Origin of the sequence: Allobosea massiliensis (assembly GCF_042655245.1) — a bacterium.
GTDB lineage: Bacteria > Pseudomonadota > Alphaproteobacteria > Rhizobiales > Beijerinckiaceae > Allobosea > Allobosea massiliensis.
This window is the reverse complement of record NZ_JBHSLU010000167.1, coordinates 1-48,925: the sequence shown is the minus strand read 5'-3', so window position 1 is coordinate 48,925 and position 48,925 is coordinate 1. Positions and strand designations below refer to the sequence as shown.

Genomic DNA, 48,925 nt, shown 5'->3' with positions numbered 1-48,925 from the left:
CGCCCTGGCCGGATAATTCTCGGAATCCCGACCGGTTAATTCTCGGAACAGTGGCCGGTTAATTATTGGATTACCCGGCCGGTCGCGTCGGAATCTGCACATCTCGGGGTTGTGCTTAAGAATCTGGAGGCGCAGCATGTCTGCAGGCATCGACATCAAGATGCGCTGCCTGTCTTCGTCCATGTGCTTTTTCAGGCGAGGTTCGCTATCGAGATCGAACCGCATTCGGGCCGCTCGGATTTTCGACATTTTCCACATTTGTTCGCGCAGGTGGAAATCGAAATCACAAGGGTCCGGGATGAGGTTGACGAGGCCGAGCTCCACAAGGGGCATAATCTCGAGGAAGAAGATGATGCTCTTCAGCACATCCTGGCGGTAGAGCCCGGGATGTTCGGTCGGCCGGAACTTTTTCGCCATGGCGGCTGAATTGATGAACGGGTGCGCGACGATCAGCTCACCAAAATACAGCGGTGCGGCTAGTGCGAATTTGGAGATCGAGCGGGGGTCGATCGCGCCTGTGTAAACCGCGCGAGCCACACCGTCTGGCTTGGGTAGGAGGGCGAGCAGATCCGTTTCTAGCGGCCATAGGCCTTCGTACAGGGAATAGATCCTTCGAATCTTCTCGTCCGTCAGCTCGCGTCGGACTTGGATCCAATCCCTTTCGCCATTGAGCCCCAGGATATCGACGATCCCGTTCCGCAGTATGAGGTTTCGTTCGCGTATGCTGCGTTCCTGCCAGGAAGGGCGCAGCGCTTCGGGCTTGAGCTGGCAACACGCCTTGAATGAATTTCCCGACCCGCAGCCACAGATATCACTCGGGCGGAGCGGCTTCCCTGGCGCTGGCTTTAGCAGGAAGTCGCGCGGCTTCTCGGTCCGGCCGAATTGATCCTGATAGTGGACATGCCCACTTTCGTACTTCACGAACATCTCGCCACCGAATTGATGGAGCTTGTTCGCTGGCGGCTGAAACGTCGTCCTCAGATCCCCCCACTTTTGAGAGACCGACTTTTCGGGGTAGAGCCAATCCTTACGGCCTCCTCCTACGTAACGGCGCGCACGGGACTTCAGGACGAAGTTGATCTGCGTGACTTCCTCCGCCGTGAGCTGCCGGCTGCGAATGAAGGCGTCAATCCTAGCCATCATCTGCCGAAAGTTCCGGGCAAACGTCCTTTTCTCCAGCGGTTTTGCGGCTGGATTCTGCGCGTACTCCAGGTTCGATAGAATCAGGCAGAAGTCTCGATTCAGCGGAAAAATCGTTTGAGACGCCTTCAGCTCAATGCCGGGATCCCGCGGATAGGCGGCGAGCGGGTGCGTCGGCGGGACCGAGTGGTTGTAGATCGTCACCGGGTGGTCGCTGAAGATGAACTTCACCTCGGAATTTTCGGCCGAGACGATCTCGCGGACACCTCCAACCCAGATAGTGCAGTGCAAGTTCCGGATCTCCTGCATTTCGAACATCAGTTCGTTCTGCGAGAGGCTCGGATAATGAACTTTCAGCCAGTCCAGGCCCTTCGGCGTTCTGATTTTCTGGATATCGAGATACTCGAAGAAGGTCTGGAAGTGCTTGTGCCACTCAGCCATGTCGGTGCCAGAAAAAGCCCGCACCGCCTGAGAGCCCCGGCCATCAATGTCCCCGAACAAACGCCGCTCGATCTCGTCGTTGACCGACGTTCCAAAGAAGGTCGAGTAAAGATCCTTCTGACAGAAAGCCCTTGAGGTTGGCGTATCGTTCCACACCCCGTTTGGAACGATGATGCGCCCATCCGGCAGAACCTTCCGGTCAGGCGTCATGTCCAGGAATGCGAGCGACGAGCGACCGGGCTCGAAGAACCCCGCCTGATACCACTGCGGGACGTAGTGATTGTTTCTTGTTTTGGACATCGCCACTCTCGCAGGATCGCAACGCAACCATACCAAGCCGCTGCGCAGCACGGGCTCGGCCGCGCCTGCAATTCACAGAACCTTTGCCACGGTGAGACATCGGCCTTGCCGGATCCTCTAGCGGTTATCCGAAAGCGGGCGCTCCAGACGTCGGGAATGGGCTAGGTTAGCGCCTTCGCTTGAGCCGAACGCGCAGCTTTAGATCAGTCCATATAGGAGGAGACAGGCGAATTTCGGAACCCATGTCTGGGAACCCCCGGGAATCTGAGCCGACGCGCCGTTCCGGGTCATTCCAGCACGGGTGATTTGATGAGCAGGATTAATGGAGCGACGTTTGCCGCCGATGACGAGGCACGGCCGACGGCCGCGGATCTGGGACGATACGAGCGCACCTATGCGCAACTGGGCAACAACGGCGCCCGCTACTTCATGCTGTGGCAGCTCTCGACGGCCCATGCGATGCTGCTGGAGCAGGAAGGCGATCGGATCCATCCCGAATTCGCCGGCCTCAACGGCCGGCAGCTTGCCGAAGGCGCGAGGGCTCAGGCCCGCTTCTTCGCATTCATGGTCGCCGAGCCGCCGGCCCGGAGTGAGGAGGACCTCGAGCGCAAGATCACGACCTATGAGGCAATGATCTTCCAGGAGGACGAGATGCGCCGCTCGCATGCGGCGGTCATGGTCGAGACCGCCATGCATGTCGACGCGCGCAGGCTCGGCATCAATCTCAGAAAGCGGCCGATCGATGCCGCCACGACGAGCCGGCACTGAGAGGCGGCCATGTCCTATATCGTCTACGACCTCGAAACCTCCGGCCTGGCGCCGCAGTGGAACGTACCGCTTCAGGCGGCGCTGATCCACTGCGACGACAACCTCCAGCCGCTCAGCGAGCTCTCGCTGCGCTGCCGGCTTCCGGCCCATATCGTGCCGGCGCCGGGCGCGCTGTTCACCACCGGCATCGGCCCGGCTCAGCTCGAGCAGGCGCCGATGTCGAGCACGGAAATGCTCATCGCCATCGCAAAGGCGCTGTCTGCCTGGGCGCCGTCGACCGTGATCGGCTACAACACGATCCGGTTCGACGAGGAGATGCTGCGGCACGCGTTCTTCACGCATCTCTTGCCGCCGTACGCGACCCAGCTTGGCGGTCATCGCCGGGCCGACCTGTTGACCATGGTCAGGGCGGTAGCAATGCTGGAGCCCCAGGCCATCACCGTGCCCATAACCCGATCGGCAAACCGAGCTTCAAGCTCGGCGATATCTGCAGGTCGAACGGCATCGCGCTGGCCGAGGATGAGGCGCATGACGCCCTGGCGGATACGCGAGCGACGCTCGCCCTGTTCCGGCACCTGCGCCAGGTCGCGCCCGCAGCGGTCGCGATGATGCTCGACAACGCCGACAAGGCCACCCCGAACCGGATGCTCGCCGGCGGCGAAGTCCTGCTCCTTGGCGGCGCCTCGAAGCTGAGCCCGATCGTCGGCATCACGCCGAACCCGACGGTCGCGACCTCCTGGGCGACGGTCGACCTGACCATCGACCCGGCAAGCTATCTCAACGGCAGCGCGGAGGAGATCGCAAAGCTCCTCTCCGGCCCAGGCCCGCGCCCGGTCAGGCTAGTGCGGACCAATGCCCAGCCGATCCTGCTGGCCTATGCGCAGGGCTGCCACGCCCTGCCGCCGGACCTCCGCGATGACGTACTCTACCACGAGCGGGCGGCATATGTCCGCGACCACGCCGGATTCCGGTCTAGCCTCGCTGCCGCAATGGCAAATCGCTTCGCCGATCGCGAGCCGTCGCCCTATCCGGAGGCGAGCCTCTACGGTGGCGGATTCCTCTCAACCGAGGATGCCCGGCTGAGCGCCCGCTGGCACGCTTCGCCCTGGCAGGATCGCCCGGCCATTGCGGCACAGTTTCGAGACGAGCGGCTGAAAGCCTTTGCAAATCGGTTGATGCTGCTGGAGGCGTCGCAGGACATGTCCCCGGTCGCCTGGCAGAAGGGGCAGGCCTGGCTGCGCGAGCGCCTGACCACCGAGGCCGCGGTGCCGTGGCTGACCTTGCCGATGGCGCTGCGGCAGGTCGGCGAGCTGCGTGCCGGGCTTGCCGAGGACGAGGTCGGCCGCCGCACCCATCTCGATGAAATCGACCGGTGGCTCCGCCAACGCAGCCAGTACTTCCAGCTGGCGGTCTGACGGAAGCCATCTGCCCTGACGACGAAGGCGCCCCGACCGGGCGCCTTTTCCATGTTGGGATCGAGAGGGAAGCGCAGCCGGGATGGCTGTAACCCCGATGAAAGTACCCAAGATGACCAGGAAGAATGAGGGCGGCCGCTCGCTCGCCCCGTGCGCCAGCAGGGCGATCGACGAGCCGGCGGAAATCACCCTGCGCGATCCGATCACGGTGGCGATGGAGATCGCCGCCGGCGATGATCCGAGCGTCGCCGAGCTGGTAGCGTTCAGGCGCCAGCCGATCGATCTCAAGAATGCCGCGCGGAATGCCAAGAATCTGCATTCGGAGGAGTTCCGGGTCTGGCTCGCGCGCGAGAGCGGCGACGACATCACCGAGTCCGTCTGCGGCGGGCTCGAGATCATGAGCATCAGCCTGATCGCGCTCGTCGCGCTCTGGCCGGCCGACGACCTCGACGCGGCGGAAGCCAAGCTCGCGCTCGACGCGAGGACCGGCGTGCAGCTGCATCGCCGCGAGAAGGACTTCGACGGCAGCATGGACGCGAAAACCGCCCGGCGGATTCGCTGGCGGCGCGGCGCCTTCGCGGTACCATCGCTGATGTTGCCGCCAGCGCCGGCTGCGCCACAGAGCGAGGACCGCGGATTGGCAAGCTGGCCGCTCGAGCGCTTCGATCTCGTGGAGCATCTGCCGAAGCGCGGCGGACCGCCGGCCTTCGCGGACCGGCAGGTCGTCCAATGGAGCCGGTTCGCCCGGTCTGCCCCCGATCTCGACGGACTCCTCCAGCGCGCGGCAAAAATGTTCGAGACCTGTGACCGCCTGCTCGAACTCGCCGGGCGCGGTCCTGCCAACGCCAGCGAGCTGACGGTGGCTGCCGAGGGCGCCCGCCTGATGGCATACCTCGCCGCCTGCCAGGTCATGCTCTGGCCTGTCCATAACCGGGACGCGCTTGCGATCAAGAAGCAGGTGGTCGCGCTGATCAACAGGAGGGGCGAGGCTGGCGATCCTCCGGCGATGCAGTCGGCAGTCCGGCACGTCACGGCCGAGGCGGCGTGGATCAAGACTCTGCCGTACGACGCGCGCGACCGGTTGCAGTTCGACTGGAACGAGCTGGTCTGAGCCGGCCGGATAGCAAGACATGAGGGAGGCGTCCGGGATCGGACGCCTTTCTCGATTCCAGGACTGAGGGAAAGCGCAGCCACGTGGCTGTCACCCCCAAGAAACTGGGCCGACTGACATGAAGACCATCTCCCCTCCCTCCCTCGCCGACATCGAGCTCGACCTGCCGCTCCGGCGCGTCACCGACGACCTCTCCGCCTTCACCGATCGTCTGTCGCTATCGGCGGGTGCGGAGAAGGGCTACGCCGGCTTTGCAGCCGAGGTTCATCCAGTAGGCGAGATCGCCGAGCGCGCCATCGGCCACGCTGTCGAGATCACCCGCTTCCTCGCGCTCGCCGGCACGTCCGAAAGGGCGCAGGTCGCGTACTTCTTCGACATGCTGGTCGCGCTCCTGCTGCTCAACAATGCCGCGATGATCACCGTCGCGCTCACACCACCGCGCCTGCCGGTCGACTTCGCCGCGCGTCAACGCGTCCTCGGCGATGTCATCGCGGCGGTCGGTGGCGATACCGGCTTCGCGGAGATCGCTCGTAAGGCCTTCGTCTATGGCGAGATCGGCGAACCCGCCGCGGTCGAGACGGTATTCCATGCAGCGACGGTGCCCGCTCTGGACGATATCCGTGATGGCCGCCCGACTGTCCTCGGCCTGGAGCAGGGTCTCAGCCTGATGGCCTTCATGCGCGAACAGGCCTCGCCGGCGATCCTGGTCGAGCGTGCGGCCTTGCAGCTCGACGATGCCGACCGATTCGCGCAGGCGGTCCAGGAGGATGCCGAGCTCGATCGCGAGCGTCTCGATCGGCTTCAGCGCGCCTGCCACGGCGCGAACCTGCTGGCAGCGGCCGATCTCGCACGGGCCTGCCTGATCGACGCGGTCACGGCCGGTGACCAGCCCCTCCGAACCCGGATCGAGGCACTGGCGCAGCGCCTGGTCGAACAACGCCTGAAGGACATCGTGATGTTCGCCGCTGCGATGGCAGATCGCCTCTGGGAGCTGCGTCGCATGCAGGCCGAGACGGCCGGTCGGTTCAAGCCGCTCTGATCCCGGCTGGATCAGGCTCGGAGCATGCCGGGAGGGCGCCGCGGACCGCGGTGCCCTCTCGCGATTCCGAGGCGGGACAAGGGGCGTAGCCGATCGGGCTATAACCCACATGAGAATGTAGACATGATCAGGAACGACTCTCGCGGCCCGCTGGCGCCGCACGACAATGCACATTCGAATGGCCAGGACGGGCCGACCGAGCCCATCCGCGATCCGCTGACGGCGGTCGCGGAAAGCATCAGTGACGATCCCTCGGTGTCGGAGCTCATCGCGTTCCGCCGCAGCACGCCTGACCTTCAGGCTGTTGCCATCGACGCCAAGCGCTGTGGCGATGAGGCTCGCCGGCTGCTGATCGGCAGCCACCACCCCGATCCGCGAAACCGGGCCTGGGTCGCGCTCGCCATCGCAGGGCTCTCCTGCGGTGCGATCGTCGCGATCTGGCCCTGCGACACGGTTCACGACGCCCATGCCAAGATGGCGCTGGCGGAGGCCAGCGTGCTCCACGGTGACGATGCCGAGCGTGGAGAGGCTGCGACCCTCGATGCCGCGGGCGCAACCCGGATCCGGCTTCAGCGCGCCGCCTATGCGGTGGACCCGCTGATCGTGCCGCCGGGGCCCGCCGCCCCGTCCCAGGAGGATCGGGGCCTGGCACAGTGGCCGATCCGGCACTTCGATCTCGTCGATCTGTCCCCGCCCTCGGCCGGGGACGTCCTGCTCTCGCCTCGGGAGATCGCCCGCTGGGGCCTGTTCCTGAAGGCGGAGCCTCCCTTCGGAGACAGGCTCGCTCGCGTCGAGCAGATGTTCGCGATCGCCGATCGCCTGCGGGTTCTGGCGCGGCAGGCGGAGGATGGCGCGCGTGAACTGCGCTGGGCCTGCGAGGGCGCGCTCATACTGGCCTACATGGCCGCGGCGCAGATCGCGATCTGGCCGGCGCTGAAGCATTCGCCGGAAGCGCAGGCGAAGGAGCGCCTCGTCACCGTCGTCAACGCGCGCGCCAGCCGCGGTGATCCCGCGCACATGCAGGCGGCGGTCCGGCATCTCTACACCGAGGCGGCATGGCCGGCTCATGGCTGGCGACCCACCGCCACGGTCGTGAACGAGCCGGACTGGATTCCGATCGTCTAGGCCAGCTCGAGGTGACCTCACCATAGCACTTGCCAGGAAGAGGCGGCGCCGCGCGGTGCCGCCTCTTCGCGTTTGGTCCAGGCAAATGGGGAAGGGAGACAGGAGGAAGGGTGCTGCGGAGAGCAGATCACCCCTCATGAAAGAGCATTCCTGTGAAGATCAGCAATAACCCGGACATCGCGGCGGCCTGGCGTTCGGCCGCCGCCGACCTCCCGCTCGTCGGCGTCGTCGACGAGCTCGAGTCTCTCGAGTTCCTCGGCGACGAGGATCAATCCGGTCTTCGGCGGTGCGCCTCGGTCTGGCGCGAGCGCCCATCGCTCTTGCCGATCCGGGGGCGAGCACGCTTCCATGCCGCACAAATCCAGGACCTGCTGACAGCCCTTCGCGACGGCATCGTCACAGTCGACGACCTCAAATCCGATGCTGTCCGGGCCTGGGCGATCCTGATCAATGCCGGCAATGTCGCGACGATGTTGATCGCGCCGCGCAGCGATTCGGATTATCGCGCCCGCGCCGACCTGCGGCGCGCCTTGCGCCATCAAGCCCGCCGTTCGGCCGACCCTGACCTCGCCTGCCGCGTCAGCCGGATGTGCGGCGGCGACTTCGTCGCGCTCAGCGAGGACGGCATGAGACCTGCCAGATTGCCTAATATCTGCACCGAGCACTACATCAGCGCCGCAGAAGGCGAACCCGCAGCCTATCCGGTCACGATGGCCCGGTCACTGCAGCTCTGGCTCGAGACGCCGGTCGACCTCTCCGACCTGTTCGACGGCGCGCGCACGCTGCTGTGGCAGGTCGATGTCTGGCGGCGCCTCCAGGGCAAGATTGCGGATTCTTCGCTTCTCGATGATGCCATCCGGGGGGCGGAGCTTCTCGCCTATGGCCGGCTCGCCCGGATCGGCGTGTGCCGGGCTCTCGATGACGACGACCTCGCCGTGAAGCGAGCCGCCCTCGGCCTGATCGCGCCGCGCGCTCGCGATCCTGATCCCATGCGGGCCGCGATCGAATGGGCGGTCGAGCTCGGGCGGACTGTCACCGACCGCGACTGATCTGCGCGCTCCAGCTCCTGATGCTGAGAACGCAAGGGCGCGCCTCCCCGGCGCGCCTTTCGGCATGGCGATCGCGAGGCGGTGAAGGGGCGGAAGAGCCGACCCCAGGGAAACAGGTTCAAGGCCATGACCGACACCACCGCACCGCCCCTGCGCGACCTCGTCTTCACCACCGACAGCGTGCAGGTCACCGACGAGCTCGCCGCCTTTGAGGGGCTCCTGCCGGACATGCCGGACGACGTCGAGCGCCATGCTGCTCTTCTCGAACGGCTACCGCCGCTTCTCGACCTGCGCGAACGGGCTCTGGTTCACGCCCAGGAATATCAGCGCTTCCTGACCCTCGCCGACGCCGATCCCTCGGCGCTGGAGTACATGGTCGACATCGGCAATGCGCTTGCGCTCCTGTCCCATGCCGGCGAGATCGCGATGCTGCTGGTGCCAGCGGGCTCGCCCGAAGATCACTTCGCCAAGGCCATGCTCGCGAAGGAACGCGGCGCGCAATATCGCTCCGGCGCTGGCGTTCACGAACCGAAACTGATGGAGCGCGCGCTGCGGCGGTCTTTCGCCGACAGCCATCCTCGCCTCGTGATCGGTGCGAGGATTCCGCCCGGGATGGAGGAGGCCTCCCGACGCTTCAGCGGCGCCGTCCTGCCACAAGCGATCAACGACGATAGCAACTCGCCGAATGTTTATCAGGTCGAACACGGGCTGGCGCTGGAGGACTGGTTCAACGAGCCGCCCGACCTTGCCATCCTGCTCGACGAGGTCAGACAGCTCTTCGCCGCGATCGAAACCTGGTCGCAGGCCGAACCGTCATCTTCATTCTGGTATGGTGCCCGGCGCGGCGCGCTTATCCTCTCCTATGCCCGCCTCTGCCGGATCGGGCTCTGGCCGGCGCGCAGCTCCGCTGACCTCGTTGCGAAGATGGATGTGGAGCAGCTGATCACCGAGCGCACCGAGGACCCCGACGCGATGCGGGCCCTGGCCGAGATTGCGCTCGGCGTGGGCCGCCGCATCGCGAGGCAGGGCGGGCGCTTCGTGACCGTCCTCGGCGGCGTCGAGCTGTGAGGCGCGTGGTGAGCACGATTCCCGCCTACGACGCCAACGCCGTCGCGACCCTGCGCGACCTGGACCGCAAGAGGCTGCTCGGCCATCTGCGCGATCAGCGTCCCGATGGCATGGCCCAAGAAGAGCAGGTCGAGCCTGCTCGCGATAAACCGTCCGCGACCGCTCCTACGCTGGGGCCGACGATCTCGATCTTCGACCACGAGGCCGTCGCCAAGCAGATCAGGCTCGCTGGGTCTGGCGACACCTTCGACGAGGGAGGACCATCCGCGTCGTCCGCCTCCAGTGACGAGCAGGCCCGGCTCGAGCGTCTTCGGGCACTCGTGCACCAAGAACCGCTGCGCCGCCTCGTCGTCGCGGACGAAGGCACCAGCGAGCGTCTGGGCCGCCTGCGCGAGGAGTGCCCGGGCTTCGTCGAGATCATCGCCCTGGTCGAGCGGGCCGTCGCACTCTCCATGATCTCCAGCACCGGCATCGCCTTCCCGCCGATCCTGCTCGTCGGCCCACCGGGCCTGGGCAAGACCCACTTCTCCCGCCGACTTGCCGCGGCGCTCGGCGTCGAACAGCATGCCTTCAGCTGCGCGACCAACTCGGATGCGCAGGCCCTCCTCATCGGCCATCCGACAACCTGGCGCGGCGCGCGCATGGGCGTGCTGACGGAGGCTCTCCTCGGCGGCGAGACCGGCAATCCCCTGCTCGTCCTCGACGAGATCGACAAGTTCGTCACCCATTCGACCGAGAAGCCCTACAACAGCCTTCTCGCCCTGCTCGAATCTGAGAACGCCTCCGCGCTCATCGACGAATATCTCAGGGTGCCGTTCGATCTCTCGCGCTGCCTCATACTGGCGACGGCGAACGATCTCGATGCGCTGCCAGGCTTCATCCAGGACCGGTTCCTGATCGTGACTGTCACGTCGCCGGACGGCGCCATGCTACGCGCGATCGCGCGTCGGATCGCCGCCGAGATCATCGCAGCCCATGGCGACGCCTTCGCCCTGCCGGACGATGCGGTCGTGGCGCGGCTCGCCAGGACGAACCCGCGCGGCATCCGCCGGCTCGTCACCCTCGCGCTCGGCTTCGCCGCGCAGGCCGGGCGGCGCCATCTCATCGTCGCCGATGTCTCTGCCGCAGAGGCTATTGCCGACACGAGGGGCGCGAGGGACCCGATCGGCTTCATTAGGCCCCAAGGGAAAAGGCAGGACGGGCGGGAGTGAAGGTGAAAACGGGAATGCCCCCGAAAACCTCTGCCGACGAAACAACCGGAAGACGACCAAGAAGATGACGACGAACACCATCCCGGGCACGCCTCCGCTGCCCCTCCGCCGAATCCGGCCCATCGGCAGCGCCGCCGCCGTCACCTGCTACATCAAGACCCAGTGGCCGCGGATCGGCGGCTCCGGCATCCGCCCCCTCCCCGACACCGCCTTCACCGACCCGGCCTTCCTCGAACGCTATCGGCCCGGCATCTGGACCTATCCCTATCTCGCCTGCTGCGGCGCGGAATTCGACAGGCCCGATCGGGCAAGCGGTCTGAAGAGCGTCGCCGACCGTCTGCACATGCCGATCTACAAGCTCTCGGCGACCGAACTCGCCGATCCTCGCCGCAGGCTCGAGGCCCTGAACCGGATGTGCTACGCCTCCCATGTCCTGAAACCCGGCGGCTACGCGCGGGAACCGGGCTTCCAGGACTGGACGTTCCAGCAGTTCCTGCCGCGCCACGAGCCCCTCCCCGGCTCGCCGGTCAGCCTCGACGGCCATCTCTTCGCCCTGCGCCGGCCCCACGACCTGAGCAAGCGGGTCTTCGAGAAGCTGCTGCATCACCGGCTGCGCAACGCCAGTCTGAACAGCTTCCTCGTCACGCCGACCGGGCGCAAGCATTGCGCCATGCTCGGCCTCGTCCCGGAGGAGCAGCAGCGCTGGACCGCCTATCGCTTCGGCCGCACCCCGCGCATCGACAAGGCCGAGGAGCTCTACGTCTTCCGCCCGGACGGTGAGGATTCCGACAGGCTCCTCATCATCCTGGAGCGCCTGGTTCATGACTGGGTGATGGGCAGAATCCCGCGCCTGCCCGGCAAATGGCGCGATCGCAGCCAGTATTCCCGGCGCTCCTCAGCGGCCTGAAAGGCGAAGCCTCTCTTTCCGCTCCCGGTCCACCCTCCGCTTGTAGTCGTTCGGGGAGGACGATCGCGGACGATCCTGAAGCTTCTGACCGTTCAGAGCATTCTGAGAATTCTGAGCATTCGGAGCGCCATGAGCATCCCCACCACCGTTGGCTGCGTCCAGCCGTGCCGGATCGGCGTATAATCCCCACCCCGCCTTGACGACCTCACCGTTGCCGAACATCTCGCCCAACATCTTGCTGACGGCATTGACGGTTTGGCCGGTCTGGGCCGCAATCGCGATGGCGCCCAAAGGCGACGGACTTGCCTGCAGAATCGAGCGAATGCGGTCCCGTTCGGGATGCCTGTCGACCGCACGCGGCTTGGCCAGGCGCCAGACGCGCGCGCGAGGATCGAACGCAATCTCGCGCGAGATTTCCTCGATATCGCGTCCCTGGGCGAGAAGCCGCGTGCCGCCACGGCCCTTGTCCAAGACAATGTTCGTGTCGGGCACGCCGAGGAATCCGGCTGAGCCCGTGATCCGCTCGAACGGGTCCCCGCCCCCGGATTTGCGCAGGTGATGAACCAGGATGATGCCGATCTGCCGGTCGCGCGCGAGATCATGCAGTTTGGTCAGATCGCGATAATCCTGCTGATAGCCGGCCTGCGAGCCGATCGGGCGAAATTTCTGGAAGACGTCGATGACGATCAGGCGAGCACCCTCGGTCGCCGCGACCCACCGGTCCAGTCGCCCGAGCCCGTCGAAATCCATCCCCATCGGCCCCGTCTCAAAAAACAGGTTGGCCGGCCAGGCTGGGCCGGTCCCAAGCATCTGCTCGAGCCGGCCGCGAAGACGCCGGTCGTTGTCCTCAAGAGCAAGGTACAAAACCGCGCCCTTCGCGCAGCGATGAGCATTTTCGTCGAGAACGGCGGTGCCTCTCGCGACCGACAGCGCGATATCCAGGCTCAGCCAGCTCTTCCCCACCTTCGGCGCGCCGGCCAGCACCGTCAGCCCGAGAGGAATCAGACCGTCGACGATGAATTGCAGCGGTGCGAAGTCTCGCCCCTTGAGTTCATGAGCACTGAAAGGGCCCTGTCCCGCCCCCGTCGTCGTCTGCGTCATGCCTGTCGATCTCTCGCAAGTCTTCGGCAGGAGCATGCCCATCGGCGCTGAAGATCGAGCCCGAATATTTGGTCAAATTGAAGATATCTCGCGCGAACACAGTAGCAACGGCAGGCATCTCCGTGCTCGCCGTCACGTCGTGTAGAATCCAGCGCGTGATTCGCGTGTGGAGTTGAGTCATGGACGTGCCTGAGTTCTGGCGAAGCATCCCGCGGCTGGTGCCAGATTTCCTGCGGAGAACCGGCCAGGTCGAGCATTTCGTCCCCGTCCACTTCCGACCGTCGGATCGAGCCGGGCCGGATCCTTATGCCGGCGGCGGATCGGGCAAGAGGCCTAGGACCAAGCTCGAGAACGAGCTTGATGACGTCCAGGCCTGTCTGATCGCCGATCTGGAATGCGTCGTGAAGGCGCTCGAGGCCGTCGAGGCGCGCCAGCAGGCCGGCAAGAACCGCAAAGCAGCCCCACGGACTCTCGGAGATGTGCTGAATTCGGCAGCGCCAGGCCCCTCCTCTATCGGCACGTTGCTGACAAAGGGGCGACGATCTGTCCGCCAGCGTCACGCAGGATGCCATCCGGCCTATCGAGGCTATCTGGTCCCGATGAAAGCCGCACGGCTCGCGGCCGTGAACGATGCCGATGGCCTGCGAGCTCTGGTCTCGTCCCATGTCACGTCCATCGATCTCGTCGGCCGAGCGCGGAACGCCGCTCAGGCGACCGCCGAAGGCATGCGGACGACATTCGTCGAGGTCAACAAGAACAAGCGCCGGACAGACGAGACCATCTCTCGCGATGTGCTGGACCGCTTGCCGCGTCTCTCTATCACGGAGATGACGCAGTTTTCCTTTGCCAGCGGCATCAACGCGTCACGCATCTGGCAGTGCTATCACGGCGCGCCGGCGACGATCGACTACCATCGCGTGTTCGATCTCGCCGTGTTCGCCGGGCGACTGTCGCGCGGGGGCCCCGTGCTCATCACCTGGGATCTGGTGCGATATTTCCTGGCCCATCGAACCGACCCGAATATCCGGTGGTGGTGGCGCGTCCTGTTCTTCCCCAACACCGTCCTGATCCACGACGCGATCGAATGGATCTGTGCGCAGATCGATCAGGCCTACGGCCTCGCCGCTTTCACCGGCAGTCTGATCCTGTGCGACAGACCGGGAGAGAGCAGGACCTTTCGTTTGCCGCCTCTCAAGCCCTGAAACCAAGAAAAGCGGCCGGTCCCAATTAGATTCATGTCGGCGGCGACGCCGAACGGCCAGCCTCCCGCTCCTCGGCAGGAGCGGCAGACGTGGGCAGGCGGGGCGAAAAAGGACAGAGAAAGGAGGTCCGGACCAAAGGTTCAGGCGGCCGCCCTTCGCTGTACCCCGCTGCCTCCCCTGGGGAGGCCCTCCCCGATCGGGAGATCATCCTCGAAAACATCGACGCCGGCTTCATCGGCACGGAGGAACTCGACGCGCTCGAGCAGTATTTCGGCGACATCGTCATGCAGGTACTCGGCCGATGATCTAACCCCATACCAAGGCTTTATCCTGGCGAATTCGACATTAGATGCCCTGAACACCCGATAGGATCGAACATGGCCCGCCGCCGACGCACTGCTTCCGAAGACGCTCCGAGCAGCCCCGACCGGGTCGTGCTCTATATTCGCGTTTCCACCGACAAGCAGGCCGAGAACCGGCTCTCGCTCGAGGAGCAGGAGCTCCAGATGCGCGACCATTGCGAACGTCAGGGCTGGACGGTGGTCGGGCTCTATTGCGATGCCGGGGAAAGCGCGAGTTCTCTGCAGCGCCCCGAATTCCAGAAGATGCTGGCACGCTGCCTGGACGGGACGCGCTCCATCGACGCCGTCCTGGTGCACTCGATATCGAGGGCGTTCCGCAATCTCCTGGACCAGGAGCGGACCGTGCTCGATCTCAAATCGCACGGCATCGCCACGCGCTCCATGACCGAGAACATCGTTGCGCGCGATGGCGGCAAACTGATGCGACTGGCACTGGGATTCGCGAACGAACTCAAATCCCATGACGCTCATGTCGGCACCATGCGGGGCATGTCCGCGACCGCCAGACTCGGCTTTTCGAACGGAGGGACCGCCCCGTTCGGTTATCGCTCCGTCGCGGCCGAAACGATCGGCCGGACGACAAAGCGTAAGCTCGAGATCGACCCCGTCGAAGCGGACATCGTCCGTCTCGTCTTTCGTCTCGCGCTCGAAGGCGACGGCTCGTCGGGCCCTATGGGTGTGCGCAACATCGTCCAGTACCTCAATGCTGCCGGATATCGCACCCGCAAGGGTGGCGAATTCTACCATAGCACCATTCACGAGATGCTGCTTCGTGAAGCCTATACCGGCGACCGCTCCTGGAACGTCTTCGACAAGCATGGCAACCAGAATCCCGATCGCGAGATCGTCGATTACAAGGTGCCAGAGATCGTCGACCGCGAGACCTACGACGCCGTGCAGGCCCAGCTGGGTGAACGGCAACCGAGCCACCGCGGTCCCCGTCTGGACAGCGCCCCGTCTCTCTTCGGCGGGCTGATTCACTGCGGATGCTGCAAAAGGGCCATGTCGCCATCCAGCGGCACTGGCCGTCATGGCAAGATCTACCATTATTACAAATGCGCCGGCTCCATCAACAAAGGGGCCGGAGCGTGCAGGAACAAGCCGGTAGGGCGAGGTTTGGCAGAAGCCCGCGTCATGAGCGAGTTGGTGCAATGGCTGACCACGCCGGATCGCCTTGCCGGCATTCTGGCTGTCCTGCACCAGCGCAAGGCCTCGAAACAGCAATCGGTCATCGTGCGCATCGCTCAGCTGCAGCGGGAAGCCGCAGAGGCGGAGAACGCGCTGCAAAACGTCTATGCCGCGATAGAAGCCGGTATCCTCGATCCCACCGAACCTTCACTTCAGAGCCGTGTGAGGAGCTTACGGGAGAAGCGGGACCTCGCCTCGGCCGCACTCGAGCGCGCCAAGGCTACTATGGTCGAACAACCCGCTCTCGATTCTCAAATTGTGGAAACCTTCCGCCGGGCGCTCGTCGAGCGTCTCTCCAATGGGCCGATCGAAGGACGCAAGGCCTGGCTCGGCGCCATCGTCGACGCGATCGTAGTCGAGCCTGGGAACATCCGCGTTATCGGCAAGAACGACAATTTCGAGAAGAACTTGCGCAGCCACGCCGCCGGCCGAGGGCCGGTTCGCAGTTCTGTTCGGAAGTGGTGGGGGAAGCAGGACTCGAACCTGCGAAGGCATAGCCAGCGGATTTACAGTCCGCCCCCTTTGCCGCTCGGGACATTCCCCCGCCTGCGCCGCCTGCGGCTGGGCCGCGGGCGTCTCTCTCGTGTCACTGGTGTGACGGCGACAGGCGCGGCCGGACTTATGGTGACCGGGCCGCCCCCTGTCAACGCCAAAAAGCCGTTGTCCCATCGTCATGCCATGGCACATCGGCAATTCCAGGCTGGTCAAGCCGGGACTGTCATGTCAGGGCATGCGCCGGCCCCGCAGGAGAACCCCCATGCCAGCACCGTTTCGCCCCAAGCCGGACCGCGATCGGCCGCGCCGCGAGGGTGCGCGCGGTGACGGCCCGCGCCAGACCAGTCCACGCCGCGCCGACGGCACGCTGCACCACCGCCCCGGCGATATCGACGAGGCGGTGCTTTACGGCGTCCACCCGGTGATCGAGGCCCTGCGCAATCCCATGCGCCGCCATCGTCGCCTGCTCGCGACAGAGAACGGGGTCAAGCGCCTGCAGGAGGAGATCGGCGATCTGCCGCTTGAACCCGAGATCGTGCGCCCTTCCGAGATCGACCGGCTGCTCACCCCCGATTCGGTGCATCAGGGACTCTATCTCGTCTGCGATCCCCTGCCCTCGCCCGATCTCGACAGCCTGCCCGACGACGCGATCGTGCTGGCGCTCGACCAGATCACCGATCCGCACAATGTCGGCGCCATCCTGCGCTCGGCGGCCGCCTTCGGCGCCGCGGCGGTGATCGTCACCATCCGCCACTCCCCCGCGGCCACCGGCGTGCTGGCGAAATCGGCCTCGGGCGCGCTCGAGCATGTCCCGCTGATCGCCGTCCGCAATCTCGGCGACGCACTCGATGAACTCGGCAAGCGCGGCTTCCAGCGCATCGGCTTCGACTCGGATGGCGACACCGCCTTCGAGGACGTGACCCTGACGCGCCCGCTGGTCATGGTGATGGGCGCCGAGGGCAAGGGCCTGCGCCAGCGGACGCGCGAACTTTGCGATCAGGTCGCGCGCCTGGAAGTGCCGGGCGCGATCACCAGCCTCAATGTTTCCAACGCCACGGCGATCGCGCTCTACGCCGCCAGCCGGCGCCGCTGAGACCGGCCGGCCTCAGCGGCCCGGGACGATCAGCAGCAGCGCGCCGGTCTCGGCATGGGCGAAGCGCGTGCGCCGGCCCTGCCGCGGCTCGGGATCGCTGATCCGGATGACGCGGGTCGCCGGACGATCGTGCCGTCCCTCGAGCCGGTAGAGCGTCGGCTCGGGTGTCGGCGAGCGCGCGATGCCCATCCGCACCGGCATGTGCTCGAAGGAATGACGGTCGACGGGGCGCTCGATCTCGATCGCATGCGAGGATGTCCCCCCGCCCGGCACGGTCCACGGCCCGTAACCGACGGCGGCCAGCGGCCCGCGGCCGCCATGCCGGCCATGATGGTGGCCGCGCCAAGCGGTAGCATCGGAACGGACCCAGCGACGATCGCCCACCCGCTGGTGAATCGCCGCGCCGCGATGCGGGAGATGGCCGAGGCTCGGCCGAGCGGCACTCGCCCACGCCGCGGCGGGAAAGGCAGGCTGCGCGAGAGCCGGTCCCGCCGGCAGCCACAGGCCCGTCAGCAGCAGGCCGAGACAGATCATCCTGGCGCGCGACATGGCGCTCCTCCTTCTCCGCATCTCGTGGCCTCCGCCGCCGACTATAGGCGCCTACCCCCGGCTGCAAAGCGAAATCGCGCGCCGGCCCCGTCTGAGACGATCGTCGTACAACCAATGATGCAAGACCAAGTGCTTGATTGCGCTTGATCTTTTTCGAGCGCATCGGTGTCGCCGACGGAAGCGCGGACCTGCGGGTTTCGCCTCCGCCTTCGCCGCAATCACGTCGAACAAGGACGGTGGGCAATCGGGCAGCGCGGATCGTCCCGCTGCCGGGGTCATCGCAGGGGAGTACTCGCCATGAGCATGGCAGCAAACGTATCGGGGGCGAAGAGCGCGCCGCGCCCCATGACGAGAGAAGAGAAGCGCGTCATTCTCGCATCCTCGCTCGGCACCGTCTTCGAGTGGTACGACTTCTACCTCTACGGTTCGCTCGCCGTGATGATCGGCGCGCATTTCTTCTCGGCCTTCGATCCGAACACCCGCGCCATCTTCGCCCTGCTGGCCTTCGCGGCCGGCTTCCTCGTCCGTCCGTTCGGCGCCCTCTTCTTTGGACGTCTGGGTGACCTGATCGGCCGCAAATACACCTTCCTGGTTACCATCGTGATCATGGGCGCCTCGACCTTCCTGGTCGGACTGCTGCCCAGCTACAACACCATCGGCTGGATCGCGCCGGTCATCCTGATCGCACTGCGCATGCTGCAGGGCCTCGCGCTCGGTGGCGAATATGGCGGCGCCGCGGTCTATGTCGCCGAGCACGCGCCGGTCGGCCGTCGCGGCTTCTACACCTCCTGGATCCAGACCACCGCGACGCTCGGCCTGCTTCTGTCGCTGCTGGTCATTCTGGTGATCCGCGTCAACATGGGCGAGGCCGAGTTCGCCGCCTGGGGCTGGCGCATTCCGTTCCTGCTTTCGATCTTCCTGCTCGCGATCTCCGTCTGGATTCGGCTGCAGATGCAGGAATCCCCGGCCTTCAAGAAGATGAAGGAAGAGGGCACCGGCTCCAAGGCGCCGCTGACCGAGGCCTTCGGCCAGTGGAAGAACGCCCGCATCGCGCTGATCGCCCTGTTCGGCCTGACCATGGGCCAGGCGGTCGTCTGGTACACCGGCCAGTTCTACGCGCTCTTCTTCATCCAGAGCATCCTGAAGGTCGATCTCTATTCGGCCAACGTGCTGATCGCCTGGGCCCTGATCATCGGCACCGGCGGCTTCATCTTCTTCGGCTCGCTGTCGGACCGGATCGGCCGCAAGCCCGTCATCCTGGCCGGCTGCCTGATCGCGGCGCTGACCTATTTCCCGCTGTTCGGCGCCCTGACCAAGGCGGCCAACCCGGGCCTCGCCGCGGCGCATGAGAACGTCAAGGTGCAGGTCGTCGCCGATCCCGCCACCTGCGGATCGGTCTTCGATCCGGTCGGCATCCGCACCTTCACCTCGCCCTGCGACATCGCCCGCCGCACGCTGGCCACCCAGGCCATCGTCTACACCTCGGCTCCGGCGCCGGCCGGTACCCCGGCCAAGGTCACGGTCAACGGCAAGGAACTCGCCGTCGACGCGACCTTCGCCGCCACCGTCGCCAAGGAAGCGGTCGCCGCCGGCTACCCGGCCCCGGGCGATGCGCGCATCGTCAAGACCGGCTTCTTCAGCGCGCTGACGAGCGTTCAGTCGCTGACGATCATCGGCATCCTGACCATCCTCATCATCTATGTGACGATGGTCTATGGCCCGGTCGCCGCGGCGCTGGTCGAGCTCTTCCCGACCCGCATCCGCTACACCGGCATGTCGCTGCCCTATCACATCGGCAATGGCTGGTTCGGCGGCCTGCTCCCGGCGACCTCCTTCGCCATGGTGGCCGGCACCGGCGACATCTATTACGGCCTTTGGTACCCGATCGTCTTCGCCCTCGCGACCTTCGTGATCGGCATGCTGCTGGTGCCCGAGACCAAGGATCGCGACATCAACACCCACGAGAACTGAGCTTCGCTGGCTTCTCGACGACATCGGGCCCCGCCTCTCGAGGCGGGGCCATTTTGCTGGCCGCCTCAGCCTATCGACCGGCTTGCCCTGAGGAGACCCGGCTGCTAACCGCTAGGCCGTCGCGTCCGGCCCTGCCGGATCGACCGCGCCGGCGTAGCACAGCGGTAGTGCAGCGGTTTTGTAAACCGAAGGTCGGGAGTTCGATCCTCTCCGCCGGCACCATTCACGGCTCCAGCCGTCCGACGACACGCCGCCGCCGGCGCGCCCGGAGCCACGATCCACGCGAAGGCCGGTCCTGCCGGCCCGACGGGGTGAACGAAGCGAACCGGACCGACATGCCTGCGCCCACCGATTCCAGCCCTCACAGGCCAGAACATCTGCTCGCCCTGGCGGATCGCTGCGAGGCTGCGAGCAAGCCGGATCGCGCCCTCGACGCCGACATCTACGAGGCGCTGGGCTTCAACGTCCGGCGCAAGCCGAGCCATCTGGTCGGTCGCCGCACGCCGCCCGGCGGCATCTATCAGGAAGGCTCGCTGTGGAAGACGCTCGGCTCCGCCAGCGCCAATATCGACGTCGCGATCGGCCTGCTCCGGCAGAAGGCGCCCGACTGGCGCTGGAGCCTGCAGTCGCTGGCCGGCGAGGACACGGCGACCTTCCAGGCGCTCGTCGCGGAATGCCAGGCCAGCGGCACGATCGGTGCCCTCGCCCTCTGCGCGGCGATGCTGCGCGCCTTTGCGCGGGCCCGCGCTGGGACGGAACGCGATAAGATCTGAGCGCCGCCCGCGCCTCACGAAAACTTGACCCCCTCCCTGCCCCTGCGACAGCGCTCCGGCGTTGAACCATCGCCGCTGCCCGCTAGGGTCCGTCACCGGCTCCGCCCGAGCCGAGGGAGACAAGAACGATGACCGATCTCAATCTGTCGCGCCGCACCGTCATCGCCGGCGCCGGCGCCCTCGCCGCCGCAGCCACACTCGATTGGCCCGGGCTCGGCCCGGCCCAGGCCCAAGGAGTTCCCGTGAACCAGGCACCCGGTTTCTACCGCTACAAGATCGGCGACATCACGCTGACCGCGATCAATGACGGCTTCGCCCGCCGCCCGCTCGAGGGCTTCGTCCGCAACGCCGAGCTGGCCGACGTCAAGAAGGCGATGGAGCAGGCCTTCCTGCCGGCCGATGCGCTGCCGATCTCCTTCACGACGCTGGTCATCCAGAACGGCGACAAGACCACGCTGATCGACACCGGCAATGGTGATTCCGGCGCCCCGACCTCCGGCCGCTGGATGGCGAACTTCACCGCCGCCGGCCTCGACCCGAAATCGGTCTCGACCGTCGTCTTCAGCCATTTCCACGGCGATCACATCAACGGCTTCCGCCTGAAGGACGGCACGGCCGTGTTCCCGAATGCCGAGGTCATGGTCCCGGCCGCCGAATGGGCCTTTTGGATGGACGATGCCAAGATGAACGCCGCCCCCGAGGCCATGAAGGGCGCCTTCGGCGGCGTGCGCCGCGTCTTCGGCCCCGTCGCCAAGGATGTGAAGCAGTTCGAGCCCGGCAAGGAGGTCGTCTCGGGCGTCACCGCTGTCGCCGCGCCGGGCCATACGCCGGGTCACACCGTCTTCGCGGTGGCCTCGGGCGGCAAGTCGCTGATGATCATGTCCGACACCACCAACCACCCCGCTCTGTTCGTGCGCAATCCGGACTGGTCGGCCGTGTTCGACATGGACGGGCCGCAGGCGGCCGCCACCCGCCGTAAGCTGCTCGACATGGTCTCCGCCGACAGGATGCAGGTCGCGTTCTACCACGCGCCCTTCCCGGCCACGGGCCACATCGCCAAGGCCGGCAACGGCTTCGAGCTGGTGCCGGTCCAGTGGAGCCCGGCGATCTGAGCGCCTCGCGACACCGCGATCAGTGAAGGCCGGGGGCTGCCCCGGCCTTTTTCGTTCCGCGGATCGTCCCGGCCGGCTCGCGATCCGGCGGCCGCCTGTGCTAAGCCACGCGCGCGCCGCCCCGGCGCATGCCGTCAGGACCCGTGATGACCGACCGCTTCCAGGCCATCTCCTTCGTCGCCAGCGACACGCCGGAGGCGCAGGCCGCCCTGGCGAAGCTGACCGAGCGCTACGGCAATGCCGATCCGGCGACGGCTGACGTCATCGTGGCACTCGGCGGCGATGGGCTGATGCTGCAGACGCTGCACCGCTTCATCGGCACGGGCACGCCGATCTACGGCATGAATCGCGGCTCCGTCGGCTTCCTGATGAACGAGTTCCGCGAGCGTGGCCTGCGCAAGCGCCTCGCCGAGGCACAGCGCGCCGTCGTCCATCCGCTTTCGATGCATGCGGTCGACCAGGACGGCACCGAGGTTCGCGCCGAGGCGATCAACGAGGTCTCGCTGCTGCGCCGCTCCTACCAAGCCGCCAAGCTGCGGATCTCGATCGACGGCCAGGTCCGGCTCGATGAGCTCGTCGCGGATGGCGTGCTGCTGGCGACGCCCGCCGGCTCGACCGCCTACAACCTTTCCGCCAACGGCCCCATCCTGCCGCTCGAAGCGCCGCTGCTGGCGCTGACGCCGATCTCGGCCTTCCGCCCCCGCCGCTGGCGCGGCGCGCTGCTGCCGGACCATGCCAAGGTCACGATCGAGGTGCTGGAAGCCGGAAAGCGGCCTGTCAGCGCGGTTGCCGACCATGTCCAGATCGACAACGTCCTGCGTGTCGGGATCGAGATCGACCGCAGCGTCGACCTTGTCATGCTGCACGATCCCGGCCACAGTCTGGACGAGCGGATTTTGCGCGAGCAGTTCGGCTACTGAGGAAAGGCTGCACGGCCCCTGGCGAGCAGCCTCACGCCGCCTGCCGGATATCCCCGATCTCGAGCTCGACCAGCAGCGCCGGGTCGGCCTCGACGAGATAGGCGAAGGCCGCATCGTCCGCGAGCGAATCCGCCATGGCGCGGGCCTCCTCGCGCGCGGCCTCGGCGTCGAGACGCCGCAGCAGCCCCATCAGGGCATGGCCCTCCGCGCCGTCCAGCCGCTCGCAGGCGATCAGCACTTCGCGCAGGAGGCTGCGGTCGATCCCTCGCCCGGAGCCGCCCTTGTCGAAGCCGCGCGCATTGAGCGAGGCGATCGCGGCGGCGAAGGCCGGCTGCAGCGAGTCCGGCAACCCGGCCTTGCGGCACAGCGCCTTGAGCCCGGCCCCGCGACGGTCGCGCAGCAGCGCCGCCACCCGGCCTGCAGGCAGATCCGAAAGGAGCACGAAGGCCGCTTCCGCCAGAGCTGGCTCCCCTGAGAGCAGAGACCGCAGCATCAGGCCGGGCGTCAGCCGACCATGGGCGCGCAGCACCTCGACGATGGCCGGTGCATCGCTGTCCTCGCCGCCCGCCGCGAGCGCCACCGCGACCCGCTCGGTCGATTCCCGGGCGAGCCGAGCACTGCGCTCCGGCGTCAGCCAGCCGCATCCGGCCACGAAATCGGCCAGTGCATCGGAGACCCGCGCGGCGATGGTCTGGCGCAACCCGGCGGGCAGGTCGATCCGCGCCAGCAGCGCCTCGCGCAGCACGCCGCAATCGCCGGCCCGTTCGACCATGCGCTCCAGCGAGAAGTCGGGAATGTCGGCGGTGCGGTTGCCGGCGAGCGTCACCAGCGCCTCCTCGCAGCCGACTTCCGCCAGCGCCGCACAGACGCCGGCCGGCAGATGCGGCCGCAGCGCGATCGCCTTCTGCGCCAGCATGTCGCCGATCGCCGCCGCATCGACGAGATCGGCCTCGGTCAGCACCGGCGAATGGGCGAGCACAAGGGCTGCCACGTCGCTCTGCTCGGCCACGAGCCCGAGGATGAGATTGCGCGGCGCCCGCGGCGAGGACGCCACCTCTTCCGCAATCGCCCGGCGCACCCGCGGAGAGGGATCGTCGATCAGCGCGATCAGCGCGGTCTCGGCCTCGGCCCGGTCCTCGTCGGCCATGCCGGAGCGCAGATAGGCGCCCGCCAGCGCGGCCGCGCCGTTGGCGCGCTCTTCGGCATTGGCCGTGCGGGCCCAGAGCAGGAAGCGACGAACGATCATCGGCCGTTCCGCTGGATCATGAAGGCGGACAGATCGAGCGGCGCCCGGCGATTGCGGGACGCAGAGCGCTCTTGCACCACCCCCGCCGGCTGCGTCAGCTCGACAGGCCGCGACGGCGGCAGCGGCGCCTGCACCGTCCGGCTCGAAGCGGCGGCGTTGGCGGCGGCGGCGTCCGACGCCGTCGGGGCGACCGCCGTGGCGTCCGACTTCGTCTGCCGCGGGAAGAAGCGGTCGGCCGGATCGAGCGAGGCCGTCCGGCCCGCATCGCCGCGCGGCGTCGACCAGAGATTGGCGACCGCCTGCGAGACCGGCTGGCGCGAGCCTTCGGTCGAGAACAGGCCGATCAGACCCTTGGCCCGGCCTGGCGCCAGCGCGGCAGCGATCTCGGCCGGCTTGTCGCCGCCCTGCCCCGTCGCAGCCTGCGTGACGGTCGCGGAAGCGGCGAGCTGGGTGTTGGCGTGGCTGGCGGCCAGCACGCCATAGACCTCCTGGGCGCTGCGGGCCCGGCCGGTCTTGTCGAAGAAGATGCTGCGATTGGCGGCGGCGGCTTCGGGGAAATCCTTGGCGGCAGCGCGCGTCGGGTCGCTCGCCGCGGTCTTGATCAGGTCGGCAGCCCCGCGCGCGCCGAGAACATGGGCCATATAGAGCTCGCCCGCCTGCGGCTGGCGGCCGAGCGCACCGGCCAGCTGCTCGCGGTTCTTCTGCGTCAGCGCGCCCGCCATGACGGCGGCGACCTGCGGATCCTTGCGCAGCTCGAGGATCTTCTCGCGAGCCGCCGGATCGGCGACGGTCAGCCGCCCGCCGGACTCGGTGATGGCGTCGGCATAGCTGGAAAGCCCCTGCTTCGGCCCCTCCTGCTTCACCATCGACAGCCAGGTCTGCTCGATGAACTGGAACAGGCCGGTCGCGCTCGAGGTCTTCGCCTTGGCATCGGGCTCCAGCGAGGATTCGCGCTGGGCCGTCTTGAGCAGGTAATCGAACCCTGCCCCGGTCTTGGCCGCGCCGTCGCGGATGGCGCTCACCACCGGGTTTGCCGGCTGGGTCTCGCGCGACTGCGGGGTGGAGAACAGGAACATCGGGACTCTCGGGCGCACCCACCGGCGGCGGCCGCCGCAGGACTCTGCGGCGCGGTCTGGAGAGTGGCCCGGTTATGGTAAGCGAAGCGTTAATCGCGACGCATCGTCAGCTTGCAGCAGCGGGAGACCGGGGGGCGCCTTTCGCCGACGCGATGCGCTAGAGTGGCGGAATCGCCTTGGGCATGGAGAGACAGGGATGCCAGAGCTGAAGCGCCACAAGCGCGGCGGGATCTATTTCGAGGATTTCGAAGTCGGCGCCGTGATCGAGCACGGGCTGACGCGCACCGTCACGCAGATGGACAACATGCTGTTCTCCAACATGACGCTGAACCCGCAACCCCTTCACATCGATGCGCATTTCTGCGCGACCGAGACGGAATGGGGCCAGCCCCTTATGAACTCTCTGTTCACGCTCGGCCTGATGATCGGCATCTCGGTCAACGACACCACGGTGGGCACCACCATCGGCAATCTCGGCATGACCGACGTCACCTTCCCGGCCCCGCTCTTCGAGGGTGACACGATCAACGTCACCACCGAGATCGTGGCCAAGCGCGAATCGCGCTCGCGACCGGATGCCGGCATCGTCGAGTTCCATCACCGCGCCTACAAGCAGGACGGCACGCTGGTGGCGCAGTGCCGCCGCCAGGCCTTCATGCGCCGGCATCCCGCTCCCGTGGCGCTGGACGTCTGACCCCATGCGCTCGCTCCTCTTCGTTCCGGGCGACAGCCCGCGCAAGCAGCAGAAGGGTCTCGCCAGCGGTGCCGACGCCTTGATCCTCGACCTCGAGGATTCGGTCGCGCTCGACGCCAAGCCGCAGGCCCGCGAGATCACCCGCGCCTTCCTCGACGAGGTCCGTGCCCTGCCGCGTCGTCCGCGCCTGATCGTGCGGGTGAACGCCCTGTCCACCGGCCTGACGGAGGCCGATCTGGATGCCGTGATGCCAGGCGCGCCGGATGCGATCATGCTGCCGAAATCCGAGAGCGGCAGCGACGCCGGGCATCTCGCCGCCAAGATTGCGGTGCGCGAGGCCGAATCCGATCTGCCCGATGGCGGCACCCGGATCATCCCCATCGCCACCGAGACGGGCAAAGGCATCTTCGGCCTGGGCAGCTATGCCGGCGCGACCCACCGGCTCGAAGCGCTGACTTGGGGAGCCGAGGACCTGTCGGCCGATCTCGGGGCCGAGACCAACCGCCTGCCGGACGGCCACTACACCGATCCCTACCGGCTCGCCCGCGCGTTGACGCTGTTCGCCGCCTCCGCCGCCCAGGTCGATGCGATCGACACGGTCTTCACCGCCTTCCGCGACGCCGAGGGCTTCCGGGCCGAATGCCTGGCGGCGCGGCGCGACGGCTTCACCGGCAAGATGGCGATCCATCCCGACCAAGTGGCGCCGATCAACGAGGTCTTCTCGCCCTCGCCGGAGGCTCTCGCCCGGGCGCAGGCGATCATCGCGCTGTTCGAGGCCCATCCCGGCGTCGGCGTGATCGGGCTGGATGGCGAAATGCTCGATCGTCCCCATCTGATCAGGGCGCAGCGCCTCGTGGCGCGCGCTCGCAAATGGGATGAATGAACCGCTGGAGGCGATTCGAATGACTCAGGTTTTCGAGGTTTCGGGGATGCATTGCGGCGGCTGCCTGTCGCGCGTGCAGGTGGCGGCCGAGAAGCTCGCCCCTGGCACCACCGTGACGCTGGAACCGCCGCGGCTGACCCTGCCGCAGGGCTCTGCGCTCGACGCCGCCGCGATCAATGCCGCCCTTGCCCCGCTCGGCGACTACCGCGTGAAGCCGGCGGGCTGATTGGGCTCACACTAGGCCGACACGTCATTGCGAGCGCAGCGAAGCAATCCAGGGGGACGTCGAGCGCTGCCACCCCTGGATTGCTTCGTCGCTGGCGCTCCTCGCAATGACGATGAGCGTCGCCCCCATCAGCCGCCCGGCGGGCGCTCGATCGAGAACAGGTGGTCGACCTCGGCATAGTCGGCATAGCCGCAGCGCGCGACGGGATGCGCCGCGGCGGTGTCGAAGCGGCCGTCGCGGATGAAGGCGTCGTCCATGAAGATGCCGACGACCTGCCCCAGCACCATCCAGCGCTCGACGCTGCGGCCCTCGAGATCGACGAGCTGCTGAACCGAGAGCAGCTTGCATTCCAGCGCGGCCGGGCTGCCGGCCACGCGCGGCGGCTTGACGAAGCGCGACGGCGCCATCTCCAGCCCGGCATGGCCGTATTCGCTGGTGCCCCGCGGCAGCGGCGCCGAGGTCAGGTTCATGGCGCCGACCAGCGACTTCGTCACCATCGAGCAGGTGAACTCGCCCGTCTCCTCGATGAAGGCGATCGCGTCCTTCTTGCCCTCTGAGGAGAACATCACGATGTGCGGCCGTGTCGAGACGGCGTTGAAATAGCTGTAGGGCGAGAGATTGACCTCGCCTTTGGCGCTCAGCGCCGTGATCCAGCCGATCGGTCGCGGCGTGACGATCGCCTTGAACGGGTCGTGCGGCAGGCCGTGATCCTGCGCGGCGGGCGAATAGATCATGGCGTCACGCTCCGTAGTGGCTGACGATATCGGCCAGCACGGGCCGCTCGCGGTCGGGCGGCACAGAGGACGCCGTGCCGAGATGGATGAAGCCGGCGACGCGCTCCTCCGCCTCGAGCCCGAAAGCGGCCAGCACGCTGCGGTCGAAGGAGAACCAGTTGGTCAGCCAGCAGCCAGCGAACCCCATCGCCTGCGCCGCCACCAGCATCGTCATGCAGACGGCGCCCGCGGTCAGCTCCTGCTCCCATTGCGGGATCTTCACATGCGGCGCGGCCCGGGAAACCACCGCGACAATCACCGGCGCATGCAGCAGGCGCTTGCGCTCGAAGGCGACCTGATCCTCCGCGGCATCGGGATTGCGGTTGCGGAAGGCCTGCGCCACCACATCGGCCGCCTGCTCGCGGGCCGCTCCGGTGAAGACGATGAAGCGCCAGGGCACCAGCTTGCCATGGTCCGGAACACGCGAGGCGATGGTCAGGAGTTCGTCGAGCTGGGCGCCCTCGGGGCCAGGCGCGGCGAGCAGCTGCGGCGGCACGGACCGCCGCAGCTTGAGCAGAGAGAGCGTATCGGTCATGAAGCATCCGGATGCGAGGAACCCGCCCAGACCTAGTGACTCGCCATGATCAGGACAAGCGAGCCTGCTGAGACATGGGCGCAGGGGGGCCCGAGGCTGTGATCATGTTTGAATGCGAAGGCTTTGAGAGAAGACGGCGCCGGCTGGGCCTCCGCACCGCCGCGCTGCTGCTCGGGCTCGCCTCCGGGCCCGTCTCGGCACAGGCTCCCGCCCCGGCCCCGCCGAACCTGCCCCTGCCCGTTCCCGCGCCAGCCCCCGCCCAGCCGACCATCGGCACCGCGGTGGAGCCCACCCCGGTGCAGCCCGGTCCGCCGCCCGCCACGCAGCAGGCTGCCTTGCGCCTCTCGGCCCAGTTTGCCGGCGACCGCAAGCCGATCCGCTCCGGCCTGGTCTGGCGCATCCTGACCGAGACCGCCGACGGCTCGCCGCCCCGGATCGTCGCCCGCTCGGCCGATGCCGAACCCTTGTTCACGCTCGATCCCGGCACCTATCTGCTGCACGCCGCCTATGGCTTCGCCAGCGGCACCAAGCGGATCTCGCTCGGCCCGCAGGGCCTGCGCGATCAGGTCGCGATCAGTGCCGGCGGCCTGTCGCTCGGCGGCTCGATCGGCGATGCTCCGATCGCCCCCGCCCAGCTGGCTTTCCAGATCTTCGTGCCGCTGCAGGGCAATTCGGAAGGCCGTCTCGTTACCAATGCCCGCGGCGGCGAGATGATCAGGCTGCCGGAGGGCACCTATCACGTCGTCTCGACCTATGGCGATTCCAACGCGATCCAGCGCGCCGATGTGAAGGTCGAGTCGGGCAAGGTGACCGATGCGACGCTGCATCACCGCGCGGCGCGCGTCACGCTCAAGCTCGTCGCCGCGCCCGGCGGCGAGGCCTTCGCCGGTACCGCCTTCAGCGTTCTCACACCGGGCGGCGACGTCATCCGCGAGGCGATCGGCGCCTTTCCGCAGGTCATACTGGCCGAGGGCGATTACGTCCTGATCGCGCGGCAGGAGGGGCAGGTCTTCTCGCGCGACTTCAAGGTGGAGTCCGGTCTCGACCGCGACATCGAGGTGCTGGCCCGCTGAATTCCGCCCGCCGCCGTCAGTTGGTCGCCTTGGGCACGGCGCCCGTAACGGCGGCCTCGACGCCGTCGGCGATGCGGATGGCGAGGCAGCGATAGGCCGACTCGACCAGCTCCGTACCGTTCATCCCGATCAGCTCTTCGGGCGTGAAGCGGCGTGAACTCGCCCAGTCCCGCATCATCCGGTAGCGCGGGAAGACCGCCACGGCATGCTCGTCGGCGGTGCGCTTCAGCACGGCCCGGTAGTCGTCGTAATGGGGATAGCGCCCTTCCCGAGGCATCCAGGGCAGGTCCATCATGACGAGGTCGATCCCCGCCGACTGGACCTTGCGGATGCCTTTCTTAAGAATCTTGGCGAGCTTTTCCTCGCCGATATGATTGACCACGTCGTTGGCGACGGTCTGCCAGATGACGAGGCTCGGTGCCTGCTCGATGACATCCGGCTCCATCCGCATCAGCATCTCGTAGGCGGACTGCCCGCCGACACCGCGATTGACCACGCGGATCTCCGCTTGTGGCAGGCGTCGCCGCAGCTCCTCCTCCAGCACGGTCGGATAGCTTTTATCGGAGCTGCTGGCGCCGGCGCCGGCGGTGGTCGAGGAGCCGATCGCGACGATGGTCAGCTTGCCGGTCTCGCGCAGCGTCTGGACCGCCTTGGGCAGAGCCGGCCGAAACGGCGTCCCCGTCGCCCCATCGCGACAGCGCTGGTCGCCGGCCGGCGGCGGCACGACCGGGCTCGCCAGCGCCGGTGCCAGCGCCGCGGCAGCGATCAGTGCGACTGCGGCGAAGCCTGTCGCGACGGCGCGGCGGAACGGCCGGCGGCGATCGTGAGCGACTGATACCACGTCAGGAACATCCCCAACCCCACCAGGATCGTAACCCCGATGAGGCAAACGAGCAATTGCGGCCCCACCGCAAAGCCGGTTTCGGCCATCACGATCTGCCCGGCGATGGACAGAACCGTCCCGGCGCAGAAGACGTCGAGCGAATGGCGCCCGACGATCGCCAGCACGCGGCCCGCCGCGAAGCGCAGCAGCCCGGCGCCTGCGGGCAGGAACCGCATCGCCAGCCAGGCCAGCGCCAGCACATGCAGCACGCGGCTCCAGGCGAGATTGGTCTTGTCGGAGCCGAGTTGCACCGAGTCGAACCAGTCGTTGAGTGCGGCGATCCCCGTCGGATTGCCCGTCGCCGTCTTGGCGAAGACAGCAAACAGCACATAGCCGAGTGCCAAAGCGTCGAGCCAGCGCAGTCGCGGCAGTTCGAGCCCACCCTGGATGGCGCGGCCAATGACGACACCCAGCGTGAACACGAGCTGCCAGGCGAAGGGATTGAAGAACCAGCCGGCGCCATGGACATTCGGAAAGTTCAGCCCGAGCCAGAGCGCGCCCTGCCAGATGCCGAGCGAGAGCAGCACGGCTCCGAGAGGGCTCAGCCGCACGGCCAGATACAGGAGCGGAAACAGTCCGAGCAGGACGATGTAGAGCGGTAGAATGTCCAGATAGGCGGGTTGGTAGCGCAGCGTCAGCACGTCGATCAGCGCCGCGAGCGTGTCGCTGAAGAAGGGCTGGATGTTGATCGCTTCGATGTAGAGCGGGTTCTGCGTCCGCGTCACCGCCGCGGCCACCACGCCACAGACGACGATGAAGAGCGCCAGATGGGCGATGTAGAGGGTCCAAAGCCGGGCGCCGATCTTCAGCGCACCGACCGTCAGCCCTTGTCGCTCGATCAGATTGCCATAGGCCAGCGTCGCCGAGACGCCGGCCAGCAGCACGAAGGCGTCCGCCCCGTCCGAGAACCCGAAATTATGCGGCATCCAGGCGGCAATGACATTGCCGGGCATGTGATTGATGAAGATGATCAGCAGCGCCAGCCCGCGGATCACGTCGATCCGGGCATCACGGCCCGCAGACGCGGCCGTCCCGCCCGGGCCACGGCCCAGGAGCAGAAAGCGCGACAGGGCGGACAGCTGCTGCACCACAAGAATCCGGCGAAGGGTACGGGGCGAACGCGAGGCCGGCGCTGCGGGTTCCCCCAACCTGAACAAGCGCGCGGACTTCGTTCATGTGGCGTTCATAAAAGGAGCAGGGTTAAGGGTCACTAAACATCGCTTCACAAGCGCGTGTCGGGGCGTGACCGCGGGCCGTGAAGAGAAGCCCCTTTGGCGAGGCGCTGCCTCTCAGTAGGGCGGCTCGGCATAGACCAGCTTGCCGTCGATCAGGAGGCGCTTGATCGCGGCGGTTCCGTCGCCGGCCACGGCGGCGACGACCTCGATCCGGGCCTTCGGCGTGGTCTCGATCCGCCGGCCCTCGCTCTGCGGCACGAAATAGCTTTCGAGCCCATAGGCTAGATGGATGCGTGCGTCGGGTCCGCTGCAATCGAAAGCAGTACCGTCGCCTCGGCAACCGGGCAGAGCAACAACTCTCGCAATCAGCACGGGCTCGGTCCCTGCCGGCCGCTGAGTTGAGACCGATCGCAGTTCGGCGAAACCATCCGAGCCGTTAGCGACTTGGACATACAGCTTGTCACCCCGGCGCAAACGCTTGTCGCCGACGAGCTTTCCGCTTGTGACACGTGAGATGTCGTAAGCCAGCACGACATAGTCGCCGCGGAACAGGTCGCGCGGATCGACCGGCACCGTCCGCAGCCGGATTTCGGTGCCACCGCGCAGGATCGCGGCGCGGCTCTCGACGAGGGCCAGCAACGCGCTGCAGAGCAGCAGCATCGCCGCCAGCATCCGCCCGATCAGCGGGACCTGTGCCAGCAGCGCATCGGCGCTCGGCAGCCTTGGCACGGACGGGGTCATGGCGCAGCCTCCGCCGCCGGCCGCGCCAGCCTGGCGAAGAGCCGCCTCGCGCCGCTGGCGAGGCCGAGCAGAACGCCGCCGGCCACCAGGAAGAACAGCGACTGGTCGAGCAGCGTGCCGATCGTCTGCCAGAGCAGGATCAGGATCGCGAGGCCGAACATGCCCGAGCCCGCCAGCGTCAGTCGGCGAACCCCGCCGGTGACGCCCGCAACGACGAGCGCGATCGCCGAGCCCAGCACGAGGCTCGCCACCACCACCTTGCCCGGCAGGCCGGTGGCGAGCCCGCTCCAGAACACCAGCGGCACGACGAGGCCGAGGACCAGCGCCAACGCCAGCGGCCAGGCGAAGCGCCGGTCGCGGGCGAACCCGGCACAGGCGGCGATGGCGGCGAGGGCCGCCGCATAGGCCGCGTAATTGGCCCAGAAGGCGCGGCCGGCGCGCGAGCCGTGCAGGTCGAGGATGCGGATCAGTTCGGAATCGAGCATCAGCACGAAGCCGAACAGCCCCCAGGGCAGGCAGCAGCCGAGCAGGGCCAGCCCGCCTCGGTCGAGCGCCATGGCGCCGAGCGCGACGAAGGCGGCCGAGATCGCCAGCCCATAGGCGAGAAGGCCGTAGTCGAAGCCGCGGCCGATCCAGTCACCCGGCACCATCACCAGCCAGAACGCAAGGGACAGCACGGCGAGGTGATGGACGAGGCGATTCGGCCGCCCCCAGGCGAGCCAGAGCGCGGGCAGGTAGAGCAGGAAGAAGCTGCCCTGCAGCGTGCCCTGACTCTCCTGCCAGCGCCCGCCGCTCCAGGCGCAGAGCGCGACGAAGGCCACCACCAGCGCGCCGTTCGAGCCCATTAGCGCCGCGACGGCGAGCCCGCCCAGCGCCACCATGAGCGCCCCGGCCGGCCAGTCCGCCGGCAGATGATACATCTGACCGATCAGCGCGATTCCCGCGGCGAAGATCAGCACGGCGCAGGTGGCAGCGGCATCCGCGCCCCCGGCCGAGCCCCGGCGCTCCAGCCGCGCCGCAATGGCGAGCGCACCGACGACACCCACCAGGATCATGGCGAGCTTCACCAGCCGCGGCATCGCCTCCCAGTTCGCCGCGACGAAGGCGGCGATGCTGGCGGCGATCAGAAGTCCACCGAACAGGCCGAGCAGCGCCGGAAGCCGGAAGCCGCCCTCTGCGGCGACGGAACGGCGGATGGCACCGGCGGATTCCGCCGTCAGCAGCCCCTCACCGACCCAGCGTGTCAGATCGGCCTCGAGCCGCTTGCGATAGGACCCCGTCAGCATGGCCGGCAGTCTGGCATGGGAGGGTCACGTCTGGCGATAGGGCGCCGTAGGCGCGTCATGCTCGGGCTCGACCCGAGCATCTCGTGCAGGACCATCTCGTACCAGACCCTCTCCTGCGAGAGCTTCTCGGGTCGGCGCCGCGCGCCGCCCGAGAATGACGCCCGATCAGCCCGCAGCCTTCGCCGCGCGCGCCGCCTTCACCCGCTTCAAATCCGGCGGCGTCGCCTCGTCCAGCATCGCCTCCAGCATGGCGTCGAGGCTCATCACCGTCTGCGCCTGGCTGCCGAGACGGCGCACGGTGACCGTGCGTTCCTCGGCCTCGCGCTTGCCGACGGCGATGATCACCGGGACCTTGGCCAGCGAGTGCTCGCGCACCTTGTAGCTGATCTTCTCGTTGCGCAGGTCGGCACGCGCCCGAAGGCCCGCCGAGAGGCAGGCCATGGTCACGTCCTCGGCGTAAGAATCCGCCTCGGAGGTGATCGGGCAGACCAGGATCTGCTCGGGCGCCAGCCAGAGCGGGAAATGCCCGGCGAAGTTCTCGATCAGGATGCCGGTGAAGCGCTCCAGCGAGCCGCAGATCGCGCGATGGACCATGACCGGCTGCTTCTTCTCGCCGTCCGAGCCGATATAGAAGGCCCCGAACCGCTCCGGCAGGTTGAAATCGACCTGCGTCGTGCCGCACTGCCAGTCGCGGCCGATGGCGTCGCGCAGGACATACTCGAACTTCGGCCCGTAGAACGCCCCCTCGCCCGGATTGATCTCGGTCTTGATCCGCCCGCCGGACTGGTCCGCGATCGTCTGCAGCACGCTCTGCATCACCGCTTCGGCATGGTCCCAGAGCGCGTCGGAGCCGACGCACTTCTCGGGCCGCGTCGAGAGCTTGATGACGAGGTCGTCGGTGAAGCCGAAATCCTCATAGACCGAGAGGATCAGGTCGTTGATCTTCAGGCACTCGGCCGCGAGCTGTTCTTCCGTGCAGAAGATGTGCGCGTCGTCCTGCGTGAAGCCGCGCACGCGCATCAGCCCGTGCAGCGCGCCCGAAGGCTCGTAGCGGTGGACATTGCCGAATTCCGCCAGCCGGATCGGCAGATCGCGATAGCTCTTCAGACCGTGCTTGAAGATCTGCACATGGCCGGGGCAGTTCATCGGCTTCAGCGCGAAGACCTTCTGGTCCTTGGTCGCGTCGTTCGGGTTCTCGAAGGCCGAGGCCGACTTCACCGCGAACATGTTGTCCTGGTACCAGCCCCAGTGACCCGAGGTCTCCCAGAGCGACTTGTCGAGGACCTGTGGCGCGTTGACCTCCTCGTAATCGGCGGCCAGCCGGCGGCGCATATAGGTCAGGATCTCCTGGAACAGCCGCCAGCCCTTGGAGTGCCAGAACACGACGCCCGGCCCCTCCTCCTGGAAGTGGAACAGGTCCATCTCCCGGCCGAGCTTGCGGTGATCGCGCTTCTCCGCCTCCTCGATCTGCTTGAGATGGGCGTCGAGTTCGTCCTGCTTCGCGAAGGCCGTGCCGTAGATGCGCGTCAGCATCGCGTTGTTGCTGTCGCCGCGCCAATAGGCGCCGGCCACCTTCATCAGCTTGAAGGCGGTGCCGACCTTGCCGACCGAGGTCATGTGCGGGCCGCGGCAGAGGTCGATCCACTCGCCCTGCTTGTACATCTTCAGGGTCTGGTCTTCCGGAATCGCATCGACCAGCTCGACCTTGTAGGCCTCGCCCTTCTCGGCGAAGAAGGCCTTCGCCTGGTCGCGGCTCCACTCTTCCTTGGTGAAGGGGGCGTCCCGGGCGATGATCTCGCGCATCTTCTTTTCGATCACCGGCAGGTCGTCGGGCGTGAAGGGCTCGTTGCGGGCGAAATCGTAGAAGAAGCCGCCCTCGATCACCGGGCCGATCGTCACCTGCGTCCCCGGCCAGAGCGCCTGCACGGCCTCCGCAAGAACATGCGCGCAGTCGTGCCGGATCAGTTCGAGCGCGCGCGGATCCTCCCGCGTCAGGAACTCGATCTTCGAATCCTTCGCGATCGGATCGCCGAGATCGACGACGACGCCGTCCAGCGCCATGGCGACGGTGCGCTTCAGCAGCGAGGGAGAAATGCCGCCGGCGATCTCCTTTCCGGTGATGCCGGAGGGAAATTCGCGCTTCGCGCCATCGGGAAAGGTCAGGGAGATCGTCATCGATCGTCGCTCCTGCTCACTCGGGGATACGAACCCCGTAAGACAAGGCCGGATACTGGGGATGGCTGGACCAGGGCTGGACCGGCGCGGCGCTGTCCGTATCCGGGGAAGGACAGGGCCGGGAGCGCTCCGCCTATACGAGCACGCCGCGGCAGGCAATCGGCAGCGGCATCGAAAGAGCGGGCCCCGGCCGGCTGGGAACCTGTCCGTTTCGTCACGATCCGCTCACGGCCCGGCAAAGCGCCGTCCGCACAATGGCCATCGTCGCGTCACCCCGTCGCCACAGGAGACATTCCGCCATGCCGACCCTCCGCAGCGCCGCTCTCGCCGGACTCCTGCTCGCCGCCGCCACCGCGCCGCTCGCTGCACAGGACCGCAACGCCATGCGTGAGGCCTGCGGCCAGGACGTCGCGCGCCTCTGCCCTGGCGTGAAGCCGGGCGGCGGCCGCATCATCGCCTGTTTCAAGGAGAAGGCGGCCGAGCTGTCGCCGGGCTGCCGGAGCGCCCTGCAGCAGGCGCAGGCGCAGCGCTGACCGTGGCCTCGGCATCCTCGGCCGGCGGCGCGGTAACGCCGCGCCAGCGACCATAGGACCAGGGCCGGTACCAGGCGGCATCGGGCGGCAGTTCCTCGCAGACGAGATCGATGCCGCTGGTGCCGAGCGGGGTGCAGCGGCAGATCCGCGCCACGCCGATCCAGCCGCCACGCCATAGCCCGAAGCGCTGGATCGCCTCGTCGGTATAGGCCGAGCAACTCGGCCAGTGTCGGCAATGCCGCCCGATCAGCATCGAGAGGCTGAGCTGATAGCCCCGGATCGCCCAGTGCGCGGCGCGGCGCGGCGCCCGCTTGACAGCGGCGGCCTGCGCGAAAAGACGTGACAATCCCTGCTGCGATGCCATCTCATCCCGCCCGTCGTTCCAGCCGAGATTCGCCATGCACCGCCCCGTCCCGCGCCTTGCCTCGTCCGGCCTGAGAGCCCTCGCGCTCGGCCTCGCCACGGCCCTGTGCCTCGCCGCGGGCCCCGCCGGAGCCCAGCAGCGCACCAATCTGCTCTGGCTCGAGCCCGGCAAGATCGACCTCGCCGCGATCGTCGGCCTGCCGCCGGCGATGAATTCGCCCGAACAGAAGCGGGAGTTCGACGAGGTTCTTCAGATCACACTGAACCGCACGCCAGAGCGCGAGAAGGCGGCGATCGCCGACCAGTACCAGACGCTGGCTCGCTTCCTCGAAGGCGCCGACATCCCCTTCGCCGGCAACGAGCACCGCGAGGTGCGGCTGCTCTATCGCGAGGCGCAGATCGAGCTCGGCATCGTGCTGCTCGGCGTGCGCCGCCTGACGAACCGCCAGCGCCCCTTCACGGTGTGGAACAAGGTCCGCGTCAAGCCGTGCCCCGGCGGGCGCCCGGAAGGGACCTCCTTCCCGGCCGGCCATGCGGCGACGGCTGCGCTCTATGCGGAGCTGCTCAGCACCGCCGCCCCGGAACTCGCCGAACGGCTCGAGCAGCGGGTCAAGGACTATGGCGAGAGCCGCCTCGTCTGCGGCTTCCATTATCGCAGCGACCTCGCCGCGGGCGACAAGGCCGGCCGGGCCGTCGCCAAGGCCCTGCTCGCCGACCGCGCCTTCCGGGCCCGCTTCGACGAGACGCGGGCCGAGACGCGGCTGGCGCTCGGCCTGAAATAGCCTCACGCGACGGCGGCGGCCTGTCGCCGCTGCTCGATCTGGCCGATCGCATCAACGACCGCGTCGAAGGTCAGCAGCGTCGAGGCGTGGCGTGCCTTGTAGTCCCGCACCGGCACCAGCATGGCGAGATCGGCCCATTTCCCCTCGGGCGGGTCGGCCTCCTCCTTGAGGATGGCGCGGGCCTGCTCGCGCACGCGGCGCAGCTCCTCGGCGGTCGAGCCGACGACATGGCGCGCCATGATCGAGGAGGAGGCCTGGCCCAGCGCACAGGCCTTCACGTCGTGCCCGAAGCCGGTAACGACATCGCCCTCCATGGTCAGATCGACCGTGACGGTCGAGCCGCAGAGACGCGAATGGGCCTTCGCGGTCGCGTCGGGCGCGGGCAGGCGTTCGAGCAGCGGGATGTTGGCCGCCAGTTCGAGGATGCGCTTGTTGTAGACGTCGCTCAGCATGTCGTGATCTCCGCCGGGGTGGAGAGACCGGCGCCTGATCTCCAATATAGGGTGCGGTCGCAGTCGGGGGGAGAGCACAGATGAGCGCAGCGGCCCCCCGAAAAAATCTCGCTGCCTCGCCCCTGCCCCATGGTCCAGACGGACTCCGGCGGCGTATCAGGATCACCGTAACGGGAGGCGCCACATGAACCCTGTGGTTAAGTCCTTGTCAGTCGAACGGGCCCTGGGCCCCTCAGCCGACAAGTTTCTGATCAAGCAGCCGACGCAGGAACAGGCCGAAGAGGCTGTTCGGACCCTGCTCCTCTGGGCCGGGGACGATCCCTCGCGCGAGGGCCTGCAGGACACGCCGCGGCGTGTCGCGAAGGCCTACAAGGAGTTCTACAAGGGCTATGACGAGGATGCGGCCGAGATCCTCGACCGCGTCTTCGAGGAGGTCGAGGGCTATCGCGACATGGTCCTCGTCCGCGACATCCCGTTCTACTCCCATTGCGAGCATCACATGGTGCCCTTCGTGGGCAAGGCCCATATCGGCTACTATCCGGCCAAGGGCGTTGTGGGCCTCTCCAAGCTCGCCCGCGTCGTCGATGTCTATGCACGTCGCCTGCAGACGCAGGAGACGATGACGGCTCAGATCGCCGACGTGATCGACCGCGTGCTGAAGCCCCGGGGCGTCGCTGTCCTGATCGAGGCGGAGCATATGTGCATGTCGATGCGCGGCGTGCAGAAGCAGGGTTCCTCGACCATGACGACGCGCTACACCGGCCTCTTCAACGAACCCTCGGAGCAGGTCCGCTTCTTCACCATGGTCAAGTCGCCGGGCCTCTGAGCCACTGCCTTTCCGATTGGCCCGCGCGGCGGCCGGCTCTACAAGGGCGCATCCCCGAGGATGCGCCCTCTTTCGTTCCGGAGCCCGGCATGACGCCCTTCCCCGCCGCCCCCGACAAGCAGGCCCTCGAGGAGGGCACGACGCTTTCGCCGCGCTTCGACGCCAATGGCCTCATCACCTGCGTTACCACCGATGCCACGACCGGCGAACTGCTGATGGTCGCGCATATGAACGCCGAGGCGCTGGCGCGCACCATCGAGACCGGCGAGGCCTGGTACTGGTCCCGTTCGCGCGGCGAGCTCTGGCACAAGGGCGCCACCTCCGGCCAGATCCAGACCATCGTCGAAATGCGGGTCGATTGCGACCAGGACGCGCTCTGGCTGAAGGTGAAGGTCGCCGGCGACGGCGGCTGCTGCCACACCGGGCGTCGCTCCTGCTTCTACCGGGTGCAGCCACTGCGCGAGGACGCCGCCGAACCGCTGCGTTTCGTCTGACCCGCCGGTCCGCCCCCGCGGGTGACGGTTTCCTCATGCTTCCCCATCACCCTGCCGAAGCCGTCACGCGGCGGACACGAAGCGCTGGCAGGCCCCTTGCCTCAGTGCTCGGGAAGAACGATCGCGGGGATCGAAACGATGAACGACGCCAGCATGGCCAGTCCAGCCGTCAACGGGCGGCCGAAGATCGGGCTCGCCCTTGGCGGCGGCGCGGCGCGCGGCTGGGCTCATATCGGCGTGCTCGAAGTGCTGACGGAGGCCGGCCTGAAGCCGGACGTCATTGCCGGCACCTCCATCGGCGCGGTCGTCGGCGGCTGCTTCGCCGCCGGCAAGCTCGGTGAACTGACCGAATTCGCCACCGGCCTGACCAAGCGCCGCGTCGTCGGTCTGATGGATTTCCATATCGGCGGCGCCGGTCTGATCGGCGGCGGGCGGCTCAAGCGGCTGCTGGAGCGCGATCTCGCCGGCCAGCGCATTGAGGGCCTGCCCACGCGCTTCGTTGCGATCGCGACCGAGTTGGGCACCGGGCATGAGATCTGGCTGACGCAGGGCCCGCTCGTCGATGCGCTGGGCGCCTCCTACGCGCTGCCCGGCGTGTTCGACCCGGTCAAGCTCGGCGGCCGCTGGTTGATGGACGGCGCCCTGGTCAATCCCGTGCCGGTGACGGCGGCGCGCGCCCTCGGCGCCGACATCGTGATCTGCGTCAATCTGAACAGCGATCTCGCCGGCCGCGGCACCATCATCCAGCAGCATGCGGCCGACCCCGACCCCGAACTCGTGCCGGAGCTCGACGTCCGCCCGACCTCGCGCTGGCTCGGCGGCATCACCGGCGCGGCGCGGCGCGTGCGCGGCCTGGTCGGGCGCCAGGGCGAGGCGAGGCCCGGCCTCGCCGGCGTCATGATCGACGCCTTCAACATCACGCAGGATCGCATCTCGCGCTCGCGCCTGGCCGGCGATCCGCCGGACGTGATGATCGGCCCCAAGCTCGGCCGCACCGGCCTGTTCGATTTTCACCGCGCCCAGGAGACGATCGAACTCGGCCGCCAGGCGACGCGCCGCTGCCTCGAGGAGATCGAGACGGCGATCGCCGGCAGCCGCCTCTCGGCCTGAGGCGCGCGTCGAAGCCTCAGGCCATGGCGATGTAGTCGCGCATCGCCCGGCTCTCGGCCTCGATCGCGGCGACGCGGTGCTTGACCACGTCGCCGATCGAGACGAGCCCGACCACGCGGCCGTTCTCGACCACGGGTACGTGCCGGAAGCGGCCCGAGGTCATGATCTCCATCAGCTCGTCGACGCTGGTCTGGCTGCGGCAGGTCACGACCTTCGCCGTCATCGCGCGCGAGACCGGGCTGTCGAGGGCCGCCGCGCCGCTCTCGCCCAGCGCGCGGATGATGTCGCGCTCCGAGAGGATGCCGACCAGCGCCCCGTCGGCGCCCATCACCACGACAGCGCCGATGCGCCGCTCGCTGAGTGTCCGCACCGCCTCGCCCAGCGTGCGGTGCGGCTGGACGGAGATGACCTCGCGTCCCTTGTCTCCCAGAAGCTGCTCGACATTCATGGCGTCGTCCTCCTTGCGGTGGCGCCGTTGCCCGGCGCGCGGGTTCGTCCTGTCCCCGTCGGCCGGGCCGGACTCGACCGTCCGGCGAGACCGCGGGAGCGCTGCGAAGAGGGCGAGTGTGGGGGAAGACCGGGGCGCAGGCAAGGCGACGGGATGGGAGGCTCTAGCGCCGGACGACACCCCGGTCGAACAGCGGAAACAGCAGCAGCCCGGCCAGAAAACCGCCGATATGCGCCTCCCAGGCGATGCTGGTCTCCTCGCCCAGAATCGGCACCAGCCCGGCCCCGAACAGGATGTTCGTCGCGAACCAGACCAGGATGAACAGCATGGCGCGCGAATTCTGCCAGAGCTGCCCGATCGGCTCGGCGGGGATCGCCCGCACCACCGCATCGTCGGCGAGCGAGCCGAAGCGCAGGCCCGGCGCGAAGACGAAGCGGATCGCTGCGGCGGTCGCGCCGGAAACGGCGGCCGAGGCGCCCACCAGCGGCAGCACGTCGAGTTCGCGGGCGAACCAGTGCAGCAACGCGCCGCCGATCGTCGACAGCCCCATCAGGCTCAGGAAGCGCCCGGCCCCCAGCCGCCTCGCGACCGGGCTGCCGAAGGCGGCCAGCCAGACGAGATTGGTGACGAGGTGCAGCCAGGATCCATGCAGGAGCCCATAGGTCAGCAGGGTCCAGAGCCGCGGCCCGCCATCGGCCAGCAGCAGCCGCACGAGTTGCAGTCGGCTGGCGACGTCCTGGCCGGTCGCCGAACCCGCCACCGCCGAAACCATCTCCTCGAGCCGCTCCGGCGACAGCCACAGCGTCACACGCGCCGGCACGAAGGCCAGCCAGGACAGCAGCATGTAGTCCTCATAGGCCGGCAGCAACGAGCGCAGGCCCTGGATCGCCGCAAGGATCACGGCGAGCCAGACGATGACGGCGGGAAGGTTGAGGATCGGCTCGCGCTGGGTTGGAGCGGGATGGCCGGGAACGGGATGGGACATGCGCGCCAACCCTTGCCGAAGGCGCCGGCTCTGGCAAGCGATCAGACGGGGCGGATGACGGAAAAAGGGGAACGGCTCGTCGCCGCTCCCCTTTCACCCGGCGGTGCGGGCGCGGGATCGTTAACCCCGCGACACGTCACGTCCCCACCGCCCCCCTCCGGACGCCGCCCGAGCCGGCGACGAAATCTAAAATTTGATAATCATTTTAGTTGGTTATCCACAATCGAAAGGTCCTGTTAACCCTAATGCACCGTTCACCCGAACAGCGAGCGGCGGCCGTGGCAAGACGGCACGACGCCTGCGTCCTTCGCCGACCGAAGGGCCGATTCGTCCCGCCACCTGACGGTTCTGCGCCATCGCGGGACGATGGGCAGGGGTCCGGGCAAGAGGCCGCAGCACTGGGTACCGGAATGAAGAACACAAGCACTCGCCTCGTCTTCGAGTACTGGGACGCTCTCCGTGGAGAGCGCTCGGCGCCCGAGCGCGGCGAAATCGAGCCCGGCGCCCTGCGCCATGCGCTCGCCGACACCTTCGTTCTGGAGAATGAACCCATCGGACCTGTCTTCAGGCTTGCGGGCACGCGGCTCTGCGCCCTCTTCGGCCAGGAGTTGAAGGGCCGCGCCTTCAGCGCCCTGTGGCCCGATGTGGGATCCCAGACCGAGATGCGCCGGCTGACCCAGACGGTCATGGACGAAAGCGCCGGCGCCGTCGCCGGGATGGCGGCCGAGACGGCGACCGGGGCACCGGTCTATCTCGAACTGCTGCTGCTGCCGCTGCGCTATCGCGGCCGGACCCATGCCCGGATGCTGGGCGCCCTCTCCGCCTCCGCGGCCCCGGAATGGCTTGGCCTCGACACCATCGAGTCGATGCGGATGATCTCGCTGCGCATGCTCTGGCCCGGAATCTCGCTGCGGCAGCCGGCTGCCACGCCCACGCGCGGCCAGCCGCCGAAATTCATGGTTCTGCCGGGTGGACGCGCCTGAGCTACAACCATGCGTTAACCAGCCCGCCCGTAGGATCGGCGCCGAAAGCAGGCTGACCCTCGATGCTGAGCGCCCTACAACCGCCCCGGACGGCTGCACGCACTGCCGAGCGCAGGCGCCATCATCGCATGAAGGTCGTGCTGCTGGGCCGCTATATGCTGCCCAACCGCATGGAATACCCCTGCCAGTCGATCGACATCTCGCCCGGCGGCGTCCATCTCGCCGCCCCGGCCCGGGCCAATCCCGGCGACCGCGTCATCGTCTATCTCGAACATCTCGGCCGCATCGAGGGCACCTGCGTGCGCACGACGATGGAAGGTTTCGCGATGACGATCACCGCGACCAGCCGCAAGCGCGAGAAGTTCACCGCCCAGCTGACCTGGCTCGCCAACCGCGAGGAGCTCGGCCTGCCGGAGGACCGCCGCCACGAGCGCATCGTGCCGCGCAACCCGCGCGCCGTCGTCACCATGGAGGACGGTGCGGAACATGTCGTCCGCCTGATCGACATTTCGTTGTCCGGCACCGCCTTCACCACCGATCTCGACCTGCCGCTGAACACGCCGCTGCGCGTCGGCTCGACGCCGGCCAAGATCGTCCGCCGCTTCGACGGCGGCTATGCGGCCGAGTTCCGCTTCCCGCTCTCGGCCGACCTTCTCGACGAGAATCTCGAGCTCTGAGCGCCGCCAGAGGCATCCCGCACCGCGCGGATGCTTGCGCCGGCTCAGCGCAGCCGCCATAGCCTGCAGGGTCTGAAACGCTGCAGAACGCGGGCATGGCGTACAAGCTGGTCATCTTCGATTTCGACGGCACGCTCGCCGACACCTTTCCGTGGTTCACGGCCGTGCTGAACGATGTGGCGGCACGCTACCGCTTCCGCCGCGTCGAGGCGCATGAGGTCGACGGGCTGCGCGGCTACAGCGCCCGCCAGTTGCTGGACCATCTCGGCATCAAGCCCTGGAAGCTGCCCTTCATCGCGCGGCACATGCGCCGCCTCGCCACGGATGACGGCGAGCCCGCCCCGCTCTTTCCCGGCTGCGACGCCATGCTGCGCGAGCTGAGCGCCGCCGGTTTCGTGCTCGCCATCGTCAGCTCCAATACGGAACGCAACATCCGCCGCGCGCTGGGGCCGGAGCTGTCCGCATTGTTCAGCCATTTCGCCTGCGGGGCCGGGCTGTTCGGCAAGGCGGCGAAGTTCCGCCAGATCGCGCGGCGCGCCGGCGTCGAACATGACCTCTGCCTTTGCATCGGCGACGAGATCCGTGACGGCGAGGCCGCCCGCGAGGCCGGCATGGCCTTCGGTGCGGTCGGCTGGGGCTTCACCAGCCCCGCGGCTCTCGAGGCGCTGGCGCCGGAGTTCCTGTTCGCGGACAGGGGCGAGATCGTCCCTCGCCTGTTTGCCGGAACGCTCCCGGCCTCAGCGGCCGCGGAACGGTTAATGCATGGTATCCAGGCCAGCCGCGATAATTAACGCGCCCTGAATCCGGCCACGGAATTTGCACGAGGCCGTTTTTCCACTGATTTATACTGACTCGTGCCGGCAGATATCTTCGGCCGATTCGCTACAATTGTTCGCTTTCATTTCAAGCCAAATCCATGAGCCGGCGGCATCGTCCACCCCAGGGACAGAAAGGGGACGACATGCCTATGACTCACCGCCACCTCATCGGGACGGCTTTCGCGATCATCCTGGCGGCCGGCGCCGCTCTTCCGGCTCAGGCCCAGGCGACGGGGGCCATTCCGGTCGCCACGGCGCCCGCCGATGCCTCGGGCGACGCCCGGGCGCCCTATGCCTGGAGCGATCTCTGCCGGCGCAGCCCCGCGGAATGCCGCGTCGATCTCCGCGAGGCCGATCGCGTCGAGATGACGCCGAAGCTCTGGAAGATGATTCTGTCGGTGAACAGCCGGGTCAACCGCGAGATCGAGGCGGTCACCGACGAGGAGCATTGGGGCGTGGTCGATCGCTGGGACCTGCCCGAGGACGGCAAGGGCGACTGCGAGGATTTCGCGCTGCTGAAGCGCAAGCGCCTGGCGGAAGCCGGCGTGCCGCGCCGCGCCATGCCGATGACCGTCGTGATCGACGAGGATAATGCCGGCCATGCCGTGCTCATGATCCGCACCGACCGGGGCGACTTCATCCTCGACAACAAGCGCAACGCGGTCCTGCCCTGGAGCCAGACCGGCTACGTCTATGTGAAGCGCGAGTCGCAGCTGCGCACCGGCTGGACCTCGCTCGGCGGCGCTCAGACCTCCACCGTCGCCTCGGTGCGCTGAGTTTCGTCGCGCCGGGACGGGCGCGACGGCTGAACACGGACCGGTTCCCGGTCCGTCCGGACGGCGAGACTTGGTCACGTCCCCACCCACCCGTCCCCAATGCCGGGTTTCGCCAAGGGCCGGCTCCCTTCCCCGGGGAGCCGGCCCGCTTCTTTTCGGGGATACGCTCAGTCCAGCCGCACGAGCCCGGCGGCGAACTGCTTCCAGCGCGCGACATAGCCTTGCGCGGAAGCGGTGATGCCGGCAGAGGCCGCTTCGTCCAGTGTGCGGATCGCCCGCGCCGGCGAACCAACGATCAGCGAATTGTCCGGGAATTCCTTGCCCTCGGTCACCAGCGCATTGGCCCCGACGAGGCTGTTGCGGCCGATCCTGGCGCCGTTCAGCACCGTTGCCCCCATGCCGACAAGGCTGTTCTCGCCGATGCTGCAGCCATGCAGGATGGCGCGATGGCCGATCGTGCAGTTGGCGCCAACAACCAGCGGCGAGCCCATATCGGTGTGCAGCACGCAGCCTTCCTGGATGTTGCTGCCCTGCCCGATCTCGATCCACTCGTTGTCGCCGCGCAGCACGGCGCCGAACCAGATGCCGACATCGACGGCGAGCCTGACGCGGCCGATCACATGCGCATCGGGCGCGAGCCACCATTGCCCCGCGGCAGGGGTCTCGGGCGCTTGTCCGTCGAGAGCATAGAGAGGCATGACCGGTCGTCCTTCCGCGCGCTGGGGCGGCCTCAGGAGTGACCGGGCGCCGCCGCCTTCGTCAAGTCGCCAGCACGTGCAGCAGGTCGAGCACCACCCGGCCGGAGAGGATGCTCCAGACCGAGGCGATCAGCCCGGCGATGATCACGAACACCAGCGGCCTGCCCTCGATGCGCCGGCCGCGCACCGTATTGCGCAGGATCAGGAAGGGCGCGCTGAACACGACCACCGGCACGCTCGCCACGGCGACCAGCCCGCCGGCCTGCAGAAGGCGGAAATCGGCCCGCCGCGCGGTGAACAGTTCGAAGGCGGAGGCGAGCAGGCCCGCGAAGGCGAAGCCGATCAGCAGCGACGTGAGGAGTTCGAAAGCAGCGGGGTCGATCGTCAAGGGGCCTGCTCCGGCGGTCGCGACGGCCGGACCCTGCAACATGGTTGACGAAGTGTGAAGAAAAGTCCGAACGAGTGGTTAACGGGCGCGCCGACCTTCGGCAGCGTCATGGTTTACGCGCCGTTAACGCCGCGATGCTTCACTGCCCGTGCATTTGCAAGGCGCCGACGTGACCGCATATCACCCCCAGGACCCGGTTCATCATGGAGCCCCGGCCGCGACCTCCGCCGCCGGGCTGACCGAGGTCCTGCGCGCCCGCCTGAAGCGCCCGCCCCCGCCGCCGCCGCGCGCCGACGCCGCTCTCGTCAAGGCGGGCATCGGCATCATGCTGGCCGCGGCCCTGGCAACCGGCCTCGCCTTCCATCTGAGCCATCAGCGCGAGCCGAGCGAGCCCGCGCTCCAGCCCGCCCGCATCGGCAGCGTTTCGCTGCTGGTGCCGCAGCACCTGACCGGCGCCGAGCCCGACGACACCAGCCGTCTCGTCGGCATGGTGCGTTTGCGTCTCGACTGGCCGAGCCTCGGCCCCGCCCAGATCGGGCCAGGCCCCGGCCAGGGCCGCCCGCGTCTGCTCGTCACGCTGAGCCCGCCCGACAAGGTCAACGAGCCGCAGACGCAGCTCTCCGTCTATGCCCGCTTCCTGACGCCGACCGTCTGGTCCAATCCCGGCGGGCTCGTCGTGCGCGGCTTCCGCAAGGGCTCGCCCTATGAAGGCGACGAACTCTATGTCTCGGTGCCGGACGGTCGCGGCTTCGCCGCCCGCTGCCCGCTCGATGCAGCCCGCTCCGGCGCGCCAGGGCCGGATCTCGACGAGCCCTGTCGCGTCACCTTCAGGCATCGCGGCATGGATGTGAACATCCGCTTTCCCCGCGCCATCATCGCCGACTGGGAACTGATACTCGGCGGCGTCCGCCGCACCATCGATGGTCTGATCCGCTGAACCCTGATGGGCGGCTGCCCGCCGCTGCCGGAATGCTCTCCGGCGGGTCGGCTGGCGTGGCGTTCGAGAACCGGAGCGGATCGGACTGGTGTTCGTGAGCACCGCAAGCGCAGAAGGCCGCGTCAGACGGCCTCCGGAGTAGCATTTCCGGCGCGGCGGGGTCAGTCGTCGAGATCGACGTCGAGGATCGCCATGGTGAAATTGAACGAGCGGTCGCCGTCCTCGTCGTCGACATGGATGATGCCGATGAACTCGTCGGCGAGATAGACCTCGGCCGAATCATTCTTCTTCATCCGCGCCCGCACGCTGATGCCGTGATTGTTGAAGGTGCGCCGCAGATAGCCCTCGAGCTTGGCGAGTTCGGTCTTGTCCATGGGACGGGTCCTTTTCGAATTGGCCGGACGGATGCCATGGCCCGCCGGTGAGGGCAAGCCGCCAGACCCATCGCCCCTCCCCTCGCGAACGAAGGGACTGCTGAATCACCCACGAATGTCCCGGGGTGAAACGCCGAGCGTGGCACGCAACGATCGCGACATCTGGGCGGCATTGTCGAAACCGGATGCAGCAGCGGCCTCGACGGCGGAGCGCCCCGCCTTCAACGCCTCGAGCGCGATTTCGCAGCGCAGGTCCAGCAGGGAGCGATAGGGCGTCCGGCCCGTGGTCGCGCGAAAACAGCGGATGAAGTGGAATTTACTCATGCCGAGGACAGCGGCCATATCCTCGAGCCGGATATCTCGGGTGATGTTGGCCCGCAGATAGGCGTTCAGCCGGCCGATCTCCGGCGCCTCCAGCTTGCGATCGGCGCGGGAGACGGGCCCGCTGGCGGCTTGGAGGCTGGCGAAGGTGGCGACCGCAACCTGCCCGAGGGATTCGATCAGCAGCTCCTTGAACGGCAACTCGCCCCGCAATGTCTCTCTGAGCTGCAGGAAAACCCGTTCCAAGGCGGGCGACTGGAAGTAGATCTCCGGCCGGTGCCAGCAGGGCTGCTCCTGCACGATCTCGGGAACCGCCTCCGGCTCAACATAGAGGGCCGTGAACGCCTGCGGCCGCGCCGTGGGCTTGCACCAGCCCTCGACCGAGATCCCGGCGGGAAAAAAGGTCAGCGTCTGCCTGAGATCGCGGCCCCGGCGTGGCTTCTCGCCCTCCACACGCATCAGCCCATCATGGAAGACGAGATCATGCAGCGCCAAGTAATGCCGGTCACTCTTGACGGAGAATTCGTAATCGACCGGATTCGTCGTCTCGACATGCTCGATCAGATGACCCTGAGTTTCGAGATGCGAACGGTGAACTTTGGTGCGACGCTCTAGCGTGAGGTCGATGATCTTGGAGTTTGCCACGAGCCAATATTGCCCAGCGCGCGTCGGTGACAAACACAGATTGGCCGATCGCCCCGACAAAAACAACCGCGCCGTTCGTCATAAACTGACAAAAATTGCGGCCACCCCCGAAGGCGACCTTCTTGATATATCAAAAAATCGAACGTCAAAACGGTAGATTGACTGAAGTCAAATGCGCCAAAAACCCAGCCACGACAGCTGCTATTCTAAAATAGGTCCAATTTATACACACAAAAGATTGATTATTAGGCAAGCATTGCCAAACGTCATACCGATCATGACCTGATTTACATTACGATAGTCAGGCAAGCTTTACACAAATTTAAAGATATCAACCTACCATTTTGCCTGCCCGATGACAGCCATCCAGCTAACTGCGGGGATTACGACGAAAATTGCGGCGTCGCCTGATGGCTCGCCGAGGGTGGGGGAACACAATGTCGATTCGCGATCTCATCAACATGGGCAGCCTCGCCGCAGAGGCAGCCGCCATCAGGCGCACGCAGGCGGTGATCGAATTCGAGCCCTCGGGCAAGATCGTGTGGGCGAACGAGTTGTTTCTCCAGACCGTCGGCTATGCGTTCACCGAAATCGAGGGGCAGCATCATTCGATGTTCGTTGAGCCGCGCGAGCGGGCCGGGGCCGACTATCAGCACTTCTGGACGCGGCTGGCGGCGGGCGAGGCGATGAAGGCGCAATTCCTGCGCATCGGCAAGGGCGGCAAGCGGATCTGGCTGCAGGCGATCTATACGCCCGTGATGGACCAGAGCGGCAAGGTGAAGAAGGTGGTGAAGTTCGCCACCGACATCACCGCTCACAAGAGCGAAATCGCCGACATGGAGGGAAAGCTCATCGCCCTCGAAAAAGTGCAGGCCGTGATCGAGTTCGATCTGTCAGGCAACATCCTGCACGCGAATGCCAATTTTCTCGCCGTGACCGGCTATGCGCTGGACGAGATCGTCGGTCGCCACCACCGCATCTTCGTGGCGGAAGAAGAGCGCAGCATCCCCGCCTATGCCCAGTTCTGGGAGAAGCTGCGTCGCGGTGAGTATGACGAGGGCCGGTATCGCCGCATCGGCAAGGGCGGCAAGACCGTCTGGATCCAGGCCAGCTACAACCCCATCCTCGACGCCATGGGCGCGCCGGTGAAGGTGGTGAAATACGCCACCGACATCACCGCCTCCAAGGAGAACGAGGAGCAGATGGAGT

General features: G+C 67.3%; 51 protein-coding genes, 2 tRNA genes and 1 pseudogene. 33 read left to right on the top strand and 21 right to left on the bottom strand.

Features of this window, described 5'->3' with window-relative positions; all coding sequences use genetic code 11:
- Window positions 1-1,881: DUF4238 domain-containing protein (locus ACFPN9_RS30315; protein WP_377818185.1), on the bottom strand; the 1,881-nt coding region annotated here is incomplete at its 3' end.
- Window positions 1,882-2,190: 309 nt separating this feature from the next.
- Here ACFPN9_RS30315 and ACFPN9_RS30310 point away from each other — a divergent pair.
- From ACFPN9_RS30310 to ACFPN9_RS30265, 10 genes are all read left to right on the top strand, one after another.
- A complete protein-coding gene (locus tag ACFPN9_RS30310) occupies window positions 2,191-2,649 on the top strand; it encodes a hypothetical protein (protein ID WP_067990732.1) in 459 nt (152 codons plus the stop codon).
- Between the two features lie 9 nt (window positions 2,650-2,658).
- Complete coding sequence (locus tag ACFPN9_RS30305) at window positions 2,659-3,258, top strand: 3'-5' exonuclease family protein (protein ID WP_067990729.1); 600 nt, start codon at window positions 2,659-2,661, stop codon at window positions 3,256-3,258.
- Window positions 3,255-4,064, top strand: coding sequence for a hypothetical protein (locus tag ACFPN9_RS30300; protein ID WP_067990725.1), 810 nt, complete (start codon window positions 3,255-3,257; stop codon window positions 4,062-4,064). The genes ACFPN9_RS30305 and ACFPN9_RS30300 overlap by 4 nt, the downstream gene beginning before the upstream one ends.
- A gap of 208 nt (window positions 4,065-4,272) precedes the next feature.
- Window positions 4,273-5,175, top strand: coding sequence for a hypothetical protein (locus ACFPN9_RS30295; protein WP_156450897.1), 903 nt, complete (start codon window positions 4,273-4,275; stop codon window positions 5,173-5,175).
- 118 nt (window positions 5,176-5,293) lie between these two features.
- Window positions 5,294-6,214, top strand: coding sequence for a hypothetical protein (locus ACFPN9_RS30290; RefSeq protein WP_067990719.1), 921 nt, complete (start codon window positions 5,294-5,296; stop codon window positions 6,212-6,214).
- Window positions 6,215-6,337: 123 nt separating this feature from the next.
- A complete protein-coding gene (locus tag ACFPN9_RS30285) occupies window positions 6,338-7,339 on the top strand; it encodes a hypothetical protein (protein WP_377818183.1) in 1,002 nt (333 codons plus the stop codon).
- Window positions 7,340-7,491: 152 nt separating this feature from the next.
- Complete coding sequence (locus ACFPN9_RS30280; protein WP_067990366.1) at window positions 7,492-8,388, top strand: hypothetical protein; 897 nt, start codon at window positions 7,492-7,494, stop codon at window positions 8,386-8,388.
- A gap of 126 nt (window positions 8,389-8,514) precedes the next feature.
- A complete protein-coding gene (locus ACFPN9_RS30275; RefSeq protein WP_377818182.1) occupies window positions 8,515-9,456 on the top strand; it encodes a hypothetical protein in 942 nt (313 codons plus the stop codon).
- 8 nt (window positions 9,457-9,464) lie between these two features.
- Window positions 9,465-10,667 (top strand): AAA family ATPase, encoded by a 1,203-nt coding sequence (locus tag ACFPN9_RS30270; protein WP_156450745.1) that lies wholly within the window; start codon window positions 9,465-9,467, stop codon window positions 10,665-10,667.
- Window positions 10,668-10,731: 64 nt separating this feature from the next.
- Window positions 10,732-11,574, top strand: a complete 843-nt coding sequence (locus ACFPN9_RS30265) for a hypothetical protein (RefSeq protein ID WP_067987520.1) — start codon at window positions 10,732-10,734, stop codon at window positions 11,572-11,574.
- On the opposite strand, the gene ACFPN9_RS30260 is transcribed toward ACFPN9_RS30265, so the two are convergent.
- On the bottom strand, window positions 11,563-12,675 hold the full coding sequence (locus ACFPN9_RS30260; protein WP_377818181.1) for an AAA family ATPase: 1,113 nt from the start codon (window positions 12,673-12,675) through the stop codon (window positions 11,563-11,565). The two genes, ACFPN9_RS30265 and ACFPN9_RS30260, sit on opposite strands and share 12 nt — an antisense overlap.
- A 179-nt stretch (window positions 12,676-12,854) precedes the next feature.
- Here ACFPN9_RS30260 and ACFPN9_RS30255 point away from each other — a divergent pair, with 179 nt between their 5' ends.
- Together ACFPN9_RS30255 and ACFPN9_RS30250 are read left to right on the top strand one after the other, a co-directional pair.
- Window positions 12,855-13,877 (top strand): hypothetical protein, encoded by a 1,023-nt coding sequence (locus ACFPN9_RS30255; RefSeq protein WP_067987527.1) that lies wholly within the window; start codon window positions 12,855-12,857, stop codon window positions 13,875-13,877.
- 377 nt (window positions 13,878-14,254) lie between these two features.
- A pseudogene (locus tag ACFPN9_RS30250) lies at window positions 14,255-15,325 on the top strand (recombinase family protein); the annotation flags it as partial.
- A gap of 561 nt (window positions 15,326-15,886) precedes the next feature.
- Here ACFPN9_RS30250 and ACFPN9_RS30245 read toward each other — a convergent pair.
- Window positions 15,887-15,971 (bottom strand) — tRNA-Tyr (locus ACFPN9_RS30245).
- Between the two features lie 186 nt (window positions 15,972-16,157).
- Here ACFPN9_RS30245 and rlmB point away from each other — a divergent pair.
- Window positions 16,158-17,015 carry a 23S rRNA (guanosine(2251)-2'-O)-methyltransferase RlmB gene (gene rlmB / locus ACFPN9_RS30240; RefSeq protein ID WP_066725052.1) on the top strand — a complete coding sequence of 286 codons (858 nt, stop codon included), beginning with the start codon at window positions 16,158-16,160 and terminating at the stop codon, window positions 17,013-17,015.
- 12 nt (window positions 17,016-17,027) lie between these two features.
- On the opposite strand, the gene ACFPN9_RS30235 is transcribed toward rlmB, so the two are convergent.
- Window positions 17,028-17,564, bottom strand: coding sequence for a hypothetical protein (locus ACFPN9_RS30235; RefSeq protein ID WP_066725050.1), 537 nt, complete (start codon window positions 17,562-17,564; stop codon window positions 17,028-17,030).
- Between the two features lie 297 nt (window positions 17,565-17,861).
- Between ACFPN9_RS30235 and ACFPN9_RS30230 the strand changes: the two genes are divergently transcribed.
- The 5 genes from ACFPN9_RS30230 (at window position 17,862) to ACFPN9_RS30210 (ending at window position 22,340) form a co-directional block, all read left to right on the top strand.
- A complete protein-coding gene (locus ACFPN9_RS30230) occupies window positions 17,862-19,535 on the top strand; it encodes an MFS transporter (protein WP_066725047.1) in 1,674 nt (557 codons plus the stop codon).
- 147 nt (window positions 19,536-19,682) lie between these two features.
- Window positions 19,683-19,757: transfer RNA gene (locus ACFPN9_RS30225), tRNA-Thr, on the top strand.
- 113 nt (window positions 19,758-19,870) lie between these two features.
- Complete coding sequence (locus ACFPN9_RS30220; RefSeq protein WP_156446677.1) at window positions 19,871-20,308, top strand: hypothetical protein; 438 nt, start codon at window positions 19,871-19,873, stop codon at window positions 20,306-20,308.
- Between the two features lie 128 nt (window positions 20,309-20,436).
- Window positions 20,437-21,420 (top strand): MBL fold metallo-hydrolase, encoded by a 984-nt coding sequence (locus ACFPN9_RS30215; protein WP_066725816.1) that lies wholly within the window; start codon window positions 20,437-20,439, stop codon window positions 21,418-21,420.
- A 146-nt stretch (window positions 21,421-21,566) separates the two neighbouring features.
- A complete protein-coding gene (locus tag ACFPN9_RS30210; RefSeq protein WP_082735258.1) occupies window positions 21,567-22,340 on the top strand; it encodes an NAD kinase in 774 nt (257 codons plus the stop codon).
- A 31-nt stretch (window positions 22,341-22,371) separates the two neighbouring features.
- Here ACFPN9_RS30210 and ACFPN9_RS30205 read toward each other — a convergent pair whose 3' ends face one another.
- On the bottom strand, window positions 22,372-23,586 hold the full coding sequence (locus ACFPN9_RS30205; RefSeq protein ID WP_066725811.1) for a DUF2336 domain-containing protein: 1,215 nt from the start codon (window positions 23,584-23,586) through the stop codon (window positions 22,372-22,374).
- A complete protein-coding gene (locus ACFPN9_RS30200; RefSeq protein ID WP_082735257.1) occupies window positions 23,583-24,662 on the bottom strand; it encodes a hypothetical protein in 1,080 nt (359 codons plus the stop codon). The genes ACFPN9_RS30205 and ACFPN9_RS30200 overlap by 4 nt, the downstream gene beginning before the upstream one ends.
- Before the next feature lie 196 nt (window positions 24,663-24,858).
- Between ACFPN9_RS30200 and ACFPN9_RS30195 the strand changes: the two genes are divergently transcribed.
- From ACFPN9_RS30195 to ACFPN9_RS30185, 3 genes are read left to right on the top strand one after another with little or no spacing between them, the layout of a single operon-like run.
- The gene (locus ACFPN9_RS30195; RefSeq protein ID WP_066725808.1) at window positions 24,859-25,356 is read left to right on the top strand and encodes a MaoC family dehydratase; all 498 of its coding nucleotides are present in this window, start codon (window positions 24,859-24,861) and stop codon (window positions 25,354-25,356) included.
- A gap of 4 nt (window positions 25,357-25,360) precedes the next feature.
- Window positions 25,361-26,239 (top strand): HpcH/HpaI aldolase/citrate lyase family protein, encoded by an 879-nt coding sequence (locus tag ACFPN9_RS30190; protein WP_066725805.1) that lies wholly within the window; start codon window positions 25,361-25,363, stop codon window positions 26,237-26,239.
- Window positions 26,240-26,258: 19 nt separating this feature from the next.
- On the top strand, window positions 26,259-26,465 hold the full coding sequence (locus ACFPN9_RS30185) for a heavy-metal-associated domain-containing protein (protein ID WP_066725802.1): 207 nt from the start codon (window positions 26,259-26,261) through the stop codon (window positions 26,463-26,465).
- Window positions 26,466-26,593: 128 nt separating this feature from the next.
- Here the strand turns inward: ACFPN9_RS30185 and ACFPN9_RS30180 are convergent, their stop codons facing one another.
- Window positions 26,594-27,199 carry a flavin reductase family protein gene (locus tag ACFPN9_RS30180; RefSeq protein ID WP_066725799.1) on the bottom strand — a complete coding sequence of 202 codons (606 nt, stop codon included), beginning with the start codon at window positions 27,197-27,199 and terminating at the stop codon, window positions 26,594-26,596.
- Window positions 27,200-27,203: 4 nt separating this feature from the next.
- Entirely contained in the window at window positions 27,204-27,773 is a 570-nt protein-coding gene (locus tag ACFPN9_RS30175; protein ID WP_066725796.1) for a nitroreductase family protein, read from the bottom strand.
- A gap of 104 nt (window positions 27,774-27,877) precedes the next feature.
- Here ACFPN9_RS30175 and ACFPN9_RS30170 point away from each other — a divergent pair, with 104 nt between their 5' ends.
- Window positions 27,878-28,846: a hypothetical protein gene (locus tag ACFPN9_RS30170; protein WP_377818180.1), complete on the top strand. Its 969-nt coding sequence runs from the start codon at window positions 27,878-27,880 to the stop codon at window positions 28,844-28,846.
- 16 nt (window positions 28,847-28,862) lie between these two features.
- Here ACFPN9_RS30170 and ACFPN9_RS30165 read toward each other — a convergent pair whose 3' ends face one another.
- The 5 genes from ACFPN9_RS30165 to thrS form a co-directional block, all read right to left on the bottom strand.
- Window positions 28,863-29,687 carry an SGNH/GDSL hydrolase family protein gene (locus ACFPN9_RS30165; protein WP_066724206.1) on the bottom strand — a complete coding sequence of 275 codons (825 nt, stop codon included), beginning with the start codon at window positions 29,685-29,687 and terminating at the stop codon, window positions 28,863-28,865.
- On the bottom strand, window positions 29,612-30,817 hold the full coding sequence (locus tag ACFPN9_RS30160) for an OpgC family protein (RefSeq protein WP_066724203.1): 1,206 nt from the start codon (window positions 30,815-30,817) through the stop codon (window positions 29,612-29,614). The genes ACFPN9_RS30165 and ACFPN9_RS30160 overlap by 76 nt, the downstream gene beginning before the upstream one ends.
- Before the next feature lie 201 nt (window positions 30,818-31,018).
- Window positions 31,019-31,645: a GDYXXLXY domain-containing protein gene (locus tag ACFPN9_RS30155; RefSeq protein WP_066724201.1), complete on the bottom strand. Its 627-nt coding sequence runs from the start codon at window positions 31,643-31,645 to the stop codon at window positions 31,019-31,021.
- Window positions 31,642-32,931 carry a DUF2157 domain-containing protein gene (locus ACFPN9_RS30150; RefSeq protein ID WP_066724199.1) on the bottom strand — a complete coding sequence of 430 codons (1,290 nt, stop codon included), beginning with the start codon at window positions 32,929-32,931 and terminating at the stop codon, window positions 31,642-31,644. The genes ACFPN9_RS30155 and ACFPN9_RS30150 overlap by 4 nt, the downstream gene beginning before the upstream one ends.
- A gap of 165 nt (window positions 32,932-33,096) precedes the next feature.
- Entirely contained in the window at window positions 33,097-35,106 is a 2,010-nt protein-coding gene (thrS, locus tag ACFPN9_RS30145) for a threonine--tRNA ligase (RefSeq protein ID WP_082735055.1), read from the bottom strand.
- Window positions 35,107-35,405: 299 nt separating this feature from the next.
- On the opposite strand from thrS, the gene ACFPN9_RS30140 reads away from it, so the two are divergent.
- Window positions 35,406-35,639, top strand: a complete 234-nt coding sequence (locus ACFPN9_RS30140) for a cysteine rich repeat-containing protein (protein WP_245282283.1) — start codon at window positions 35,406-35,408, stop codon at window positions 35,637-35,639.
- Here the strand turns inward: ACFPN9_RS30140 and yidD are convergent.
- On the bottom strand, window positions 35,569-36,003 hold the full coding sequence (gene yidD, locus ACFPN9_RS30135; protein ID WP_082735057.1) for a membrane protein insertion efficiency factor YidD: 435 nt from the start codon (window positions 36,001-36,003) through the stop codon (window positions 35,569-35,571). The two genes, ACFPN9_RS30140 and yidD, sit on opposite strands and share 71 nt — an antisense overlap.
- Before the next feature lie 34 nt (window positions 36,004-36,037).
- Between yidD and ACFPN9_RS30130 the strand changes: the two genes are divergently transcribed.
- Window positions 36,038-36,784, top strand: a complete 747-nt coding sequence (locus ACFPN9_RS30130) for a phosphatase PAP2 family protein (RefSeq protein WP_066724194.1) — start codon at window positions 36,038-36,040, stop codon at window positions 36,782-36,784.
- A gap of 2 nt (window positions 36,785-36,786) precedes the next feature.
- On the opposite strand, the gene ACFPN9_RS30125 is transcribed toward ACFPN9_RS30130, so the two are convergent.
- On the bottom strand, window positions 36,787-37,236 hold the full coding sequence (locus ACFPN9_RS30125) for an iron-sulfur cluster assembly scaffold protein (RefSeq protein WP_066724192.1): 450 nt from the start codon (window positions 37,234-37,236) through the stop codon (window positions 36,787-36,789).
- Between the two features lie 184 nt (window positions 37,237-37,420).
- Between ACFPN9_RS30125 and folE the strand changes: the two genes are divergently transcribed.
- The 3 genes from folE (at window position 37,421) to ACFPN9_RS30110 (ending at window position 39,666) form a co-directional block, all read left to right on the top strand.
- Window positions 37,421-38,062: a GTP cyclohydrolase I FolE gene (gene folE, locus ACFPN9_RS30120; protein ID WP_066724189.1), complete on the top strand. Its 642-nt coding sequence runs from the start codon at window positions 37,421-37,423 to the stop codon at window positions 38,060-38,062.
- Between the two features lie 89 nt (window positions 38,063-38,151).
- Window positions 38,152-38,556: a phosphoribosyl-AMP cyclohydrolase gene (gene hisI / locus ACFPN9_RS30115; protein ID WP_066724186.1), complete on the top strand. Its 405-nt coding sequence runs from the start codon at window positions 38,152-38,154 to the stop codon at window positions 38,554-38,556.
- A gap of 138 nt (window positions 38,557-38,694) precedes the next feature.
- Complete coding sequence (locus ACFPN9_RS30110) at window positions 38,695-39,666, top strand: patatin-like phospholipase family protein (RefSeq protein WP_066724183.1); 972 nt, start codon at window positions 38,695-38,697, stop codon at window positions 39,664-39,666.
- 16 nt (window positions 39,667-39,682) lie between these two features.
- On the opposite strand, the gene ACFPN9_RS30105 is transcribed toward ACFPN9_RS30110, so the two are convergent.
- Window positions 39,683-40,114 (bottom strand): CBS domain-containing protein, encoded by a 432-nt coding sequence (locus ACFPN9_RS30105; RefSeq protein WP_066724180.1) that lies wholly within the window; start codon window positions 40,112-40,114, stop codon window positions 39,683-39,685.
- A gap of 163 nt (window positions 40,115-40,277) precedes the next feature.
- Entirely contained in the window at window positions 40,278-41,099 is an 822-nt protein-coding gene (locus ACFPN9_RS30100) for a rhomboid family intramembrane serine protease (RefSeq protein ID WP_066724178.1), read from the bottom strand.
- A gap of 410 nt (window positions 41,100-41,509) precedes the next feature.
- On the opposite strand from ACFPN9_RS30100, the gene ACFPN9_RS30095 reads away from it, so the two are divergent.
- From ACFPN9_RS30095 to ACFPN9_RS30080, 4 genes are all read left to right on the top strand, one after another.
- A complete protein-coding gene (locus ACFPN9_RS30095; RefSeq protein WP_066724176.1) occupies window positions 41,510-42,082 on the top strand; it encodes a PAS domain-containing protein in 573 nt (190 codons plus the stop codon).
- A gap of 62 nt (window positions 42,083-42,144) precedes the next feature.
- Window positions 42,145-42,759 (top strand): PilZ domain-containing protein, encoded by a 615-nt coding sequence (locus ACFPN9_RS30090; protein WP_066724174.1) that lies wholly within the window; start codon window positions 42,145-42,147, stop codon window positions 42,757-42,759.
- Window positions 42,760-42,854: 95 nt separating this feature from the next.
- Complete coding sequence (locus tag ACFPN9_RS30085; RefSeq protein ID WP_066724156.1) at window positions 42,855-43,550, top strand: HAD hydrolase-like protein; 696 nt, start codon at window positions 42,855-42,857, stop codon at window positions 43,548-43,550.
- A 170-nt stretch (window positions 43,551-43,720) separates the two neighbouring features.
- Entirely contained in the window at window positions 43,721-44,353 is a 633-nt protein-coding gene (locus ACFPN9_RS30080; protein ID WP_066724154.1) for a transglutaminase-like cysteine peptidase, read from the top strand.
- 167 nt (window positions 44,354-44,520) lie between these two features.
- Here ACFPN9_RS30080 and ACFPN9_RS30075 read toward each other — a convergent pair whose 3' ends face one another.
- Together ACFPN9_RS30075 and ACFPN9_RS30070 are read right to left on the bottom strand one after the other, a co-directional pair.
- On the bottom strand, window positions 44,521-45,051 hold the full coding sequence (locus ACFPN9_RS30075) for a gamma carbonic anhydrase family protein (RefSeq protein ID WP_066724152.1): 531 nt from the start codon (window positions 45,049-45,051) through the stop codon (window positions 44,521-44,523).
- Window positions 45,052-45,112: 61 nt separating this feature from the next.
- Window positions 45,113-45,439 carry a DUF6949 family protein gene (locus ACFPN9_RS30070; RefSeq protein WP_066724150.1) on the bottom strand — a complete coding sequence of 109 codons (327 nt, stop codon included), beginning with the start codon at window positions 45,437-45,439 and terminating at the stop codon, window positions 45,113-45,115.
- Between the two features lie 169 nt (window positions 45,440-45,608).
- Between ACFPN9_RS30070 and ACFPN9_RS30065 the strand changes: the two genes are divergently transcribed.
- A complete protein-coding gene (locus ACFPN9_RS30065) occupies window positions 45,609-46,376 on the top strand; it encodes a hypothetical protein (protein ID WP_156446635.1) in 768 nt (255 codons plus the stop codon).
- A gap of 161 nt (window positions 46,377-46,537) precedes the next feature.
- Here the strand turns inward: ACFPN9_RS30065 and ACFPN9_RS30060 are convergent, their stop codons facing one another.
- A complete protein-coding gene (locus ACFPN9_RS30060) occupies window positions 46,538-46,750 on the bottom strand; it encodes a DUF3126 family protein (RefSeq protein WP_066724145.1) in 213 nt (70 codons plus the stop codon).
- Window positions 46,751-46,855: 105 nt separating this feature from the next.
- Window positions 46,856-47,716, bottom strand: a complete 861-nt coding sequence (locus ACFPN9_RS30055; protein WP_066724142.1) for an AraC family transcriptional regulator — start codon at window positions 47,714-47,716, stop codon at window positions 46,856-46,858.
- Window positions 47,717-48,153: 437 nt separating this feature from the next.
- Between ACFPN9_RS30055 and ACFPN9_RS30050 the strand changes: the two genes are divergently transcribed.
- Window positions 48,154-48,925 (top strand): PAS domain-containing protein (locus ACFPN9_RS30050; protein WP_377818179.1); only part of this gene is annotated, 772 nt, incomplete at its 3' end.

What these genes read in the sequence shown, in the direction of transcription:
- ACFPN9_RS30125 (WP_066724192.1), bottom strand. Translation starts at nt 37,236, where the DNA reads ATGCTGAGCGACGTCTACAACAAGCGCATCCTCGAACTGGCGGCCAAC.
- hisI (WP_066724186.1), top strand. Translation starts at nt 38,152, where the DNA reads ATGACGCCCTTCCCCGCCGCCCCCGACAAGCAGGCCCTCGAGGAGGGC.
- rlmB (WP_066725052.1), top strand. Translation starts at nt 16,158, where the DNA reads ATGCGCCGGCCCCGCAGGAGAACCCCCATGCCAGCACCGTTTCGCCCC.
- ACFPN9_RS30105 (WP_066724180.1), bottom strand. Translation starts at nt 40,114, where the DNA reads ATGAATGTCGAGCAGCTTCTGGGAGACAAGGGACGCGAGGTCATCTCC.
- ACFPN9_RS30210 (WP_082735258.1), top strand. Translation starts at nt 21,567, where the DNA reads ATGACCGACCGCTTCCAGGCCATCTCCTTCGTCGCCAGCGACACGCCG.
- ACFPN9_RS30200 (WP_082735257.1), bottom strand. Translation starts at nt 24,662, where the DNA reads ATGTTCCTGTTCTCCACCCCGCAGTCGCGCGAGACCCAGCCGGCAAAC.
- thrS (WP_082735055.1), bottom strand. Translation starts at nt 35,106, where the DNA reads ATGACGATCTCCCTGACCTTTCCCGATGGCGCGAAGCGCGAATTTCCC.
- ACFPN9_RS30140 (WP_245282283.1), top strand. Translation starts at nt 35,406, where the DNA reads ATGCCGACCCTCCGCAGCGCCGCTCTCGCCGGACTCCTGCTCGCCGCC.
- ACFPN9_RS30150 (WP_066724199.1), bottom strand. Translation starts at nt 32,931, where the DNA reads ATGCTGACGGGGTCCTATCGCAAGCGGCTCGAGGCCGATCTGACACGC.
- ACFPN9_RS30235 (WP_066725050.1), bottom strand. Translation starts at nt 17,564, where the DNA reads ATGTCGCGCGCCAGGATGATCTGTCTCGGCCTGCTGCTGACGGGCCTG.
- ACFPN9_RS30305 (WP_067990729.1), top strand. Translation starts at nt 2,659, where the DNA reads ATGTCCTATATCGTCTACGACCTCGAAACCTCCGGCCTGGCGCCGCAG.
- ACFPN9_RS30260 (WP_377818181.1), bottom strand. Translation starts at nt 12,675, where the DNA reads ATGACGCAGACGACGACGGGGGCGGGACAGGGCCCTTTCAGTGCTCAT.
- ACFPN9_RS30265 (WP_067987520.1), top strand. Translation starts at nt 10,732, where the DNA reads ATGACGACGAACACCATCCCGGGCACGCCTCCGCTGCCCCTCCGCCGA.
- ACFPN9_RS30220 (WP_156446677.1), top strand. Translation starts at nt 19,871, where the DNA reads ATGCCTGCGCCCACCGATTCCAGCCCTCACAGGCCAGAACATCTGCTC.
- ACFPN9_RS30310 (WP_067990732.1), top strand. Translation starts at nt 2,191, where the DNA reads ATGAGCAGGATTAATGGAGCGACGTTTGCCGCCGATGACGAGGCACGG.
- ACFPN9_RS30195 (WP_066725808.1), top strand. Translation starts at nt 24,859, where the DNA reads ATGCCAGAGCTGAAGCGCCACAAGCGCGGCGGGATCTATTTCGAGGAT.
- ACFPN9_RS30185 (WP_066725802.1), top strand. Translation starts at nt 26,259, where the DNA reads ATGACTCAGGTTTTCGAGGTTTCGGGGATGCATTGCGGCGGCTGCCTG.
- ACFPN9_RS30285 (WP_377818183.1), top strand. Translation starts at nt 6,338, where the DNA reads ATGATCAGGAACGACTCTCGCGGCCCGCTGGCGCCGCACGACAATGCA.
- ACFPN9_RS30255 (WP_067987527.1), top strand. Translation starts at nt 12,855, where the DNA reads ATGGACGTGCCTGAGTTCTGGCGAAGCATCCCGCGGCTGGTGCCAGAT.
- ACFPN9_RS30110 (WP_066724183.1), top strand. Translation starts at nt 38,695, where the DNA reads ATGAACGACGCCAGCATGGCCAGTCCAGCCGTCAACGGGCGGCCGAAG.
- ACFPN9_RS30215 (WP_066725816.1), top strand. Translation starts at nt 20,437, where the DNA reads ATGACCGATCTCAATCTGTCGCGCCGCACCGTCATCGCCGGCGCCGGC.
- ACFPN9_RS30080 (WP_066724154.1), top strand. Translation starts at nt 43,721, where the DNA reads ATGCCTATGACTCACCGCCACCTCATCGGGACGGCTTTCGCGATCATC.
- ACFPN9_RS30230 (WP_066725047.1), top strand. Translation starts at nt 17,862, where the DNA reads ATGAGCATGGCAGCAAACGTATCGGGGGCGAAGAGCGCGCCGCGCCCC.
- ACFPN9_RS30090 (WP_066724174.1), top strand. Translation starts at nt 42,145, where the DNA reads ATGCTGAGCGCCCTACAACCGCCCCGGACGGCTGCACGCACTGCCGAG.
- ACFPN9_RS30075 (WP_066724152.1), bottom strand. Translation starts at nt 45,051, where the DNA reads ATGCCTCTCTATGCTCTCGACGGACAAGCGCCCGAGACCCCTGCCGCG.
- ACFPN9_RS30180 (WP_066725799.1), bottom strand. Translation starts at nt 27,199, where the DNA reads ATGATCTATTCGCCCGCCGCGCAGGATCACGGCCTGCCGCACGACCCG.
- ACFPN9_RS30100 (WP_066724178.1), bottom strand. Translation starts at nt 41,099, where the DNA reads ATGTCCCATCCCGTTCCCGGCCATCCCGCTCCAACCCAGCGCGAGCCG.
- ACFPN9_RS30175 (WP_066725796.1), bottom strand. Translation starts at nt 27,773, where the DNA reads ATGACCGATACGCTCTCTCTGCTCAAGCTGCGGCGGTCCGTGCCGCCG.
- ACFPN9_RS30095 (WP_066724176.1), top strand. Translation starts at nt 41,510, where the DNA reads ATGAAGAACACAAGCACTCGCCTCGTCTTCGAGTACTGGGACGCTCTC.
- ACFPN9_RS30290 (WP_067990719.1), top strand. Translation starts at nt 5,294, where the DNA reads ATGAAGACCATCTCCCCTCCCTCCCTCGCCGACATCGAGCTCGACCTG.
- ACFPN9_RS30205 (WP_066725811.1), bottom strand. Translation starts at nt 23,586, where the DNA reads ATGATCGTTCGTCGCTTCCTGCTCTGGGCCCGCACGGCCAATGCCGAA.
- ACFPN9_RS30170 (WP_377818180.1), top strand. Translation starts at nt 27,878, where the DNA reads ATGTTTGAATGCGAAGGCTTTGAGAGAAGACGGCGCCGGCTGGGCCTC.
- folE (WP_066724189.1), top strand. Translation starts at nt 37,421, where the DNA reads ATGAACCCTGTGGTTAAGTCCTTGTCAGTCGAACGGGCCCTGGGCCCC.
- ACFPN9_RS30190 (WP_066725805.1), top strand. Translation starts at nt 25,361, where the DNA reads ATGCGCTCGCTCCTCTTCGTTCCGGGCGACAGCCCGCGCAAGCAGCAG.
- yidD (WP_082735057.1), bottom strand. Translation starts at nt 36,003, where the DNA reads ATGGCATCGCAGCAGGGATTGTCACGTCTTTTCGCGCAGGCCGCCGCT.
- ACFPN9_RS30085 (WP_066724156.1), top strand. Translation starts at nt 42,855, where the DNA reads ATGGCGTACAAGCTGGTCATCTTCGATTTCGACGGCACGCTCGCCGAC.
- ACFPN9_RS30275 (WP_377818182.1), top strand. Translation starts at nt 8,515, where the DNA reads ATGACCGACACCACCGCACCGCCCCTGCGCGACCTCGTCTTCACCACC.
- ACFPN9_RS30130 (WP_066724194.1), top strand. Translation starts at nt 36,038, where the DNA reads ATGCACCGCCCCGTCCCGCGCCTTGCCTCGTCCGGCCTGAGAGCCCTC.
- ACFPN9_RS30060 (WP_066724145.1), bottom strand. Translation starts at nt 46,750, where the DNA reads ATGGACAAGACCGAACTCGCCAAGCTCGAGGGCTATCTGCGGCGCACC.
- ACFPN9_RS30155 (WP_066724201.1), bottom strand. Translation starts at nt 31,645, where the DNA reads ATGACCCCGTCCGTGCCAAGGCTGCCGAGCGCCGATGCGCTGCTGGCA.
- ACFPN9_RS30300 (WP_067990725.1), top strand. Translation starts at nt 3,255, where the DNA reads ATGATGCTCGACAACGCCGACAAGGCCACCCCGAACCGGATGCTCGCC.